55 protein-coding genes (1 of these 55 running past the window's edge) are annotated in these 57671 nt (G+C 49.0%); 23 read left to right on the forward strand and 32 right to left on the reverse strand.

Translation table 11 applies throughout. The features are described 5' to 3' along the window. Window positions 1–205: 205 nt before the first annotated feature. Together ACFPXP_RS21230 and ACFPXP_RS21235 are read right to left on the reverse strand one after the other, a co-directional pair. Window positions 206–1219 (reverse strand): sensor histidine kinase, encoded by a 1014-nt coding sequence (locus tag ACFPXP_RS21230; protein WP_379896466.1) that lies wholly within the window; start codon window positions 1217–1219, stop codon window positions 206–208. Then, window positions 1209–1907: a response regulator transcription factor gene (locus ACFPXP_RS21235; RefSeq protein WP_379896467.1), complete on the reverse strand. Its 699-nt coding sequence runs from the start codon at window positions 1905–1907 to the stop codon at window positions 1209–1211. The genes ACFPXP_RS21230 and ACFPXP_RS21235 overlap by 11 nt, the downstream gene beginning before the upstream one ends. Before the next feature lie 370 nt (window positions 1908–2277). Here ACFPXP_RS21235 and ACFPXP_RS21240 point away from each other — a divergent pair, with 370 nt between their 5' ends. After that, window positions 2278–3837: a BCCT family transporter gene (locus ACFPXP_RS21240; protein WP_379896642.1), complete on the forward strand. Its 1560-nt coding sequence runs from the start codon at window positions 2278–2280 to the stop codon at window positions 3835–3837. 159 nt (window positions 3838–3996) lie between these two features. On the opposite strand, the gene ACFPXP_RS21245 is transcribed toward ACFPXP_RS21240, so the two are convergent. The 5 genes from ACFPXP_RS21245 to ACFPXP_RS21265 all read right to left on the reverse strand — a co-directional run bounded on the left by ACFPXP_RS21245 (window position 3997) and on the right by ACFPXP_RS21265 (window position 8945). Next, window positions 3997–5574, reverse strand: a complete 1578-nt coding sequence (locus ACFPXP_RS21245) for an acetamidase/formamidase family protein (protein ID WP_379896468.1) — start codon at window positions 5572–5574, stop codon at window positions 3997–3999. 193 nt (window positions 5575–5767) lie between these two features. Then, the gene (locus ACFPXP_RS21250; RefSeq protein WP_379896469.1) at window positions 5768–6637 is read right to left on the reverse strand and encodes an AraC family transcriptional regulator; all 870 of its coding nucleotides are present in this window, start codon (window positions 6635–6637) and stop codon (window positions 5768–5770) included. A gap of 209 nt (window positions 6638–6846) precedes the next feature. Continuing rightward, window positions 6847–7614, reverse strand: a complete 768-nt coding sequence (locus ACFPXP_RS21255; RefSeq protein WP_379896470.1) for an ABC transporter permease — start codon at window positions 7612–7614, stop codon at window positions 6847–6849. Further along, the gene (locus tag ACFPXP_RS21260; protein WP_379896471.1) at window positions 7611–8339 is read right to left on the reverse strand and encodes an ABC transporter ATP-binding protein; all 729 of its coding nucleotides are present in this window, start codon (window positions 8337–8339) and stop codon (window positions 7611–7613) included. The genes ACFPXP_RS21255 and ACFPXP_RS21260 overlap by 4 nt, the downstream gene beginning before the upstream one ends. Window positions 8340–8420: 81 nt before the next feature. Next, complete coding sequence (locus ACFPXP_RS21265) at window positions 8421–8945, reverse strand: PadR family transcriptional regulator (RefSeq protein WP_379896472.1); 525 nt, start codon at window positions 8943–8945, stop codon at window positions 8421–8423. Window positions 8946–9257: 312 nt separating this feature from the next. On the opposite strand from ACFPXP_RS21265, the gene brnQ reads away from it, so the two are divergent. Then, window positions 9258–10589: a branched-chain amino acid transport system II carrier protein gene (gene brnQ, locus ACFPXP_RS21270; protein WP_379896473.1), complete on the forward strand. Its 1332-nt coding sequence runs from the start codon at window positions 9258–9260 to the stop codon at window positions 10587–10589. A gap of 207 nt (window positions 10590–10796) precedes the next feature. On the opposite strand, the gene ACFPXP_RS21275 is transcribed toward brnQ, so the two are convergent. The 4 genes from ACFPXP_RS21275 to ACFPXP_RS21290 form a co-directional block, all read right to left on the reverse strand. Further along, entirely contained in the window at window positions 10797–11801 is a 1005-nt protein-coding gene (locus ACFPXP_RS21275) for a FecCD family ABC transporter permease (RefSeq protein WP_379896474.1), read from the reverse strand. Further along, window positions 11798–12808, reverse strand: coding sequence for a FecCD family ABC transporter permease (locus ACFPXP_RS21280; RefSeq protein ID WP_379896475.1), 1011 nt, complete (start codon window positions 12806–12808; stop codon window positions 11798–11800). The genes ACFPXP_RS21275 and ACFPXP_RS21280 overlap by 4 nt, the downstream gene beginning before the upstream one ends. A 68-nt stretch (window positions 12809–12876) precedes the next feature. Next, on the reverse strand, window positions 12877–13821 hold the full coding sequence (locus tag ACFPXP_RS21285; protein ID WP_379896476.1) for an iron-hydroxamate ABC transporter substrate-binding protein: 945 nt from the start codon (window positions 13819–13821) through the stop codon (window positions 12877–12879). Then, window positions 13772–14620, reverse strand: a complete 849-nt coding sequence (locus tag ACFPXP_RS21290) for an ABC transporter ATP-binding protein (RefSeq protein WP_379896477.1) — start codon at window positions 14618–14620, stop codon at window positions 13772–13774. Before ACFPXP_RS21290 ends, ACFPXP_RS21285 begins: the two co-directional genes overlap by 50 nt. Window positions 14621–14801: 181 nt before the next feature. Here ACFPXP_RS21290 and ACFPXP_RS21295 point away from each other — a divergent pair, with 181 nt between their 5' ends. Further along, a complete protein-coding gene (locus ACFPXP_RS21295) occupies window positions 14802–15884 on the forward strand; it encodes an NAD(P)/FAD-dependent oxidoreductase (RefSeq protein WP_379896478.1) in 1083 nt (360 codons plus the stop codon). A gap of 71 nt (window positions 15885–15955) precedes the next feature. Here ACFPXP_RS21295 and ACFPXP_RS21300 read toward each other — a convergent pair whose 3' ends face one another. After that, the gene (locus tag ACFPXP_RS21300) at window positions 15956–16492 is read right to left on the reverse strand and encodes a GNAT family N-acetyltransferase (RefSeq protein WP_379896479.1); all 537 of its coding nucleotides are present in this window, start codon (window positions 16490–16492) and stop codon (window positions 15956–15958) included. A gap of 401 nt (window positions 16493–16893) precedes the next feature. Here ACFPXP_RS21300 and ACFPXP_RS21305 point away from each other — a divergent pair, with 401 nt between their 5' ends. From ACFPXP_RS21305 to ACFPXP_RS21320, 4 genes are all read left to right on the forward strand, one after another. Then, a complete protein-coding gene (locus tag ACFPXP_RS21305) occupies window positions 16894–17511 on the forward strand; it encodes a uracil-DNA glycosylase (RefSeq protein WP_379896481.1) in 618 nt (205 codons plus the stop codon). 124 nt (window positions 17512–17635) lie between these two features. Next, a complete protein-coding gene (locus ACFPXP_RS21310) occupies window positions 17636–18091 on the forward strand; it encodes a CBS domain-containing protein (RefSeq protein WP_379896483.1) in 456 nt (151 codons plus the stop codon). Between the two features lie 116 nt (window positions 18092–18207). Next, window positions 18208–18954 carry an ABC transporter ATP-binding protein gene (locus ACFPXP_RS21315; protein WP_379896484.1) on the forward strand — a complete coding sequence of 249 codons (747 nt, stop codon included), beginning with the start codon at window positions 18208–18210 and terminating at the stop codon, window positions 18952–18954. Further along, entirely contained in the window at window positions 18951–20918 is a 1968-nt protein-coding gene (locus ACFPXP_RS21320; protein ID WP_379896485.1) for an ABC transporter permease, read from the forward strand. Before ACFPXP_RS21315 ends, ACFPXP_RS21320 begins: the two co-directional genes overlap by 4 nt. A 25-nt stretch (window positions 20919–20943) precedes the next feature. Here the strand turns inward: ACFPXP_RS21320 and ACFPXP_RS21325 are convergent, their stop codons facing one another. The 3 genes from ACFPXP_RS21325 to ACFPXP_RS21335 form a co-directional block, all read right to left on the reverse strand. Further along, window positions 20944–21951, reverse strand: coding sequence for a sensor histidine kinase (locus ACFPXP_RS21325; protein WP_379896487.1), 1008 nt, complete (start codon window positions 21949–21951; stop codon window positions 20944–20946). Further along, window positions 21948–22607, reverse strand: a complete 660-nt coding sequence (locus tag ACFPXP_RS21330; protein WP_379896643.1) for a response regulator transcription factor — start codon at window positions 22605–22607, stop codon at window positions 21948–21950. Before ACFPXP_RS21330 ends, ACFPXP_RS21325 begins: the two co-directional genes overlap by 4 nt. Window positions 22608–22795: 188 nt before the next feature. Continuing rightward, the gene (locus ACFPXP_RS21335) at window positions 22796–23152 is read right to left on the reverse strand and encodes a winged helix-turn-helix transcriptional regulator (RefSeq protein ID WP_379896488.1); all 357 of its coding nucleotides are present in this window, start codon (window positions 23150–23152) and stop codon (window positions 22796–22798) included. 222 nt (window positions 23153–23374) lie between these two features. Here ACFPXP_RS21335 and hxlA point away from each other — a divergent pair, with 222 nt between their 5' ends. Together hxlA and hxlB are read left to right on the forward strand one after the other, a co-directional pair. Continuing rightward, window positions 23375–24007, forward strand: a complete 633-nt coding sequence (gene hxlA, locus ACFPXP_RS21340; protein WP_379896489.1) for a 3-hexulose-6-phosphate synthase — start codon at window positions 23375–23377, stop codon at window positions 24005–24007. 5 nt (window positions 24008–24012) lie between these two features. After that, the gene (gene hxlB, locus ACFPXP_RS21345; protein ID WP_379896490.1) at window positions 24013–24570 is read left to right on the forward strand and encodes a 6-phospho-3-hexuloisomerase; all 558 of its coding nucleotides are present in this window, start codon (window positions 24013–24015) and stop codon (window positions 24568–24570) included. Window positions 24571–24653: 83 nt separating this feature from the next. Here hxlB and ACFPXP_RS21350 read toward each other — a convergent pair whose 3' ends face one another. From ACFPXP_RS21350 to ACFPXP_RS21400, 11 genes are all read right to left on the reverse strand, one after another. After that, window positions 24654–25613: a sugar-binding transcriptional regulator gene (locus ACFPXP_RS21350; RefSeq protein WP_379896491.1), complete on the reverse strand. Its 960-nt coding sequence runs from the start codon at window positions 25611–25613 to the stop codon at window positions 24654–24656. 39 nt (window positions 25614–25652) lie between these two features. After that, window positions 25653–26267, reverse strand: coding sequence for a histidine phosphatase family protein (locus ACFPXP_RS21355; RefSeq protein ID WP_379896492.1), 615 nt, complete (start codon window positions 26265–26267; stop codon window positions 25653–25655). Then, window positions 26264–27745 carry an FGGY-family carbohydrate kinase gene (locus tag ACFPXP_RS21360; protein ID WP_379896493.1) on the reverse strand — a complete coding sequence of 494 codons (1482 nt, stop codon included), beginning with the start codon at window positions 27743–27745 and terminating at the stop codon, window positions 26264–26266. Before ACFPXP_RS21360 ends, ACFPXP_RS21355 begins: the two co-directional genes overlap by 4 nt. Window positions 27746–27759: 14 nt before the next feature. Continuing rightward, window positions 27760–28761, reverse strand: a complete 1002-nt coding sequence (locus ACFPXP_RS21365) for an NAD(P)-dependent oxidoreductase (protein ID WP_379896495.1) — start codon at window positions 28759–28761, stop codon at window positions 27760–27762. A gap of 53 nt (window positions 28762–28814) precedes the next feature. After that, on the reverse strand, window positions 28815–29639 hold the full coding sequence (locus ACFPXP_RS21370; RefSeq protein ID WP_379896496.1) for a glycerophosphodiester phosphodiesterase: 825 nt from the start codon (window positions 29637–29639) through the stop codon (window positions 28815–28817). Next, the gene (locus ACFPXP_RS21375; RefSeq protein WP_379896498.1) at window positions 29629–32607 is read right to left on the reverse strand and encodes a family 78 glycoside hydrolase catalytic domain; all 2979 of its coding nucleotides are present in this window, start codon (window positions 32605–32607) and stop codon (window positions 29629–29631) included. Before ACFPXP_RS21375 ends, ACFPXP_RS21370 begins: the two co-directional genes overlap by 11 nt. Before the next feature lie 24 nt (window positions 32608–32631). Beyond that, complete coding sequence (locus ACFPXP_RS21380) at window positions 32632–33519, reverse strand: carbohydrate ABC transporter permease (RefSeq protein WP_379896500.1); 888 nt, start codon at window positions 33517–33519, stop codon at window positions 32632–32634. An 11-nt stretch (window positions 33520–33530) separates the two neighbouring features. Then, complete coding sequence (locus tag ACFPXP_RS21385; RefSeq protein WP_379896501.1) at window positions 33531–34472, reverse strand: ABC transporter permease; 942 nt, start codon at window positions 34470–34472, stop codon at window positions 33531–33533. 79 nt (window positions 34473–34551) lie between these two features. After that, window positions 34552–36225 (reverse strand): extracellular solute-binding protein, encoded by a 1674-nt coding sequence (locus ACFPXP_RS21390; RefSeq protein ID WP_379896503.1) that lies wholly within the window; start codon window positions 36223–36225, stop codon window positions 34552–34554. 332 nt (window positions 36226–36557) lie between these two features. Further along, window positions 36558–37766, reverse strand: coding sequence for a copper amine oxidase N-terminal domain-containing protein (locus tag ACFPXP_RS21395; protein ID WP_379896504.1), 1209 nt, complete (start codon window positions 37764–37766; stop codon window positions 36558–36560). Continuing rightward, entirely contained in the window at window positions 37732–38064 is a 333-nt protein-coding gene (locus ACFPXP_RS21400) for a hypothetical protein (protein WP_379896506.1), read from the reverse strand. Before ACFPXP_RS21400 ends, ACFPXP_RS21395 begins: the two co-directional genes overlap by 35 nt. A gap of 206 nt (window positions 38065–38270) precedes the next feature. On the opposite strand from ACFPXP_RS21400, the gene ACFPXP_RS21405 reads away from it, so the two are divergent. The 4 genes from ACFPXP_RS21405 (at window position 38271) to ACFPXP_RS21420 (ending at window position 42124) form a co-directional block, all read left to right on the forward strand. After that, on the forward strand, window positions 38271–39578 hold the full coding sequence (locus ACFPXP_RS21405; protein WP_379896507.1) for an efflux RND transporter periplasmic adaptor subunit: 1308 nt from the start codon (window positions 38271–38273) through the stop codon (window positions 39576–39578). Beyond that, window positions 39575–40303, forward strand: a complete 729-nt coding sequence (locus ACFPXP_RS21410) for an ABC transporter ATP-binding protein (protein WP_379896508.1) — start codon at window positions 39575–39577, stop codon at window positions 40301–40303. Before ACFPXP_RS21405 ends, ACFPXP_RS21410 begins: the two co-directional genes overlap by 4 nt. Next, entirely contained in the window at window positions 40281–41453 is a 1173-nt protein-coding gene (locus tag ACFPXP_RS21415; protein WP_379896509.1) for an ABC transporter permease, read from the forward strand. Before ACFPXP_RS21410 ends, ACFPXP_RS21415 begins: the two co-directional genes overlap by 23 nt. Window positions 41454–41551: 98 nt before the next feature. Then, window positions 41552–42124 carry an RNA polymerase sigma factor gene (locus ACFPXP_RS21420; protein WP_379896510.1) on the forward strand — a complete coding sequence of 191 codons (573 nt, stop codon included), beginning with the start codon at window positions 41552–41554 and terminating at the stop codon, window positions 42122–42124. Here ACFPXP_RS21420 and ACFPXP_RS21425 read toward each other — a convergent pair. Continuing rightward, window positions 42057–42713 (reverse strand): DUF2269 family protein, encoded by a 657-nt coding sequence (locus ACFPXP_RS21425; RefSeq protein ID WP_379896511.1) that lies wholly within the window; start codon window positions 42711–42713, stop codon window positions 42057–42059. The two genes, ACFPXP_RS21420 and ACFPXP_RS21425, sit on opposite strands and share 68 nt — an antisense overlap. 16 nt (window positions 42714–42729) lie before the next feature. Next, window positions 42730–43332 (reverse strand): TetR/AcrR family transcriptional regulator, encoded by a 603-nt coding sequence (locus tag ACFPXP_RS21430; protein WP_379896512.1) that lies wholly within the window; start codon window positions 43330–43332, stop codon window positions 42730–42732. 305 nt (window positions 43333–43637) lie between these two features. Here ACFPXP_RS21430 and hmpA point away from each other — a divergent pair, with 305 nt between their 5' ends. Continuing rightward, window positions 43638–44891 (forward strand): NO-inducible flavohemoprotein, encoded by a 1254-nt coding sequence (gene hmpA / locus ACFPXP_RS21435; protein ID WP_379896513.1) that lies wholly within the window; start codon window positions 43638–43640, stop codon window positions 44889–44891. Here the strand turns inward: hmpA and ACFPXP_RS21440 are convergent. Then, window positions 44888–45412 carry a Crp/Fnr family transcriptional regulator gene (locus tag ACFPXP_RS21440; protein ID WP_379896514.1) on the reverse strand — a complete coding sequence of 175 codons (525 nt, stop codon included), beginning with the start codon at window positions 45410–45412 and terminating at the stop codon, window positions 44888–44890. The two genes, hmpA and ACFPXP_RS21440, sit on opposite strands and share 4 nt — an antisense overlap. Before the next feature lie 400 nt (window positions 45413–45812). Here ACFPXP_RS21440 and ACFPXP_RS21445 point away from each other — a divergent pair, with 400 nt between their 5' ends. Continuing rightward, window positions 45813–47786 (forward strand): methyl-accepting chemotaxis protein, encoded by a 1974-nt coding sequence (locus tag ACFPXP_RS21445; RefSeq protein WP_379896515.1) that lies wholly within the window; start codon window positions 45813–45815, stop codon window positions 47784–47786. A gap of 204 nt (window positions 47787–47990) precedes the next feature. Here ACFPXP_RS21445 and ACFPXP_RS21450 read toward each other — a convergent pair whose 3' ends face one another. Continuing rightward, window positions 47991–48470: a DUF421 domain-containing protein gene (locus ACFPXP_RS21450; RefSeq protein WP_379896517.1), complete on the reverse strand. Its 480-nt coding sequence runs from the start codon at window positions 48468–48470 to the stop codon at window positions 47991–47993. A 195-nt stretch (window positions 48471–48665) separates the two neighbouring features. Here ACFPXP_RS21450 and ACFPXP_RS21455 point away from each other — a divergent pair, with 195 nt between their 5' ends. Next, the gene (locus ACFPXP_RS21455) at window positions 48666–49160 is read left to right on the forward strand and encodes a hypothetical protein (RefSeq protein WP_379896518.1); all 495 of its coding nucleotides are present in this window, start codon (window positions 48666–48668) and stop codon (window positions 49158–49160) included. A gap of 28 nt (window positions 49161–49188) precedes the next feature. On the opposite strand, the gene ACFPXP_RS21460 is transcribed toward ACFPXP_RS21455, so the two are convergent. Further along, window positions 49189–49998 (reverse strand): LysM peptidoglycan-binding domain-containing protein, encoded by an 810-nt coding sequence (locus tag ACFPXP_RS21460; protein WP_379896519.1) that lies wholly within the window; start codon window positions 49996–49998, stop codon window positions 49189–49191. A gap of 345 nt (window positions 49999–50343) precedes the next feature. Here ACFPXP_RS21460 and ACFPXP_RS21465 point away from each other — a divergent pair, with 345 nt between their 5' ends. The 7 genes from ACFPXP_RS21465 (at window position 50344) to ACFPXP_RS21495 (ending at window position 57339) form a co-directional block, all read left to right on the forward strand. Then, window positions 50344–51162: a GDSL-type esterase/lipase family protein gene (locus ACFPXP_RS21465; protein WP_379896521.1), complete on the forward strand. Its 819-nt coding sequence runs from the start codon at window positions 50344–50346 to the stop codon at window positions 51160–51162. Next, window positions 51155–52066 (forward strand): ABC transporter ATP-binding protein, encoded by a 912-nt coding sequence (locus ACFPXP_RS21470; RefSeq protein ID WP_379896522.1) that lies wholly within the window; start codon window positions 51155–51157, stop codon window positions 52064–52066. The genes ACFPXP_RS21465 and ACFPXP_RS21470 overlap by 8 nt, the downstream gene beginning before the upstream one ends. Further along, a complete protein-coding gene (locus ACFPXP_RS21475) occupies window positions 52059–53039 on the forward strand; it encodes an ABC transporter permease subunit (protein WP_379896523.1) in 981 nt (326 codons plus the stop codon). Before ACFPXP_RS21470 ends, ACFPXP_RS21475 begins: the two co-directional genes overlap by 8 nt. A 435-nt stretch (window positions 53040–53474) precedes the next feature. Further along, a complete protein-coding gene (locus tag ACFPXP_RS21480) occupies window positions 53475–54431 on the forward strand; it encodes an ABC transporter permease (RefSeq protein ID WP_379896524.1) in 957 nt (318 codons plus the stop codon). Then, the gene (locus ACFPXP_RS21485; RefSeq protein ID WP_379896525.1) at window positions 54418–55374 is read left to right on the forward strand and encodes an iron chelate uptake ABC transporter family permease subunit; all 957 of its coding nucleotides are present in this window, start codon (window positions 54418–54420) and stop codon (window positions 55372–55374) included. The genes ACFPXP_RS21480 and ACFPXP_RS21485 overlap by 14 nt, the downstream gene beginning before the upstream one ends. Next, complete coding sequence (locus ACFPXP_RS21490; protein WP_379896526.1) at window positions 55371–56138, forward strand: iron ABC transporter ATP-binding protein; 768 nt, start codon at window positions 55371–55373, stop codon at window positions 56136–56138. Before ACFPXP_RS21485 ends, ACFPXP_RS21490 begins: the two co-directional genes overlap by 4 nt. A gap of 157 nt (window positions 56139–56295) precedes the next feature. Beyond that, a complete protein-coding gene (locus tag ACFPXP_RS21495) occupies window positions 56296–57339 on the forward strand; it encodes a siderophore ABC transporter substrate-binding protein (protein ID WP_379896527.1) in 1044 nt (347 codons plus the stop codon). An 82-nt stretch (window positions 57340–57421) separates the two neighbouring features. Here ACFPXP_RS21495 and ACFPXP_RS21500 read toward each other — a convergent pair whose 3' ends face one another. Continuing rightward, window positions 57422–57671 carry the final stretch of a glycine betaine uptake BCCT transporter gene (locus ACFPXP_RS21500; protein WP_379896528.1) on the reverse strand. The gene runs 1307 nt beyond the window's last position, so the window shows 250 of its 1557 coding nt (coding positions 1308–1557); the start codon falls outside the window, past its right edge; it ends in the stop codon at window positions 57422–57424.

Consider the following 57671-nt stretch of genomic DNA (forward strand, 5'->3'; position numbering starts at 1 on the left):
AGTGAAAGCGACAAATTACACTGAGCCTGAACAATTTTATTGTCAGGCTAGCGTCTTTAGGCGCAGTTTGGCAACAGGGGGTTATACCCCCAGAGCAAACCACCCGTTGGACGGGTGGTTATGATTTGCAAAAAAGTCAGCGTTCATGCTGGATATGCAGGAGTCGTAATAATACATGTTCCATATCCATTCTGCGCCATATAAACTAACTTCCCAAACCACCTGTAATATTCACGAATTCATTCCGTTTAGGAAACGTGAGATAGAACGTCGAACCTTCACCTGTTTTCGATTCCACCTCAATGTGGATCAACAGCGGCCGAGCTGCTTTTTTGGCCAAATACAGTCCCATCCCCGTAGCGGCATGATCTTGATGATTCATAGTGGATGTAAAGCCTTTGTCAAAAATTCGCGGCAGGTCCTTGGCATCCATACCGCGTCCGAAATCTGTAACCGCTAGCTGTACTCGATCTTCATGAAGTTCGGATCGAATGACAATGTCCGATGCTTCGCTGTACTTCACCGCATTGGTCAGCAGCTGGCGAAGGATGAAGCCGAGCCATTTGGCGTCACTGAGCACCTCGGTGATTTTCAGCTCCACGTCAAAACCAATGCCCTTCTGCATGCACCAGGACTGCAATGTTTTTATCTCCTGATAGATCAGCTCTTCGAGTTCGATCTTTTCAATATAGAGGTCATTCTCCATGAAGGGAATGCGTTTTTGATGAAGCTGCTGATCCAGCAGGAGGTGAATCCGCAGCCACTCGTAGATGAGCTGGTTCTTCACCGCTGCATCCTCCAGCCGGTCGATGATAAGCCGCATGGCGGTGAGCGGTGTCTTGACTTCATGTATCCATGACAGCAGCTCGTCCTTTTCCTGCTCCAGCTGGACTTGATTTTGCGTGAGCTCCGTTTTGAGTCGTTTGGTCTGGCCAAGCATGCTTTCCGATACGATCTGTTCGAACGGACTGCGAGGATCGGCGACCTGAGTGATATCAAGGTTGTGCTCCCAGTTTCCCAAGCTTTTATAAAACCGGGTTTCTCGTTGATAGCGAACGATTAAAAACAGAACAAAAATGATGAAAGATAAAAACGTGATATACAAGATGGGCCGAAGCGGGATGCTCGTGTCCAGGTAGGCAATCAGGACGGTTAAGCCGTGCACAACGGCGACGATCACAATCCAGCTGAGCCGTTCGATCATAAATTTAAGAATCATATAAGCCTTCCTCTTCGATCGCCATATAGCCTTGACCGACCTTCGTTTCGATAGACTGTCCTAAGCCGATTTCGTCCAGCTTTTTACGCAGCCGGTTGACGTTGACTGTAAGCGTATTGTCACTGATGAACCGCTTGTCATCCCAGAGCCGCTGGATGATTTCATCTCTCGAGACGATTTTATTTTTTCGTTCGATGAGCAGCTTGAGAATATACATCTCGTTTTTCGTCAGCTCTACCGTGCCGCTTTTATGGACCACCTTGCTCGTTTCATAATCGATCGTGGCCCCGCACCATGTTTTGAGCGTCGTGACCTCAGTATTATAGTTGTATACGCGCCGCAGAATGGCCTGAATCTTGGCAATGAGCACGTCGAAGTGAAACGGCTTTTGTACAAAGTCATCCGCGCCAAGCTGCATGGACATCACCATATCGGTTGGATGATCCCGTGATGAAAGGAAGATAATCGGCACATTGGAATGGGTGCGAATCATCCGGCACCAGTGAAAACCATCGAATTTCGGCAGCTGAATATCGATAATGACGAGCTCGGGCTTAATCGCCGTAAACTGCTGCATCACCGCACCAAAGTCGGTAATGCCATAAACATCATACGACCAACCGGAGAGCCGCTCCTTGATTTCTTGAAATAACGTCGTATCGTCTTCGATCAGTAATATTTTGAACAATCGTTTACACCACACTTTGTGCTTGTTTCATTCTCTCATTTCATCATATACCAAAAACGATGGACTGGCGATCAAGCGATAACCCTATCATTCAATAAGGTATTGCATATAGAGGATGCAGCTGATCTATTGCGAGGGTTCGACGGCAGGTGCTGCCTCTGTATTATAGAACGAAGGCGTCGTATAAAAAGACACCAACCTGCGGGGAAGAACGGATGGGTTACACAGTACACATCCTCTACGCAGTGATGGAAAGGAGTCGTCCTTTTTTTGCATGTTCCAGCACAAAACAGAAACCGCCATACATGATTTTGAGGTGATCATGGAATACTTCTAGGAAACATGAAATCTTTCTCATAAGGGGCTTATGATGGAAAAGAAGTTTTGGAACAATCCAGTATTTTCAATTTCAGCGGCCATTATTTTGCTGTTGGTCGTGCTCGGTGCGATCGTTCCGCAGAAGTTTGGAGACATTGCAGGACTGTTGTTCGATTTCACTACGGACAATTTTGGTTGGTTTTATCTGCTGGCTGTTTTCTTTTTGATCTTGTTCTTGATCCTTCTTGCTGTCAGCAAGTTCGGTGGTATTCGGCTGGGCGGTGAAGACGAGCGTCCGGAATTCCCGTTCATCACTTGGATCGGGATGCTGTTCTCCGCGGGATTCGGTGCAGGACTCGTGTTCTGGGGTGTTGCCGAACCGATGAGTCATTTTTATACCACCCCTTTCGCTGGTGTAGAACCGGAAACAGAGGAAGCGGCGCGCATCGCCATGGGATATGCTTTCTTCCATTGGGGGGTCAGCCAATGGTCTGTTTTTGCGATCGTCGGTCTAGTCATCGGCTTCCTACAGTTTCGCAAGCAGAAGAACGGGCTGGTCTCAACAGCGTTGGAACCCGTTACCGGCAGTAAGCCTGCAGTAAAATCGACGGTGGACATTCTAGCTGTGGTCGCCACGGTCATGGGAATTGCAACGTCACTGGGACTAGGGATTCTTCAGATGAACGGCGGGCTGAATATTGTATTTGGCATGACGAATTCATTTGCCATTCAGCTGCTGCTCATCGCGATTATTTTTATAACCTATATGCTGTCATCGACGACGGGCTTGGACAAGGGAATACGTTATTTGAGCAATTTGAACATGGGACTCGCTATCGGATTGCTGCTGTTCGTATTTGTTACGGGCCCGACTGTGTTTATTCTGGAGACGTTTACGCTGGCCGTTGGGGACTATATTACGAATTTCGTTCAATACAGCCTGCGGCTCACCCCTTACAAGGGCGGGACTTGGATTCGCGATTGGACGATCTTTTACTGGGCCTGGGCTATCGCTTGGTCTCCGTTCGTCGGTGCATTCGTAGCGAGGGTCTCAAGGGGACGGACGATCAGAGAGTTTATTTTGGGCGTCATGGTGATTCCTCCGGCGATTGCCTGCCTATGGATCGCGACTTTCGGAGGAACGGCGCTTTGGAATGATCTTAACCGAGGCACCGGTATTGCGGAAGCTGTGCATGCGGATCTGACAGCAGCTCTGTTCGAGACGTATCATCATCTGCCGCTAACTACGCTGCTGTCAGTGCTGTCGCTGCTGCTTATCTTCACGTTTTTAGTGACTTCGGCCGATTCGGCAACATATATTTTGGCGAGTATGACGACGAAAGGAGATATCGATCCTCCGCTGCTGGTGAAGATCGTATGGGGGGTGTTGATGTCGGCGATTGCCGCCGTACTGCTCTACTCAGGAGGATTGGAGGCACTGCAGACGGCTTCGCTTATCTCGGCACTTCCTTTCACGGTTCTTCTGCTGCTCCTGATCGTTGCCATATTGCAGCTCCTGAAGAAGGAGCCGCTGCCGATCCGAAAAAGGGATTTACGTCGCTTTCGACGTCTCGAGCAGGCGGCTCAGAAGGAGAAGGAGAAAAAGAAGTAGCAGCGAATCGTCCAGTGTGATTAATCGTAGCTGCGTATTGATTTCAGCAATAGCAAGTGTCATCAAACAGGAATGAACAGAAATCGCCTCCTGCAATGAAGCAGAAGGCGAACATGGAACGATAGGGGATTTGATATACGTGCAGGTTTCTTAACATATTTACTTGGATAAATCCGTGATGTTCGCTTGAAGCGTATTTTCGATGGTCGTCCAGTTGACCTTGGCACCGAGCAGGTCTGGTATCATCTTGATCGGAATCATCGTCGTCGTTCCGTTCTTCAGCACCGCGCTGCCGCTGCCGTAAATCAGTTTACCGTCGATTTCATACATCGGTTCTAGGATGGCTATTGTGACCGAGGATTCTCCCTTCAGCACCACGGCTGCCTGCTTGATGGAATCCCATTTCACTTCGTAGCCGAGCGTCTCAGCGATGTCGCGAAGCGGAACGTAAAATTCATCGTTTGCAATCTCTGATGCGAGCGGCGATCCGTTTACAGATACGGACAGCTTCAGGTTGTCGATGAAATGTCTTTTTTCGATGAGGGCGTGAATCCCTTTGGTCTTATCGACGACTTGGGATACTTCATAATCGGTTGCTGCGCTCATGTAAGCATAAGCTGTCGCGCGGTCCATGCCAAGCTTTTCGTTTAAGAAGCTGATGGCTTCCCGCACGGCCTCCTTCATCGCTTCGTCTAAATCCGGATCGAGGCCGATCGGGATCCAATAATCTTCGGTTTCCGCGAATGGCTGTGTAAATTCGCCTTTACGTGGAATGGAAGGATCACCTGGCTTGAGTACTGTCAACCGGAACGTTGCGCGAAGCGACGCTTCCATGGCTGTCAATGCGACTTCGCCATCTCCTTGGGCAAAGTGAGGGTCACCGGTGTAGAACAGAGCACCAGCCACCTCAATAGGCAAATACAGCGTCGAGCCAATTCCTAATTCGTTAATATCAATATTGCCTCCTGTTTCGATCGGGGGTACAGAGCTGACTTTTTCACTCGTATTTGGCGCTACGCCCATGAGTCCCATGAAAGGCTCGATAGGAAAGCGGACATGACCGCCTTGCTCAATCGGCAGCACGCCGTACAGTTTACCATTGATTTCTTCAACCGGCGTGAATTTAGAAACATTGCCGTACAGCTCAGGGTTTTCCGCGCTGGCGCCTTCCTTGCGGCCATCGTTCTCCGGGAATTCCTCAGGGAGCGCCCCTTTATAATGCCGGTTCGAAATGACACCGTAAGGAACACGTGGTGTCAAGGAAAGTACCTCTACCTTCAGTATATCTCCAGGAGCTGCTCCTTCGATGACAATTGGACCTGTGACGACATGCGGTCCATCCGCATCGAAATCGTGAACAATGTCAGATGCTGCAATCGCCTTCGCATCCTCCAGTACTTGTTCGGAACTAACGCCGTGCAAGCCGAAGTATGCTTCTGGATCACGTCCTTGATCCTCAAGCAGCCCCTCGTGGGATACGGTATCGAAGGTGACTGTGCTGCCGGAAGGAACGCTCATGATTGGCTTGCTGTCACGATTAGGCAGCGAACCCCATGTTACGTTATCTACAGTGGACTGCACATAGTATTCTCCTTCGATGCGATCCGAAGACGCAGGCTGAAGAATAGGAACCACGGGCTCTGCAGCAGATGCTGGGACGGCAGCTGCGATGAGAGAAATGGTAAAAATAGCTGCTGCGAAGTTTTTCACATTGAAGAATCGATTTTTGTTTGACATCGTTCCTCCTCCAATCCATGAATTTATGTAATATTAGTTAACATTATATTGTTCGATCGAGAGTTTAGTCAATACTTATGTTATATAACATTACATAATGGGGCGTGGTGAGAATTAGTTCTCCAGATGAAATGAAACTCCCTCCACACCATGTAATGGCAGGAGGGAGTTTAAAATGAATAGGGTGAAGAAGCTATTTTTTAACAATGGGTATCCATACTTCAGTGCGGTAGTCCGCGGAAGAAGAGTCTCCTGGAGGATAGACTTCCATGTTGGGGATGGGAGCATGTTCATACCCCGTCGAAGGGAACCACTCGCTGAAGATTCTCATGCTCAGTTTTTGAATCGCGTCCGGCATTGCACCGATGCATGGAAACACGGCCCAAGTCGCAGCGGGAATTTCCTTGACCACGAGTCCTTGTTCAGTGCTTATCGAATTGGCATCGGCCGTAACGGCAATGAGGTAAGTGAACTGATCCTCTTCCTCTTCAAATTCGGCACAGACTCCATAAACGTTGCCGTCTGCGGCGATGGAGATCAGCAAATCTATTGTTCCGTCCTGATGAGATTTGCTCCAAAACTTAGGTATTTCTTTATTGTGCTCCCCCTCCGCAGTCATAGATACTTTAAGAGCCTTGCCGACCATCGTAAATGGCTGCTTTTCCACTACTTTGTAATCCATTTCCTGATCTCCCTTCAATGATAAATGGAAGGTAATGCGGGGAAAGGCTTTCAGATTGACTCCGCCTTGCCGTACTGCCGACGGGGAAATGCCATGCGCTTTCCGAAACGCCTTGGAGAAGGATTCAGGTGAGTCATAGCCGTACTTGATTGCGACATCAACGACCTTTACCCGAGCCAGTGCTAGTTCCTGAGCAGCCAGCGTCAGCCTCCGTTTGCGGATATATTCATGAACGGTCATGCCGGTCACCATATAAAACATACGCTGAAAATGGTACGGTGAGGAATATGCAGATTTGGCGATGTCCCCCATCTGAATGTGGTCCTCTAGATGGCCCTCGATATAATCCAAGGCATCCTTCATTCGCTGCAGCCATTCCATTCGCTTTCCCTCCTTCACATTCATCGTATCAAAGGTGTAATTATTGTTCCTGTCTTATCGTGCGGTCATCTAACAGGTAAATCTGTGCGAATTTACTGTTATCTGCTTTCATGGCAGTTTGCAGTTTGCGTATCTGTTATTATATCAGCCTCGTGTCTAAATGGATATGGAGTCATGAAGGGCTGGCGATAGTGAAAGCACAGATTGGCTTAATGCAGCTTACCGATAAACCTTCGTGTACCTCTAGCTGGGCTTTCAACGGGATCCCACCGGAAAGTAACGGAGGCAAGAATGAGACATAAACCCGCAAAACCGGCCAATGCGGTGGCAGGGCTCCAAAGATCTAGCGGTGATCCATGCGAACTGACCGCAGCAGACATAGCTTTCACCAAATAGTAGAACGGCTGCATGTGGGCAAAGGCTTGAAGCCCATCTGGGGCATTCTTCATACTGTAAAACGCCTCGCTCGTAAACAGCATCGGAAAGCAGATCAGGTTGGAGATCATGTTGACATTGCTTTCGTCCTTTGACAGGTTGGCGGCAATGAATCCGATGGCCGTAAAGCATATCGTCCCGACAAGGAGGATGAAAAGCAGGAGGGCGATGCTGGTCAAGCTTACGGTGACGTTAAAGACGAAAGCGCCCGTGAGGAGAACGCAGCAGCTGACGAGCAGGGTTAGCACGGCTCTAGCACAAGTCATAGAGCAGATGAAGGCGGCTGTGGAGAATGGCGTTACACGGAGCAGCTTGTAGATTCCGCGATTGCGATGCGCCATCACGTGAAACGCGGTCACCATCGATGCACCGAATAAAACGTTGAGCGCCAATACACCGACAACGAGCCTCTCGGAGTAATCCGGATTGTCGAAGTATAGACCGAGACCTATAAGCATGGCCACGGGAAATAGGATCGTCAAGATCACAGTGTGGGATTCTCTCAGCATTCCTACAAGCATCGTTCGCATAATGATTGTCATCGGGATCCCCTCCTCGAATGTTCGTTGTCTGCTTCTGTCAGGTGAATATACAGCTCTTCTAAGGAATCTACACCATATGCTGCGATCAGCTGTTCAGGTGTACCTGCAGCCTGGATGATTCCGTCGACAATCATGATGATGCGGGTGGCCAGCTTATGGACCTCCTCCATATCGTGTGTAGTAAAAACAATGGTAGTTCCCTTTGACGAGAGCGAGCGGATGAGGCTGCGTATCTCGCGTCTTGCCCTTGGATCGAGAGCAGCTGTTGGTTCGTCCAGGAAAATAAGCTCCGGATGATGCATCAGCGTCATGGCGATGGCAAGCCTCTTTTGTTGCCCGCCAGATAGTCGATCGGCCTTCGTTTGCGCGGTCTCTCGCAGCCCGCATTGATCAAGATAGGAGAGCAGCACCGAGTCCTTCAGCCGCAGACCATAGAAGGCAGCGAACATTCGCAGGTTCTCCAAAGCTGTAAAGCCATAAAAAAATGGGGTGGACTGCAGCTGTACGCCAATGTGACGATATGGATCACTGCTCCAATAAGTGACCGTTCCCTCGTCCGGCTTCTTCAAGCCAAGAAGCAGATCGAGCGTTGTGGATTTACCGGCGCCGTTCGGTCCGATCACGGCTAACACCTCACCTCTCTCGACTGTCAAATCCAACCGGTTTACAGCAGTCCGGCGGCCGTAGCGCTTCACTAATCCTTTTGCCTGAATAACGGGCTGCATGAGCAACAACTCCTTATACAATATTGTATATCCAAGATTGGTTAATTGAGCAAAGAAAATTCGCCGATGAAGAATGGCGATTTAAGCTTCAATCAATTCCATGACCCGCCTAATGTATTTGATGTCCTGCTCTAAAATGGCAATGGCGTTGTCAAAGGAGGCTTCTGCCAGCGGAGTTAAACCGAATTTCCCTTTGATCTGTTTCCCGCTCAGCCATTGCTGCAGTGTTTGCTCCGTTTGCTGTAGGTTTTGCTGCAGTAAGGCCAGTGCTTCTTCCTTTGGTACAGCATCAATCCAGTTCAAACCAACCGCAAAATCGGACTTAACGGAATGGGGGGGCACCAGCAGCGATTCCCTGACGAGATCGCGGAACATGTCCTTGCCCTTGTCTGTAATCGCATAAATCTTGCGAAGTCTTGCCCCGGTGCGCTCCTCGCTGTTGGTACGGATGAGTCCGTCCTGCTCCATTTTGTTTAATGCATAGTAGATGGAACCGGACAGGAGGTTCGCCCAGACATCCATACGGCTCGTTTGAATGATTTGCTGGATTTCGTAACCGTGCATTGGACGGTCGCGCAGCAGTGCCAAAATGATGAGATTCGGCATAGGAATTCTCCTTTTACGATATAAGCAGCTTTGAAATAACCAACGTTGGATATTATTGAATTAAATGTATAGCAGACGTTATCATCGTGTCAAGTGTTATGACAAATACGATGGAATTTTCCTGTCTGGAGATCCTGGGATACGGGTTATTCCGACAAATTGCTACAATCTTCTGCTTATTCTGACTTGGCGCTGAGCGAGTGGAATAGTATAATGTAAGGCAGCAAAAATTATAGATAACCGCAGCTAGAATGATGTACCACGTTGGTTAATCGTTTTGAGATGGCTTGATGCGGCGATGAGAGGACAACCATGAAACGAAAATTACCACTTAAAGAAGTGTCTGCTTTGGGCTTTTTTATGTTTGCCTTATTTTTAGGAGCGGGAAATTTGATTTTTCCGCCTTTATTGGGCCAACAGGCAGGTGACACGATCGTAGCTGCTGTTGTTGGCTTTTTGCTTACCGGTGTAGGTTTGCCGCTGCTTGCCGTCATTGCGATTGCACAGGCGGGAGGACATTTTGACACCCTTTTTAAAAGAGTGCATCCGATATTCGCTTTGGTCTTCCCGTTTGTCGTCTACTTGTCGATTGGGCCGTTTTTCGGTATTCCCCGCACGGGAACCGTCGCGTATGAAATCGGCGTCGTTCCGTTTCTATCGGGGGAAGACAGGATCGGGTTGCTTCTATCGACGCTTGTCTTTTTTTCTGTCACGTTTTGGATGGCGCTGCATCCAGCAAAACTGGTTGATCGTGTAGGCAAAGTATTAACCCCGATCTTGTTTCTGTTCATTCTGATGATGGCGATTCGAAGCTTTGCTGCACCGATTGGGGACATTGGTGAGGCAACGGAAAAATATGAATCGGGTGCTTTTATCGATGGATTTCTTGAGGGTTTTTTGACGATGGATGCGATCGGAGCGCTTGCGTTCGGGATCGTCATCATTTACCGGATTCAAGAAAAGGGGATTACGGAACCGACAGATATTCGAAAATATACGATTAAGGCTGGCATCATCGCGGGCATTGGGCTTTCGTTCGTCTATATCGCTTTAGCGTATATGGGAGCTACCAGCGTTAGCGGTGTCGGCTTGCAGGAAAACGGCGGCGATATTTTAACGGCCGTGACCTCGCAATTGTTCGGAGGGCTGGGAAGCGCCATTTTGGCTGTTGTCGTCACGCTTGCATGCTTAACGACATCGATCGGTCTGGTCTCCGCATGCGGGGAGTTTCTCGCGCTGCGTCTGAAGAAGGTTCCATACCCGTGGATTATTGCGGTATTGTGTCTGTTCAGTTTCTTGATGGCGAATCTGGGGCTAGATCAGTTGATATCGGTCTCGCTGCCGGTCTTGATTGCGATCTACCCGATCACGATTGTGCTGATTGCGCTTGCTTTGCTGCATGCGGTCATCCCCGTAGCGAGCTCAGTTTATATTGGCGCGATGATTGGCGCAGGGCTGGTGAGTGTGGTCGATGGGCTGATGATGGCCGGCATTGAAATCGATGCTGTTTCGAAGCTTTATGCACACCTTCCTATGTTTGACTTGGGCGTGGGTTGGCTTCTGCCGAGTGTGGCAGGGGGGCTGTTGGGATTGATTTTTCGGCTTGCTAAGCGGGGCAGGCGGAGGAAGACGGATATTCTTTGATGGTGATGAAACGATGAAGAGCGCTCCATGGAGATGAGCGCTCTTTTTTTACCCGCAAAATGTCTGCATTCGTCAAGATTCTAGCGGCTAAGCTATTTTATTCACGATAAAAACTTTCCCTGGAACGGGATGGGGATGCTGACGAGCCGTTTATTGTGCAAGCCTGGGAGTCCGCTTTTTCTCTAAACGCTCCGAAAGGAGTTTTTCTTATTTTCGCAGCAGCAGGAAAATAAAATACGGCGCGCCAATGAAGGCGACCACGATCCCAGCCGGCAGGCTGGGATCTGTAATGTTGCGGCCGATCGTGTCGGCCAGCAGCAGCAGCCAGCCGCCAATCAGCGCAGCCGTGGGCAGCGCGAGCTGATTGCGCGGTCCGACCAGCGCTTTGGCGAGATGCGGCGCCATGAGACCGACGAACGAGATGCCGCCGGTAACGGACACGGCGGAAGCCGCAAGCGCTACAGCACACACGAGAGAGATAACCCGCTCTTTGTTCAGCGATATGCCAACGCCGATCGCCGACGGTTCGCTCAGGCTGAGTATATTGAGCCGATTGGCACGATATAGCGTAAGCGGGATAAAGATGGCGAGCCAAGGCAGCAGAGCCCAGATGAACGGCCAGTCGTCGCCCCATATGTTTCCGGCCAACCACCTCGCAATGAAGTCCACTTTCTCGCGCTCGGCGGACGAAATCAAGATGATCATTGCGCCGGACAATGCGAGAGAAAAGCCGACTCCCACGAGGACGAGCCGAACGGGCTGCAGCCCGATCCCTCTCTGGTGAGAGGATATGTAAATCAGACATGCGGTTAAGAATGCCCCGCCGAAAGCAATGAGTGGCAGCATGTAGACGAACGATCCGGCCTCAATCGGGAAGAATAAGTAGAACACGGCGACCATCACGCCTGCGCCGGAATTGATACCGATAATCCCGGGATCGGCCAAATCATTGCGGGTCATGCTTTGCAGAATCGCCCCAGATAAAGCTAAGGCCATACCCGCAAGGAGCGTAATGATTGCGCGCGGCAGACGGACCGAGAATAGGACGAATTCTTCTTTGAACGTGCCTTGTCCCAGTAAGGTAGGGATGAGCCGGTCATAGGAAAGGGAGGCGTAGCCAAGTCCCATGCCGATGACTATGGTCAACAATATAAGCAGAAGCAGCAGACCGCATACGATGCGCTGCTTTCGAATCATCGCTTGGAAGATCATTCGTATGATTTACCCCCTTTCCGCACGATAAACAGGAAGAAGGGCAGTCCCAGTATCGATACGATGGCTGCGACAGGCGTCTCATATGGCGCTTGGATCGTACGGCCGATCGTGTCGGCCAGCAGCATAAAAGAAGCGCCGAAAAAGGCGGACAGCGGAATGATCTGCCGATAATCGGTCCCTGCGAAAGCTCGGACGATATGCGGAATCATCAGCCCGATGAAGGCCATATTACCAGCGAGCGCAACTGCGGCGCCGGCAAGCACAATCGTGGCGATGAACAGCAGCGATTTCACGACCATCGTCTTCTGCCCTAGGCCGACCGCCACCTCTTCATTGAGGCTTAGGATCGTGAGCTGCCTGGAGAGCAGCAGAGCAATGAGTAAACCGCAAGCGATGAAGGGGGTGATGACCTGAAGCTGGTTCCACGAAGTGCCGATCAGTCCCCCTGCGGTCCACATGGATACATCCTTTGAAATTTTATAAACAAGACCGATTCCTTCGGAAATCGCCTGAAGTAACGCGGAAACCGCTGCACCGGCCAGTACGATGCGCAGAGGGGAGAAGCCGCCTTTCTTCACAGCGCTGATTCCAATAACGACCGCCGCCCCGACCGCCGCCCCGATGAAGCAGGCGATCATGAGACCGAAGTATTGCAGGGAAGGAATCCAGACCATCGCAACCGCGAGTGCGGCATTTGCACCGGAAGTCAGGCCAAGCAGGCTGGGATCGGCCAGCGGATTGCGAGTCATTCCCTGCATGACCGCTCCGGCAACAGCTAGCGCTGCGCCTACGACCATGGCGGCGGCTTCCCGAGGCAGCCGGAGATCTCGGATAATGGAGATATCGTCGCCCTTGGTGTCTGTCACAAGCGCCAGCCATATATCTTTGATGCTGATATCCGCCGCGCCAAATATCATGGCCACGATAAACATCAATATACAAACTGCGATCCCAACAATCAATTTGAGGATGAAGGGGACCGGATGAAGAGTCGATTTCATCATTAACCTCACATTTTTCTCTCAGATTAAAGGAGAAGAGGAGTGCTTGCCCGGCACTCCTCTCTTACATCCTACTCCTTGCCAAGAAAGCTTTCTTTGAAAAATTCCAGCTGATAGTCCAGCGTCAGCGGATCATTGAAGTAAAATTCCCTTGCATCGACTTCAAATACTTGGTTGTTTTTCACAGCAGGCATGTTGTTATATGTGTCCGTTTCTAGGAAAGAAAAATCCGTTTCCGGGTATTTGCTGAAGATGAGGTAGTCGCCGACGAAGTCAGGAAGCACTTCGGCAGATAGAGCATAATAGCCGTCTGCAAGAGCCATTTCTTTCACTTTGTCGGGCATGTTCAATTTCATTTCCTGGTACAGAATTTCTGTTCCTCGGCCCCAGTTATCACCAAAGACATACAGCTGTTTATCGAAGTTTTCAACGACGGTGACGGTAGCATCTTCGCCGATTTTGGCTCGGATCGCTTCCCCAGCTTCCTGTGTACGCTGCTTAAAGTCATCGACCCATGCTTGAGCTTCCTTCTCCTTGTTCAGCAGCTTGCCGATTTCTAGATGCTGCGTCAAATAATCCACCTTACCGTATGTATAGGTCACGGTAGGCGCGATCTCTTTGAGCTTATCGACATTTTTAATGTTGGATAGGCCGATAATTAAGTCGGGTTCGAGTTCAATGATTTTCTCCAGATCCTCATCCGTTACTTCCTCAACACCCTTCAACTGCTCTTGGAAGCGAGGATTATTTTTGGACCAAGAGTCTACACCGACAAGATTCACATCTAGTGCCATGACGTTGCCTGCGAAGGAAGACAGCACCAAAACGCGCTGCGGATTGGCAGGCACCTCAATCGGCCCATTTTCTGACTGGTACGTAATCGTATCCGATGCATTCGAAGTATTTTCTCCTGCGGAGGAGCTGTTTGATGCATTTGATTCAGCTTTATTGTTGCCGCCGCATGCGCTAATAACTAGCAGCGACGCCAGTATAAACAGGGTCAACCATTTCTTCATGAGAGGATTCTCCTTTTTTCAGTAAGTGGTACGTAATACACATGGGTTTGTTTGTCCGAGGATCGCGTCCGATCTCAGCATCGATGTGGAATACAGCTTTCAATACGTCATGCGTCATCACTTCATGACAGGTGCCAGCTTTGACGATGCTTCCGTCTTTCATGGCAATCATATAATCGGCAAACCGAGCCGCATGGTTCAAATCGTGGAGCACCATAACAATCGTGCGCTGCTGATCGGCGTTGAGTTTTTGCAGAAGCTCCAATACCTCAAGCTGGTGTGCCATATCTAAGTAAGTGGTCGGCTCATCAAGAAAAATCATGTCGGTCTCCTGCGCCAGGGCCATGGCGATCCAGACGCGCTGACGCTGTCCGCCGGATAAAGCATCGACCGGACGGTGTTTAAAGTCGATTGTACCGGTCACCTCGAGCGCCCAATCGATAACCTCTAAATCCTTCTTCGTTAAGCGGCCAAAACCGGATTGGTATGGAAATCTGCCGTACGATACCAGCTCTCCGACCGTTAAACCGCTTGCACTTTCGGGTGTTTGCGGCAGAATGGCCATTTTTTTCGCAAGCTTCTTTGTGTTTTCCTTTGCGATCTGTCCGCCGTCCAGAATGACGGAACCGGATTGATGGGGAATAATACGAGTGATCGCTTTCAGCAGCGTGGACTTGCCGCAGCCGTTCGAACCGATAATGGCTGTGATTTGCTTGTCGGGTATGTGTACACTTAAATCTTTAACAATAGGGCGTTCGCCGTAGCCCACTTTTAAGTGTTCCGTATAGAGTCGGACCATTCTACAACCTCCGTTTCAAAAGTATGGAAAGGTCATTCATATTTCAATGATAATGATTATCAGTTTCATCACGTTTCAAATATAATTCGAATTCACGTCAGTGTCAATAGTTTATTCCATACTTAAGCGGTTGTAAAAATGTAAATTATGACGTATAGTTAATTGAGAATGATAATCATTTATGTGTTCGGATAGGAGTGAAAGAGAAGTGGATGCTCAGCAGTTGTATGATGTTACGATTATTGGCGGTGGACCGGCGGGGCTGTATTCCGCATTCTATAGCGGGTTACGCGAAATGAAAACAAAGCTGATTGAATTTCAGCCGTATTTAGGCGGCAAGATCCATGTGTATCCGGAGAAAATGATATGGGATGTTGGCGGACTGAAGCCGACGCCCGGAGCCAAACTAATCGAGCACCTTGTTGAGCAGGGCTTGACCTTTAATCCTACTGTCGTTTTAAATGAGAAAATCGAATCGATCTCGCGTGGTGAGGACGGTCACTTCATATTGCAGGCTGCATCCGGCGAACAGCATTACTCGAAAACGGTCATTGTTGCAGTAGGCAGCGGCATTCTGAAGCCGCAAAAGCTGGAAATCGAAGGTGCGGAGAAATTCGAAGTCAGCAATCTGCACTATACGGTGAAGTCGCTGCAGCGCTTCAAGGATAAGACGGTAATCATTTCCGGCGGGGGCAATTCTGCGGTCGATTGGGCCAATGAACTGCTGCCGTTCGCTAAGCAGATTTATTTGACGTATCGGAAGGATGCGCTTTCCGGGCATGAGGCGCAGGTGAAGCAGCTGATGAACAGCTCGGCGGTTTGCTTCCTAAATACGACGATCACGAAGCTGATGGCGGGTCCGGGTCAAGACGTCATCGAGCGAGTGCAGCTGACGAATCATGAGACAGGGGAGGTTACGACGCTCCCTGTAGACGAAGTCGTGATCAACCATGGCTATGAACGTGATTCTGCACTGCTGGAGAGCAGCTCGCTGCCGATTGAAATGAAGGATGGCTTCTATGTCGCAGGTAATGCGAACAGTGAATCGTCGATACCCGGTCTGTATGCCGCAGGGGATATTCTCTGGCATGATGGCAAGGTTCATCTGATTGCCGGCGCATTTCAGGATGCGGCGAACGCGGTGAACAAGGCGAAGAAATTTATAGAGCCGGATGCCAATCAGTGGGGCATGGTTTCGTCGCACAATGAGCTGTTTAAGGAACGAAATAAGGAGCTGGCGAAGCAGCTCATGCACAGTAAGTAATTGATTCAATACGAAAGGCCCCAAACCGATATGGTTCGGGGTTTATTGATACATTCATATTCGTTTTGCTGCTAATGCTTCCATTCCAGCGCCTTCTTCGGGTCTGCAAGCGTCCTGCCGTAATATTTGTGGGAATGGAAATTGTGGATTTCGCTGCAGGCCTTCTTCATCTTCTCCATGACAATGGACTGATCCTCTTCATAAGGCTGCCAATACAATATATTCATTTCGAACGTTTCGCCGTCGCCGTCTTCGCGTGTATACATAATACGGTCGGCTTTTTTGAAGCCGTTTTTGAGGTAAAAGTTCATCCGTTTGACGGTATCTTGATCTTCCGCATCCGCTGGTTCCGCTTCGAGAAGAATCATTTTTCCCTTTTGCTTAAAACGATCGAGCAGCTTAGAGCCGATGCCCTTACCGCGGTTCTGTGAGGTAACCAGCAAATAATCGATAAAAAGAAAGCTCGGAAACTCCGCATATAGAATGAGATAGTCTTCGGTTTCTTCCTTATGGTAATAAGGCGAAGCCTCCAGCAGAGCTTGCAGCTGCCCAGGGTCCTTCATTTCATGCTCGGGGAAATAATTATTCAGCTTCTCATACCATTGCATAGACGTCCTCCCTGAAGAAAATGTGATCCTTCGCAACTGTTAGGTTGCCCAGGTCAGGTTCCATTATTCGGTAAGCACCCCGCCTGCGCGGTAAAGCGTTTAAAGCGGAAATTGAAGGATCTACAACTCAGGGGAGCGCAGAATAATGCGCTCATGGTCTAATGACAGTTTGATATGTAAGTTCCCCCAATGATTTCGCAAACGTTTGCAAACATATATTAATACAGTTGGATAGTATTGTAAACCACTGGGTATGTAAAACTCTTTTACTCCAGGATCAGCAATCCTAGGTTTGCGCTCGCTCCGCTCCCACATGAGAGCTGGAAGCGGAATAGAGGAGATGGAAGTGAGGAGAATCTAAGACGGATATGTATATCCGAATGAAGACGAGGGGGACATGGATGATGGAAGATTGGAAGCCGATGATTTTGAAGGAAGATTCTCCGCCGCGTGAAGCGCTGAATTGTGATCAGTGCGGCCTTGCGGAGCAGCATGGACGATTCATTTGGGGAGAGGGCAATCCGGATGCACCGATATTCGTCATTATGGATAATCCGGGTGCAAGAGAGGACCGCGAAGGAGCCGCCTTCGTTTGCGGGACAAGGCAGACATTGCAGCTTGGCTTAAGGGAAGCGGGGGTGGCCTTGGATGAAATATACGTCAGCTACCTTGTGAAGCGTCGTCCGGTTCGCAAATATGATAAGCCCCATGCCAGGGAGGCTTGTCTTGGGCATTTAAAGGCGCAGCTTGAAGAGCAGAAGCCCAAGCTGCTGTTGGGTCTAGGCAATGTGGTGATCCAGGCGCTGATTGCCCAGGAAGAGGAAGTGAAGAATCGCCGCGGGAAATGGCTCGAATTCGAAGGCATTCCGATCGCCTTTTCTTATCATCCCTTAGCCGTACGCCGCAGACCGGTGTTGATGAAACATTTTGTAAACGATTTGAAATTTGCGGCATCGGGCTTATCGACTGATACTTCTCGTCCGCTGCATACCGGCTCCTCATCACATGCCGAGGTGTGAGAAATATGACAGCTCTCCAAGCTCCCTATGATAAAATAGAGTTAATGGAATCAGACCCATTTGGGGGAGTTGCTTCATAAAATACATACATGGGAATGAAAGCCGTTTCGAGGGGGAGATGTCGATGAGGGCGCAGGACATTATGATTAGTCCGGTGTATAAAGTGAAGGAGAATGATACCGTTCGAGCAGTGATCGAGAGATTCATGGAGCATCGCATTAGCGGGGTACCCGTCGTGAATGACCGAAACGAAATTGTCGCCTATATCAGTGACGGGGACATCATGCGCTATATTGGCAAGCAAAAGGATCTTTTCTTTGACTCGGTTTATTATATTGGATTTTTTAAAGCGAATGATGAGGATTACGAGGAACGGGTCAAAAGAGTATTGGACTTAAACGTCATGACCATTGCCAAGAAAAAAGTGATTAAGGTCGAGGTGGATGAGAAGATTGAGAACGTGGCTGCCATCTTAGGCAATCGGCAAATTAAAAAGCTGCCGGTGGAGCGGAGCGGCGTATTGGTTGGGATCATCAGCCGTGGTGATGTGATCCGCCATTCCTTTCAGAGCTTGCTTTAAGCACGCATGTCCTCTCAAAAGTGACAAAATCGTCACCTCCCTTTATGTTACATCGATGGTTCGATATGCCGAAACCGTTATAAAGTATGTAGCAGGAACATGAAGGAGGGTAAACGATGACTGCTGTCATTCAAACGAAAAATTTAACGAAAAACTATGGCAAAACACAAGTACTAAGAAATATCGACTTAACGATTACAGCTGGAGAATTCACGGCGATTATGGGTCCTTCCGGTTCGGGAAAATCCACATTAATGAACGTTCTGTCGACCATCGATCGCTTGTCCGGCGGTGAAGTATGGCTCAAGGGGCAATCGTTACTGGATTTGAATAAGAACCAGCTGCGACAGTTTCGACAGGAGCATATGGGGTTCATCTTCCAAGACTATAATCTGCTGGACACCCTTACCGTGAAGGAGAATATCCTGCTGCCGCTTTCCCTGCGCAAGTGTCCCACACAAGAAATGGAGAGCCGGCTCCGTCCTATTGCGGAAACGCTCGGCATCGAAGCTCTTCTGTCCAAATATCCGAGCGAGATCTCGGGCGGCCAAAAGCAGCGTACCGCATCCGCAAGAGCTCTCATCACAAATCCATCCATCGTCTTTGCGGACGAACCGACAGGGGCGCTCGATTCCAGATCGGCAACCCAGCTGCTGGAGCAGTTCGTAGGTTTGAATGATGTATTTGAGGCGACGATTTTAATGGTTACGCACGATATTTACGCGGCGAGCTACTGCAGAAGAGTCATCTTCCTGCGTGATGGTGTCATTGTGAATGAGCTCTATGCTGGCGGGATGAGCCAAAAAGCCTTCTATGACCGCATTTTGGAGACGCAGAGCTTGATGGGAGGCAGGCAGCGATGAATTTGTTTGAATGGACGAAACGAAACGTCATCCGCAATTTTCGGCTGTATACGATCTATCTTATTGCGATGATTCTAGGCGTCATCATCCACTTTACGTTTTCTTCGCTCATGTTTAACCAGGATATTCTGGATGCGCTGTCTAATCGGGAAAACTTTCAAGCCGGCGTCTTGATTGCATCGATCGCCGTTTTCCTGTTCATTATCTTTTTTATCCTGTATGCGAATTCATTCTTTATGCGGAAGCGAAAAAAGGAATTCGGCATGTATTTGCTGCTGGGGCTGAGTGAGAAGCAGGTTACCCTGATGGTGTTATATGAAACCCTGATGCTCGGCGCGGTGTCATTGGTTACAGGTATATTGCTGGGAGGTCTTCTGTCCAAGCTGTTCGGGATGCTGCTGATGAAGCTGATGCAGTACGATCAGACGATTTCATTGTCATTTCCGCTGGGAGCGATCGGTACGACCGTCCTGCTCTTCTTGGTGCTTGCGGTCATCATTACCTGCCAAAGCGGAGTAATGGTCAGACGCGTGCAGCTGGTAGAGCTGTTCCATGCCAAGGAGAAAATGGAGAAGCCGTTTAAGCCGTCCACATGGTCCGCTTGGTTTGCCGTCATCTTGCTGGGAATGGCCGTTTTCCTCATCAGCAGGGGAAGAGGCACGGTATTCTGGGACGATTATGCTGTGGTCAGCATGATCGCTGTCACGATTGGAATCATCGGAGGAACCTACTTGTTCTTTCGTCAGTTCGTCGGTTGGCTGCTGCAATTTATCGGCCGACGCCCGGCATATTATGAAGGCAATACGGTGCTTTGGACGTCTTCACTGCGGTTTCAAGTGCGGAGCAACACACTCAATTTAACCTTTATATCGCTGTTCGGCGCACTCATCATATTGTTCTTCAGCTTTGTTGCCATTAACTATAAGGTGCAGTTCGATGCCGTAGGCAAAAATGTACCGAACCATATCGCATTTGAGTCGCTCGGTTCAGAAATCAATGAACAAATCGATGAGATGATCAAAAGCTCCAATCATCCCATCCAATATCATGAGACGATAGAGGCTGCATGGACCCAGCCTGCCACGGATATGAGCGCTGCCTTTGATCATCCGGAATATTTCACTGAAGATGTGCTGCTCGTGCCGCAGCAAACATACAACGCCCTGATTTCACTTCGCGGTGACGATCAGGAGAAGGTCGAGCTGGAGGGGAATGAGGCGGTATCCTTGTCTCAAGGAACGGATCTGTCGAAGAAGTATGCTCTATCGGAGCAGTTTGATTTTAAGGTGAACGCTGGAGAAACCACACTGCGTTTGACGGAGATGAAGGATTTCGCGCTCCTCGGATGGTCGACGGACCCCGAAAAGTCGATGCAGAAGAAGCCGGCGGTGCTGGTTGTAGCAGATCCGCTGTATGAGTCGGTGCGGAGTAGGGCACAGATCACGAACTTCGAAATATATCAAATCGAAGGCGCCAAGCATGCCGAAGCGCTGTCGAGGGAAGTTCATGCCGTATTGATGCGGAAGTCAGGAGCATACTATTCTTCGTTTGCCGACGTCTATTCCAAACAGATCGAGAGCTCTTCCCTGATGCTGTTCGCGGGTGGATTTCTCGCCTTGATCGCACTGTTCGCGCTGGCCAGCGTGATCTACTTCAAACAGCTGCGGGAGGCGACGGAAGAGCAGCGGCAGTTTACCATCCTCAGAAAGCTGGGCATTCATCAGCGTCAGCTGAAGAGTGTGATTTGCAAGAAGCTGCTGTTCGTCTTCGCACCGCCGCTGCTGCTCGGCATACTGCACAGCGGATTGATTATTAAATATTATATTCTCGATACGCTGCAGGATTTTCCGGAGATGGTACAGCTGTTGTGGGGGACGATTGCAATTTATTTCGTAGTCTACCTGCTGTTCTATTTGTCCTCAGCCAATCTGTATTATAAAATTGCTCATCAAAACAGTGAATGAGTTCAAAAGGCACAGATCGCCTAAGCTAAGTTGGGCGGTCTGTGTCTTTTAACGTACTCAAGAATGGATCGTCATGATTCGGGAAGTGGATCGTCATCTCGGTGAAGCTTCCCGTGCCTGATACGGAGGAACAGGTAATATAATGTCCGAGCTTCTTGGAAAGCTCTTGTGCCAAATACAACCCCATCCCTGTCGATTTCGTGAAAATCCGGCCATTCGTGCCGGTAAACCCGAGATTGAAAATGCGGGGAAGGTCCTGCGGCTCGATGCCGATGCCGCCATCCCGAATGATGAGCTGCTTTTCTTTGGCTGCCATACGTGTCTGAATCGTAATTTCTCCGCCGGATTCCGTATATTTCAAGCTGTTGGTGAGCAGCTGATTGATGATGAACTGCAGCCATTTCGAATCACTCTGCACTGAGATCGGCTCCGTGTGCAGTACGACACGAATGTTCTTGGAAAAGAACGTCTTGGAATGCTGCTTGACTACGTTTTTCATCAGACGTTCAAGATCGCAGGAGACGATGCTGTAATCTTGATTAAAGCTGTCCAGCTTCGCATAGTAGAGCGCTTGATCGACGTAATGTTCAATACGTGTAATTTCTTCATCTATGCTTTGAGCGTTGGCTTCCGTTTTCTGAATCAGCCGCAAAACCGCAATAGGTGTCTTGATTTCGTGGAACCAAGTAACGATAAAGTTATAATATTCATTTTGTTTCTCGTGAATGAGGTTCATGGTGCGGATATGCTGTTTTTCCATCTGCTCCATGGCGAGTCTGTAGGCTTCCGCCTCAAGGGACAGGTTTGTTGTGTCCTCCTCGTGCATGCGCCGGATGGCCTGACTGCTTCGCATATATCGGTAAATGAAAAATGCTCCAAGAAGCAGGGAGGACAGCGCGAATGCGTACAAAAAGGAATCCCACTGCCACGACATTCGGGGATCAAAGTAAAACACCATACTCATGACCAGCAATTGAGCCGCAGTCAAAAGCAGATAGGGCTTCTCATACTTCAAAAATCGCCAAAAGGTCATTCGATCATATACCCCATTCCTTTTCGCGTTGCGATGAACTCTTCAAGTCCCAGCATCGCAATTTTACGGCGCAGCCGATTGACGTTCACCGTCAAGGTGTTGTCATCGATGAATTGATCGTCGTTCCACAGCGCCTGCATTAGTTCTTCTCGGGAGACGATTTTGCCGATATGGCGCATCATCACCTGCAGAATAATGAACTCATTGCGCGACAGCTCCGTGGCTTGATTCCCATACTGCACCGTGGAATTAGACAAGTTCAGCACAAGCTGGCGATGAGAAAGCTGCAGCTGTTCCTCCTGATACGTATAGTTGCGCCGAAGCAGCGCATTCACCTTTGCGACGAGCACATCCAGATCGAATGGCTTCTGTACGAAGTCGTCCCCGCCCATATTCATGGCCATGATGATGTCCATATTTTGATTGCGGGAAGAAAGAAATAGAATAGGCACCTTCGAAATGGCGCGAATGTGCTGGCACCAGTAGAATCCATCGAATATTGGCAAATTGATATCTAGCAGCACGAGGTGCGGGAGATGCTTCTCGAAGAGGGCCGTGATCTGATCGAACTGATCGATTTCGACCACGTCATACTGCCATTTGCGCAGCGTATCCGCTACGATGCTCCTAATTTTCGCATCATCCTCTACGATCATTACTTTAAACAAAGGGATACCTCCTGTATGAAAAACTGAACCGTTATGCTTTCATTCATCTAATGCTTAGTCTAAACGAGGGAGATTTCCTCCACAAGTGGAATGCCAAGCTACGACAAAAAGACAGCGAGCTTTGAGCCCGCTGTCTTTTAACTCATTCATCGTAATGCTTCAACATGAGTTGTTGATCACTTGACGATCAGCTCTTGTTTTTTCAATACGTTCTCTTTATAATTCATACCCCATTGGTACATTGATTCGAGAATCGGCATTAAGCTTTGGCCGTGCTCAGTTAATGAATATTCTACCTTCGGAGGAACGACAGGATACACCTCGCGGTGAATAATCAAATCTTCCTCCAGCTCTCTAAGCTGATTGACGAGCATACGCTGTGTAATGCCAGGAATGAGTGAACGCAATTCGTTAAAGCGCTTGGTGCCTTCTTTGCCAAGATGCCACATGATCAGCATTTTCCACTTTCCGCCGATAACATGAAGGGTCAGCTCTTTTTCACAGTTAAATGTTTTCTCATCAAATCTACCCATTTCTGCATCACCTCGTGTTTTAATGTTACCACACAGTATACTTTTTGGCACTATAATTAAGAAAAAGGTGTACAGTATACTTTCCCGCCATAGGTGTTTTTAATGTGTGTATAGTGATTTTAAAGTGACTATATGTGCTTAAAGTGCGTACTTACACGATTGTTTTATCGCTGTTATGCTGTGTATAGATCGATCGAATACCATGACAGGAGTGAAGTTGAAATGGAATTGCAGCTAGCATTGGATCTTGTGAATATCCCTGAAGCGAAACAAGTGGTTGCTGAGGTACAAGAATATATTGACATTGTGGAAATCGGAACACCGGTCGTAATTAATGAAGGGCTGAGAGCGGTCAAAGAAATCAAAGAGGAGTTCCCTGCACTTAAGGTGCTGGCCGATTTGAAAATTATGGATGCAGGCGGCTATGAGGTCATGAAAGCTTCGGAAGCCGGAGCCGATATTGTAACGGTATTGGGTGCAACAGATGATGCCACGATTATAGGAGCTGTCGAGGAAGCGAAGAAGCACGGCTCCAAAATTTTGGTGGATATGATTAATGTGAAAGATCTTGAAAAACGCGCACAGGAAATCGATGCGCTAGGCGTAGATTACATTTGTGTTCACACGGGATATGACCTGCAGGCGGAGGGAGAAAGTCCTTTTGAGCAGCTGCAAGTTATTAAGCAGGTTGTAAAAAACGCTAAAACCGCGGTAGCGGGCGGCATCAAGCTAGCAACACTGCCAGAGGTTGTTCAAGCGAAGCCGGATCTAGTAATTGTCGGCGGCGGAATTACCGGCCAGCAGGATAAAAAAACGGTTGCAGCTGAAATGCAGCGGCTTGTAAAGCAAGGGTAATATATATGGAAACGGTAAAGTATGCTGCGACGATATTAGAAGAGCTGCAGCGTTCCATTTCCTTCGTGAACAATGAAGAGGCGGATGAATTTGTAGAGCAGCTGCTTCAAGCACGTAAGGTATTTGTAGCCGGAGCAGGACGCTCAGGTTTTATGGGGAAATCGTTTGCGATGCGGATGATGCACATGGGTCATGATGCATATGTTGTTGGAGAGACGGTTACACCGGGCTTGGAGCAGGGGGATCTTCTTGTTATCGGCTCTGGATCAGGTGAAACGAAGAGCTTGGTAGGAATGGCTGAAAAGGCAAAGCAGATTGGAGGAAAGGTCGCACTCGTCACGATCTTTCCGGAATCGAGGATTGGAAGCTTCGCTGATGTGATAGTAAAGCTGCCAGGATCACCTAAGGACCAAGAGCAAAACGAATATCATACGATCCAGCCGATGGCTTCTTTATTCGAACAGACGCTGCTGCTGTTCTATGATGCAGTGATCCTTAAATATATGGAGCGAAAAGGAATAGAAAATGTAACCATGTTCGGCAGACATGCCAACCTAGAATAATCGACAGATCAGAATGGGGCGGTCTCATTTGAGTAGAAAATATCTACCTTTTGAGACAGCCCCATTCTTCGTTGATTCATTTTTTAATCCGAGGCTAGAAGCTCTTTGGCGGTTTCTTCCGTCGTAATGAGGATATTTACTAGGCGGCCATGTACCGCAGCTCTGATGGCACGAGCCTTCTCCAATCCATGTGCGATTCCGATTCTAAGCTCAATGCGCAGGAAATCGGCTGGGGTTATGCCAATGACGCGTTCGCTCAGCTGTTCACAAGCAAAGTGGCCATTTTGATCATAAAAATGAAACGTAATATCGCCTGCCAGCCGAGAAGATGCCAGCTCGTCGTGAAGGTCTGGGGCGAGATTGGCAGAGATGATCGTGGCGTCTGTGCCTGTATGCCCGATCCCGACAACGGCCGCATTCACCTGCTTGGCTTCCTCGATAATCTCTAAGATGCTCGGGTCGTCCAGAAAACGATTTTTGCTTTCGAGCGTAGAGACTACAGCCGGTGCAGGCAAAAATAACGATTTGCCATGAAGCGCCCGTGACCACTGCTGGATTACGGAGGTTGCAGGAACGAGCTCTTCTTTAGCACCTAATCCGCCTGATAATTGAATGAGCTTTACATCCGGGCGAGGGTCGCACAGATGCATCTGGGTTCCGATCGAATAAAGCGTTCTGCCCCAGCCCAAGCCAACTGCTCCGTGGGTGGGAAGCACGGAATTTAAGTATGTGCTTGCCAACGTTTCAAAAGAATAGCCCGAACGGTCGTCAGAGCGTAAAACGACACAGTCCTTAAGATGAGACGTCTTTAGAATCTCCGATTCAAGCGATGCACATCTCCAGCTTTCGAGATCGGAAGAAATTCGAAATTGCACGATGCCTTCTTCTCTCGCCTCACTGAGAAATCTAGCGACGGATGAGCGCCCTACATCAAGCTGTTCGGAGATTTCCTGCTGATTATATCCAAGAATATAATACATTCTAGCGACCCGTTCGAGGAAGCTCCTCTTTGAAACATGGCCTTTTTTAGAAGAAACGACCATAATCATCCTCCGGTCAGGTTTTTCAATTCATGAAAGGCTTCACAGCGCATGCGGCTTGCCGTTAAACTGCAGCAGTTTCAGGACGCCTTCCGGTGCTGTTTCCAAAACACATACGCCTGTATTGTGCAGCACTAATTTTCGATACGCCCGTAACGGCATTTGCAGGACGCCGGTTAGAAAAATACGAATGGCCGCACTATGGCTGACGATGACGATATGCTCCCCGCTATGGCGGGCGCATAACGCATGAATGCATTGCTCATAACGATTATACAACTGCAAAGCGTTTTCACCAACCTCACCGGCGGGAAAATCTTCAGGCTGGCGGAACCAGCCGCTCCAGCTGTGCGGATACTGCTGCTCGATTTCCGGCTGTGTTAAGCCTTCCCATCGTCCGTAGTTGATTTCTTGCAAATCTTGCTCCTGCTTCACCGGCAGCTGGTGACGGTGGGCAATGAAGGCTGCGGTTTCGACCGCTCTTTGCAGCGTGGAAGCATAGATGTGATCGACATGAATGTCCTTCAGCCAATCAGCGGCCGCCTCCGCCTGCCGCCTGCCCGTTTCGGACAGCGGGATATCGGAATGTCCACAGAACCGGTTGTTCGCAGCATTCCATTCGGTTTCACCGTGACGCAACATAATTAATCGAGTCATCGATTCGCATCCTTTCGAAAAGAAGATAGATAGCCCTTGTCCGACAGCTGCTGAATGAATGCTTCGTAGCGCTCTGCGTACTGCTGCTGCAAGGACGCGCCGCTTGGCTCAATACGGCGGTCTAGCACAACCATCTGGGACCCGGCCTCCTGCAAATTGCTGTAATGGGTTCGGGAAGCCGCCAGGACAGCTGCACCGGCAGAGCCAGAAGCGTGTTTCATTTTCAAAATCGGCACTCTCATCACATCGCTTCGAATTTGGAGCCACGTTAAGCTGTTGCTTGCTCCGCCCGCCGTATAGACTTGTCCGACTTTCTGCCTGGAAAGCTCTTCTACCAAGTGATAAGCCATGCGCTCGATATAAGCGGTTCCTTCCATTCGGGCGGCAAATTGCTCCGCCCTCGTTAAATGGGAGGGCTCGAAGCCTTCGGCATGGGGGGCTGTGAAGGGAAACCGTTCGCCATGCTGCTTGAGCGGGTATGCAAGCCAAGGGGTAGGAGTGAGCAGAACCGCCTCTTTATTGAGCTGGTCCAATTCGTGATCGCTATAGTCGAGGGTGACCCAATCCGCCCCCGTATTGCTTGCCCCGCCGGGCATCCAATAGCCGTCAGGATGTCTATGGTTATAAATGCGATGATGCGGATCGTCGATCGGGTCACGAGTCACCCCTTTTAACACCAAGGTCGTACCGATGGTCGTATTCCAATCGCCAGGCCGAAATGCGCCGGAGGCGATTTGGGAAGCGCAGCTATCCGTCACGCCAACCGTTACATGAGCGGTGGGCGGGAGGCCTGTTAATTCGGCAACGTCCTTCGTCACAGGGCCGAGTATGGTGCCGGTAGGGACCACCCCAGGAAGCGAGCTTCTCGGGATGCCGAGCGCGTCCTGAATATAATTCGGCCACCTCCGGTTCATCAGATCGTACCCGGACTTTAGGCTGTTCGTTTCGTCCGAAACGCCCCAGATGCCGCATAGGCGGCCTACAATGAAATCGGCAGCATGAATCCAATAGGCCGCTTGCTCCGCCAGCATAGGGCAGGCATGCTGAAACCAAACCATTTTCGAGAGCCCGGAGGAGCTGTTGAAAGCGGTGAAAGGTACACCCGACTGTTCCGCCGCATGACAGCATGTCTTGGCGAATTCATGTGAACGCTGATCACTGTACATGATGGCTTTGGATAGGGGACGATGATCCCGATCCAGGGGGATGACCGTTCCGGAGGTCGAGGATACCGTGATGGAATGGATTCGGGTCAGTGCATTTCGCTTCTTCAGATCCATCACGACGTGCTGCAAGCAAATCACGACTGATCGCCACCAATCCTCCGGATCCTGTTCCTGCCGCAGCACTTGATGGGGATGATGCGATGTGAACGGGGAAGCGTAACTTGCGCACAGCTCGCCATGTTCTAATAGCCCCGTTACTCTTACCCCTTGTGTGCCGATATCAATTCCTAAGAAAGCTAGCTCCGTCTGCATTTTATTCTCCTCCGTTACGATGCGGTATGATGGGCTTGTACCTCCGGATTCACCAAATACTTAGGAGGCTGGTGCTTCTGTTCCCAGCTGTGCAGTGCTTCGAGCATGATTTCTGCATGGTGCTTGTCCACTTCGAACGTGTTGCCTGCAATATGCGGTGTAGCAGATACGTTCGGCAGGTTCATCATTTCGTAATCCTCATCATCAGGAGGCTCGGCGTAAAACACATCCACAATCGCACCGCTAATGGAGCCTTCCTTCAAAACTTGGAATAACGACTTTCGATCCACGACGGCAGCTCTTGCACTGTTGACAAAGATAGCGTCCGGCTTCATTTGCCGCAGAAGCCTGCTGTCAATGCTTCCAATGGTTTCCTTCGTCACGGGCAGGTGAATCGAAACAATATCGCTTGTGGCAAATACATGCTCAATACGGGTCGAACGGTAATCCGGATCCGGCGAAGCGGCAAGATAGGGGTCAAAGTATTGGATTTGGCAGCCGAAAGCCTTCAATAACTGCGCGATTCTTCGGCCTACACCGCCTAATCCGACGAGTCCGACCGTTTTACCCGATAGTTCTGTGCCTCTAAATTGAAGGTAGGAATCGTGGCTAAGCCCCGTCCAACTGCGCTCCTGCAGCCATCTTTTGCTTTCAGGTATTTTTCGAAGCATAGAGATGATTTCCGCCAGCACGTATTCGGCGACGGCTTGCGCATTGCGGGCCGGTGTATGGAACACCGGGACATGATGGCGGGTTGCAGCGGCGAGATCGACATTCGAAGGAGTGCCGCGGCATACACCAATAAACTTCAAATCTATTTGTTCAAAAACGGTAGAGGTAACCGTGTCATGTTCAATGATCAAAGCATCGGCATCCGATTCGCTCAGCAATTGGATCAGCTCAGACGGGGAGAACGGATGATTGTTGGTTTTCCAAGGGCGGTAAATGACGCTTCCAAAACGCTGCAGCTTGAGGATATCTTCCTCTTCAAAAGGTGCAGTAACTAATATGTTCATAGGATTCAGCCTTTCGTACGATGGATTAATAAAAATGAAATCACCTGCAAGGGTTACGTGCTCTTTTGCCAGGAGCGAACGTATGTCACGAATAGGGAAGGCTCATCGGTTGCAAACCACTGGATGCCCAACTGAAGCAAGAGATGTATAGACCGCTCATCAAAGGAAAAGGGCAGCACCTCTAGCTCGATACCGCAGGAGGAGGTGACCTGTAGAGCGTATTCCAGAAATTCAGGCTCAAGTGTATATCTCCAGTCCCCTTGGGGGTCGTTTAAGAGATTCAGATGAAGCTGTACTTGATCGAGTCCGTCAAAGGATGACCGGCGGGCAAGCTCAAACTTCTCCTTGATCTGCTCCGCCTTGCCCCCGATCCACAGCATGCTTCGGACATCGGAAGCGATTTGCTTCATTCGTCTGCAGTTGTCCTGCAGGTGATGGGTGAAGATGACTTGGCGGTTGACTCCATACTGGTCAATGAGCTTGCCGAGTTGAACTAAATCCACTTGCTTGAGGTCCAGGTACATCATTCGCTCCGGTCTTCCGCTCATTTCTGCAAAAACGTCTTGAAGGGAAGGGACGGTTTCCCCGCGAAAACGATCGTCAAACTTCAAGCCAGCATCCCAAGGGCGAATTTCATCGAAGGTTAGATCTGAGGCGGATGTGTCCTTTATGCTTGAAGGGGCAGTTGTCGTCCTTGCCAATGTATCATCATGGAGACAGATGATTACGCCATCCTTGGTTGTACGCAGGTCGGCTTCTGGAATACCGCCAAGTGCCCAAGTATATCGATTGGCGGCCATCGTATTATCGGGTGCTTCATGCGCACCGCCGCCGCGATGCGCCTGCCACCAAATCGTCCGAGTCTGTTCATACATCATAGGATCCCGTCCTTTTGAGTATCATTTCGCCCTCATATCCATCTGGGAGCTTGGCCTCGACCTCCACCTGCGGCGGTGCCGAGATTTGAAGCTTCAGTTTGTGGTCATCCGTAAGGCGCCAAGACACATCGATACGTCCCGAATCCGGCAGAGGAACGCTGCCGCGAGCCCACGTCAGCCCGCATGGATTTGGCTGAACCGATACTTTACGCCAACCGGACGCTTCCCCGCGAACCCCTAACACATAAGAACCGAGAAAATAGGGAGGAGCTGCCGACCATGCATGGCAGTGGCTTCGTGTGAGCTGCTGCGGATGATCCTCGTCGATATCGACCTTCGGATACATTTCCCAGCACGTCGTTGCTCCATATTGGATCATCCGTCCATATTGATAACGGATATCGTCTACCATCTGGTCGAATTCACCGATCTGTGCTAAGGCCTCGTAATAAAAGAAGGACATGAACGGACTTCCGATCGGCACGAACGTCTCGGGCGGTGAAACCATATAGGAGGCAAGCTTTCGGTGGCGGTCTCCTTCGGCGATGCCGCATAACAAGGCAACGACCTGTGTCTGCATGCTGAAGATGTCCGAGTGCCTGCCGTCTCCGTGAATGCAATCGAGATAAGCCTCCATCTCGTCTGACCAGAGCACCGCGTTCACAGCGGATTTGAGCTGCTTTGCCTGTTGTCTGCAGACATCTGCGTCCTCCGTGGCCTGAGCGATTTCGGCTAAATCGGCAGCGGCATGGAGCGCCCCCACAAGAAACATATTTTGATGTGTGACAACGCCATGCCTAGGCTGGTCAATCGGAGCCCAATCCAAGAAGTTCCAAGCATGCATGAACAGCAGTCCGCGTTCATCCAGCAGCTCCATGTAATGAGACAGGGTATGCTGTACCTCCGGCCATATCGTCCGGACAAAGTCCTCGTCATTCGTTCGCTTGTAATATTCTAAGCAGGCAATGACCCAGAAGAAGGTCCAGTTCGGGATGACACTGTTGAAACCGCTGGGCACTTGGTCGACAAGCAGCGGAGTTTGATAGCGAGAGCCCGGCACAAGCTGCAGACAGCGCTTGATGAATTCCTCGCTGCCGAATAAATAATAGGCAATTAGCGCTTCATTGCGGCTGTCCCCTACCCAAAACGCTTGTTCAAAGCTGGGGCAGTCGACGAACGTATCCTCCATGCACAATTTCGTGGTATGCTGGCTGATTTTCCAAATTTCATTCAGCATCGCATCGGAGCATTGAAACTGGCCGACTTCGGCGATCGGATAATGGTTCAGTTTCATATGAAGGTCGTACAAGCGAACAGGGCGGCTGGCCTGCCGGACGGTCACAATGATATACCTGAATCCTCTGCGGATGGGAGAAAGGTATTGCTGCCTTCCTTCACGGCAAATATACCGGATGGAATTTTCTAAGTAATGCATATGCTGAATCCAGCCGTCCCGCATATATTCAAATCCATACAAGTCCACGATTGTCCCTTCTCCTGCATCCAGCTCGAAAGATATGTAGCCGGACATCACTTTTCCGAAGTCAATAATGAGTTCGGTATCCGCACCGCTATACACCGGCAGGACGGCAGCAAGAGGCGTAGCCATGACGGCTTGCTGGAGCTGCGCCTGAACTGGATGCTCGGTCGAGACCTTTTTCCAAGCGGACAAGGAGATGACGGCATCCTCACTCACAAGCTGCAGCGGAACGGGACGAATCCACTCTTTCCATTCCATCAGTTCATGAGCTGTTCGGGACTCTCCCGCGCTGCAAAATATCTTAAATTCCTGTTTATCCTGTGCTGCCTCCGCATCGATTGCTTTCTCGTCACGAGCGCCGCAGGCCGCGATGGCACGGTGCTTCGCTTGTGCATCCGTTCCAAATTGATGGTCGATATATTCATATTGATAGAATGGCCCGATGGATACAAAGGGAGAATAAGCTGCTTCGTCTGTCAAAGGGGAAACAAGCTCGAACGGAAGCTCGCTGTCCATGCCGAGAAACAATCCGCGGCCGTGATCCTGACCAATCAGCTCCACCATGAAGAGGTTATCTCCCTGGTGCAGCTTCACCTCGAGCGGCCCGGACATAAGCTGCTCCCTTGTAAATCGTTCGCCGTTGAGGATGAGACCATGAACATGGGGCGAACGATATGTGAATCCAACCTTCGCTGTCCCGGATTCATCCGCTCGGACGACCGTCGCGATATAGCCGGCGTAGCCATAGGCATTCGCATGCTCCTCGCTTCCGGGCGCCATCTGCGTGCGAGTGTCAATGATGGTCGTCCAATCAACGGGACGGACTTCATGCAGCGATTCCACTCTGGAAGGATATGCGTCTGTTTCACTCATCAGTGGAATATCTCGCGGGATCAGCTTCTTCCACGGCTCCATCCCTGGCTCCCCGATGACGGTCGCATGCTCCCATGCAGCATCATTGTATTCGGGCAGGACCCATGCTTCATCCCAGTTCCGGGCATCGATTCGTTCGGCAAAGCCCTGCTGGAACGACATGCGCGGGACGCGCGAATGCTGCCCGAAGTGGCGGGATACTTTCCAGCTTGCATCCGTCGTGAGAATCGCATCACAATGGTGGTCTGAATCAACAACGTTCAGCTGAGCGATCAGGCCGCCGCGTCCCAGGAGGTAAGAATAAGTAGAAATGCCAAAATGCATGACGAGTACAGCGATGGTATTTTTTTGATCCTTTTTCAATAGATGCCCGACTTCATACGTATCGTAGACTTGCTCCAACGGCCAGCATCGAACGGGTCCGCGGCCAAGCTGCGTGCCATTCACATACAGCACATATCTGGAATCTGCGGTAATGGATAATGTCGCATGCTCCGCTTCCGCTGCCGATACGGTAAACTCCTTGCGAAAGCACCACCATTCATTCCTTGGGCTCTCTTCATAGGCATTCCAAATCCATTGGGCCTGCCAGCTTATCGCTTGATCTTTCATCATCAACACCTCCACAGATCGTTGGTTTTAGCCTTTTACGCTTCCTAGCACAATGCCTTTCATAAAGTATTTTTGAAGAAACGGATATACCAGCATGATCGGGAGCGAGCCTAGGAAGATTTGGGCAGCCCTTGTCGTGCGTTCCGACACATTTTCCAGCTGATGTATAGCATCCATTGCCCCAAGCGCGGTAAAGTCAAGCTCGATAATAATCGTGCGCAAATACGTTTGAAGCGGATAGTTTTCCGGGGAATTCATATAGATCATCCCGTCGAACCAGGAATTCCAATGCCCGACTAGATTGAACAGCAATAAAGTAGCGAGGGCGGGAATAGACAGCGGCAGCATCACTCGCCACAGAATCGTCCAATGCCCTGCTCCGTCGATGTGGGCGGCTTCTTTCAGTTCTTTCGGGATGCCTCGGAAGAAATTGAGCAGCATCATGACGTGGAAGACCGGTATCGCACCAGGCAGCACGAGAGCCCAAATGGTATCCATTAAATGAGTTTCTTTGACGATCATGTAGGTCGGAATCAGTCCGCCGCTGAACAGCATCGTAAATACGATGATCCATGCGTAGACCGTACGCATAGGAAAGGTCTTGACTTCCTGGGACAGGGGGTAAGCGAGCAGAATCACCATGACCAAGTTGAGGGCTGTACCAAGGACGACCTTTTGCAGAGTCACACCGATCGATCTGAAAAATTCCGGTTTATTTAAGACATATTCATAAGCATCCGTTGTAAACTGCAGCGGCCAAAGCGTCACTGCTCCCGCGTCCGCTTCTAAGCTGGAGCTGAAGGAAACGGCCAATACGTGAATGAGCGGAATGATGCATAGGATGCCGAGCAGCGTTAAAAACAAATAATTGAACCATTGAAATATCGTTGCGGAGATTGTTCGATCTTGTACCATAGCGCCTCCAGCTAAAAAATTCTATAGTTTGCGATGCGATAAGCTAAGAAGTAGGAAATAGCAATGAGTATGAGCGATACGACCGATTTAAACAGGCCAATTGCCGTAGCCAAGGAATATTTCGCCTGCAAAATTCCCGTACGATATACCAATGTATCGATAATGTCACCTGTTTCGTAGACGGCAGGACTGTATAGATTAAAGACCTGGTCGAATCCAGCGTTAAGAATGCTCCCTAAGCTCAATGTCGCTACTAACACAATGATCGGAGCCATGCCTGGCAGCGTAATATGCCAGATTTGCCGTAAGCGGCTTGCCCCGTCAACAACGGCAGCCTCGTACAAGTTCGGATTGATGCTCGTTAACGCTGCTAAATACACAATGGTGCTGAATCCAAAGTCCTTCCATAAGTCTGTCGCTACGAGGACGTAGGGGAATAAGGATTTATCTCCGAGAAAGAATATAGGGTCTACTCCGAACCAGCCTAATACGAGGTTCACAAATCCGGTGGAGGGGGACAGGATGTCGATCAAAATCCCTCCCAGGATGACCCACGACAGGAAATGCGGGAGATAGATCAACGTTTGGAACGTTCGTTTAAAGAACGATTTCCGGACTTCATTAAGCAGAATGGCCACGATGATCGGAAAGATTTGCCCCGCGATTACCTTCATGATGGAAATATAAAATGCATTCCAGACGACCTGCGTAATATTGGGCAGCTTCATAATATAAGCAAAATTGTCCCATCCGACCCATTCCGACCCTCGAAACCCGAGCGCGGGCTTGTAATCTTGGAAAGCCATGACGATGCCGAACATCGGCAGGTACTGGTAAATGAATAAGATCAGCAATCCAGGGATCAGCATCAGGTGCAGCGGCCATCTGGAGTGGAGCGACTTTTGCGAAACAGGCAGCAGCGTGCCGGACCGTGTTTTTCGTATTGGAAGCATACGATTTTCTCCCTATTTCATAGTTTTGAAGAGGTTTCAGAGAGAACGAGATCGTTCTCCCTGAAAACCATAGCGTGAGTTATTCCGTTTTTGAGCTTTGGTACCATTCGTTGACTTCCGCAGTAATGTCATCACCGCCGAGGCTTTTCCAATCTTGGACGAAGGCATCGAACGTATCGATCGAGTCTCCCATGATGATTTTCGTGAAGGTGGTTGCAGCCAAGTCGCTTAAAATACTGCTGTTATCCACCATTAAATCGGTAGGCAGACCGACGTATTGATCGGAATAGAGCAAATCCTTCTCGATATAATCATTCACGAGCGACAGGGAGCCTTCCGGTCCGAAAATATTGGCGTATTTCCACATTCCCTCTTCTCCAGCCTGATACTGCTTAATTTGCTCATAATGCTCCAGCTGTTCCGGATTGAGCTTGTCCATGCTTCCTGTTTCGAAGGCTTCTTTGATATTCAAATAATTGTTTAAGTTTTTCCTAGCCCCGTAGGTACGGACGACTTGATATTTGTGAGACGGATGGTCATTGTCATAGTTGAAGCGGGTATCCGCTGTTTCACCGAAGAACTTCTCAGCGAATAAATTCATCATTTTCACAATCGCTGCGGGATTTTCATTGTCTTTGCTGGAAACGAAGTATACCGGCGGATTGTGGGATATTTGCGGCCGGGCAGGCTCATTGTCAATGGAAAGGAGCGGATAATACTGCCACTCCGCATTCGGATCCTTGTCCTTGCTTTGCTGCAGCGGATTCAGAGGCTGTGACATCGTTCCATAGAACATACCGAGCTTGCCTGCGATCACATCATCGCCAATGCCAGACTTTGCTGAGAATTCGGGATCAATAATGCCTTCTTTATACATTTGCTGCAATTGAGAGAGTGCTTCTTTCATTTCAGGCTGAATGAGTCCGTTGACGAGTCCATCTGATGCAGGGTCCTCAATCCAAATGTTGGTATAAGCATGATAGCCGTTAAAGAAGCCCATCAGTCCGCCGGCTGCACCGAAGATGTTCTGTGTGACCCCAAGTCCGAGCGTATCATCTTGGCCGTTTTGGTCTGGATCGTCTTCCTTAAAGGCTCTGGCAATTTCGATGATGTCGCTTAAGCTTTTCGGCTCGGAGAGTCCCAGATTGTTCAGCCAGTCTTTGCGGATCCAGATCATCGGAGCAGAATCAATCGCGGCCGTAACATAAGGAAGTCCCATCAGCTTTCCGTCAATCGTGGCCGATTGCAATCCGTTTCCTCCGTCTTCATTTAATTTTTCCTTCATGAGTGGTGTCGCGTGTGTCTCATATACATCGGTTAAATCGGCCAGCATTCCTGCATCGGCTAATTCTTTCAATTGGGCAGGTCTCACTTGGAAAATATCCGGTAAATCTCCAGATGCAATCGTCAGGTTCAGCTTCTCCCAATATTGAGAGGAATCCGTCACCCACAGGTTCTCGATTTGGATGCCGTATTCATCCATCAGCGCCCTCGTCCAGATGTTGTTGTCTAAGGAATCGCCTTCCGGGAAAGTCGTATTCGTTAATTGATCCCTTCCCATCGTGACCGTAATCGGAGGGTTGTATTTGCCAACGGGTTCAGCATTCGATTCATTCGAGCTGCTCTGCGGATTCGAATGGGAGGCGCTTGTGCCGTTCGCATTGCCATTGCCGCCGCCGGAGCAAGCCACATTGAATGCCAGGGTCAGCAGTACAGCTGCGGATAATACTTTTTTCACCAATAGATGCTTCATTGTCGTTATCACCCTTATCATAGTAATTAGAGGAAGAGGGACCGCTTCATCGTGAGGCTAAGCGATATTTAACGCATTAAACCACCCCTATTTTGGACATTTGTTCATATTTGAACAATTTGTTTATTTACTTATAGGGTATCAGTCTGTCCATAGGGAATAAACCAGATCAGGTTAACGGGATGTAAAATGAGTGTAAAAAATATCGTTTTCTGTTTAGGAAGCGCAGCGGATTAGAAAAGATGGTGAGGAATATTAAAAAGCCGGATGATCGCTGTACGAGCACAGCAATCATCCGGCTGATTCGAGTATAAGGTTAATGATTTTTGTTATTATTCGTTCGCAGACAGCTCTACCTCGATGAGCTGCTCCGCACTGTTCCAGATGATCTGGTTGCCCAGCGCTTCACTGGCGAAGCGGAGCGGGACCATCGTCTTCGTGCCGATAAACTGCGCTGGAACGCTCAATTCGATGGTGCGGCTTTTGTCTCCTTCCGTGACGGCAACGGACGGCTGGCCGACCACAAGCAGAATCGTTCTCGCGCCTTTCACGGCTTTAATCGACTTCGTCGCCTGATCGTAATGAACCGTCGCGCCTAATGCCTCAAATAAATCCCTCATGGGCAAGAGCGTTGTTCCGCTTTGAACGACCGGAGGCTGCTGCAGAGCAAGCGGCTCCCCATCGATTTCGACGCGAATCGGCGGTTTTTCATCTGAGTGCCATTGCATGACGAAAGCGCCATACTTGCTGCTGTTTCCAGTGACCGCATATTGATATTGATCGTTCAACGCGATGTCCTCGATACCGGAGCCCGCGGAGTATAGGGTATGCTCCCATAGCCTATTGCCGTTCGAGTCCACCTTCAGCATATAAGAGATTTGCTGGCCTGTGCTGCTGGCATCGCCGACCGTCAAGTATCCGCCGTCGACCGTTTGGATGACTTGCTTCGGCTCGATTTGGAAGTAGCTCCTGGAAAATTCAGGTTCGTAGATTCGAGTCCACGTGGTTTTTCCATTCGGGCTCAACTTCGTTAGTCCCAGTTTCTGTAGGCCGGTTCTCGCGGCAATGATCGTACCCCCGTCATTCGTCGGCTCAATCGAGAAGGCGTCCCCATCAATGTCCGACTTCCATTGTTCCTTAAGATCAGCATTCAGCTTGATGATGCGGGAACGGCTGTGATATTCCCCTTTCGCATCGGTCATATCATAATCGACCGAAACCACGTATCCGCCGTCATTCATGCGGCCGATTCGAGAAACGTAAATATAGGTTTCGTAAGTTTTCACTTCCGGAGATAAGGCGATGGTTTCGATGATTTCTCCATCCAAACCGACTTTCGTTAGTCCCACGTCTCCATTTGCATCCGAACCGATAATACCGGAGAACATATACCCGTCCTTCGTCTCGACAACGGACCGAATATGGTCACGCCCGCCTGCATAGATTTGCTGCCATAGCAGGTTGCCGCCGGGATCGACTTTTACAGCAATCGCTTCAACGGCTTCTTCATCTGATAAGTAGTGCGTTTGGCCTACGGCCAAATACCCCCCCGTCGCTTGTCTCGATGACCGCATAAGAAACTAACCCGGGGTAGTATGTATTTTCCCATTCTACGTTTCCGCTTTCAGAAAGCTTTTGCAGCATAAACATCTCATCCTTGTAGCCTGAAACGACCCATCCCCCGTCAGATGCCGCTTCGATAGCGTGGCCAGTACTGCCGAAGGAAGGCTTGTCTTCATACACCCAATCCTTGTTCACATTTGCGGCATTCGCAAAAGAAGCGAAAGTACTCCAGCCTAAGCTCACCGCAACTAGGGCGGCTAACCATTTGTTCCGCATTTGATTGCTCCTCTCTGTTGTATAGGCATAAAAGATCGCTACTATTTTACCATATAACGGATCGAAGGATATCGATGATTTCGGGCGGGCTTGTTCTTTCTTTTAGCAAACATTCAGTTAGATTTCAGTTAAGTTTAAGGTTTCTCCTTCATCATTTGATCAGAACTGTGAATGGTTGAACAATGCAGAGAGAGGAGAAAAGCAGTATGGATCGTAAAAAAATTGGCCTAATTATCAGTCTTGTAGTTCTTATTGGGGCAGGGGCTGCCTATTGGTGGTTCTTTATACGTGCAGAAGGTGAGCAGACGGTTGCCGCCGCTGTCCAGACTACGACCGTACGAAGCGGCACAATTGAATCCCGAATTAGTGGAACGGGAAATATTGAGCCGCTGTCTAGAGAGACCATTAAAGCAACGGAAACGGGAGAAGTGGCTGAGGTTTATTTTCATGAAGGTGACAAGGTGAAAGCCGGGGATATTCTCCTTCGCTTTGAGAAAGACGATGTAACCGATCAAATCGAGAGTATGGAGCTTGAGCTGTCGAACAGCAGATTGGAGCTGCAAGATTTGCAGAACCAATACAAGAGGGCGGAAGATGATGAAGCGAGAGAATCGATTCGTCTTAGTATCCAGAGGCAGGAGCTGGGGATTCAGCAGAAGGAAGAGGAATTAGCGGAATTAACTGAACAGGAAGGGAAAGCACCCATCACCGCGCCCATCGATGGCATTTTAACATCTTGGGATATAGAGACTGGTCAGACGATTACGGACCAGACGAATGAGCTTGGTGAAGTGGTGAATTACGACCAATTCCAAATCGTCGTGGCTGTTGATGAATTAGATATTTCTAAAGTAGAGATTGGCCAGGAGGCCGAGATTATCGTAGAAGCGTTATCGAATCATACATACACTGGACAAGTAATGGCGATCGCGGATGAAGGGACGCCCAGCAACGGTGTTTCAACATTTGATGTCACGGTTGTCTTGAATGAGGCAGACGGCTTGAAGGCGGGAATGTCCGCGGAAGCCTCGATTCAAACCGCCTATAAGGAAAACGCATTGCTGCTGCCGATTGAAGCCATACAGCAGGCGGGGGATCAATATTTTGTTCTCGTTCCTGCTGCCGAAGAAGCTGAAGAGGAGACGGATGGCGAAGTGACACCTGAGATACCTCAAGAGGGCGAGATGCCGGAAGGGATGCCACAGGATCTGCCAACTGACATGCCAGCGGATCGAGGCTCCACTCGTGGAAATGCACTAGCAGGCGGTGGCTCCAGCGTTCAGATGCGCTCCTTCGTAGAAGTGGGGATTAGCAATGAAGACAGCATTGAAATCGTCTCGGGACTGAGTGAAGGAGATGTCGTCATTTTACCGGAGGTGATGGTGAGCAGTACAAATTCCAGTCAAGAGATGAGAGGCACAGAGGGTGGATTCCCTGGCGGAGGAGGATTCCCTAGTGGAGGCAGCTTTCCTAGCGGCGGAGGAACCGGGGGCTTTGGAGGCGGTAGACCATGACGGGCGTGATCGATTATGGCAAGCCTATGCTGCGTATTGAGCATGTATCGAAACGGTACCGGATGGGCGGAGAGATTGTAAAGGCGCTGGATGAAGTGTCGATGACCGTCATGCAGGGCGAAATGGTAGCGATCATCGGTCCTTCCGGGTCCGGAAAATCTACATTGATGAATACGATCGGATGCCTCGATTCACCAACCTCCGGCAGCTACTGGTTGGACGGGGACGAGGTGAGCCGGCTCAGCGAAAATAAGCTGGCAGCGATCCGCAACCGAAAGATCGGGTTTATTTTTCAAAGCTTCAACCTGTTGTCCAAGCTGAGCGCATTGGAGAATGTAGAGCTGCCGCTTATTTATCGCGGCGTACCGGCAAAACAGCGCAAGGAGCTGGCGATTGCTGCACTTCGCAAGGTGAAGCTGGAGGAGCGGATGGGCCACAAGCCGACAGAGCTCTCCGGCGGACAGCAGCAGCGGGTTGCCATCGCCCGAGCTCTCGCGGGTGAGCCGCCATTATTACTTGCCGACGAGCCGACCGGTGCGCTTGATACGAAGACGAGCAACGAAGTGATGCAGCTGCTGCAGGAGCTGAATGAACAGGGCCATACGATCGTATTAATCACCCACGATATGGACATTGCCAAGCAAGCCAAGCGCGTCATCCGTATTCAGGATGGGAAGCTGTATGAGGAAGGAAGGGACCCTTATGAAGTTCAGTCAAGGCTTTAAGATGGCGGCAGCGAGCATTTTGGCGAATAAGCTGCGTTCGCTCTTAACGATGCTCGGCATTATGATTGGGGTAGGGTCCGTCATTGCGTTGGTAGGTCTTGGCCAAGGAACGACCAAGACGGTAACGGAACAGGTTCAAGGCCTTGGCTCTGATTTAATTACTGTCAATGTTATAGGCAGAGGTTCGAGCAATACATTGGATTATGAGACGGCGTTAAGTATAAGTGACATTGAAGGCGTCGAATATGCGGCGCCGGTCAATTCACAGAATGCGACGGTCAAGCGGGGGACGGCAAGTGTGACTGTCAGTGTGCTCGGCACGAATACAGACTATTTGGTGGTACAAAACTACGAGCTTGCTTCGGGAAGATTTATCGCGCCGCTAGATTTACAATTCAATAACAAAGTGGCCATTTTAGGGTCTGCGACAGCACAGGAATTGTTCGGCTTTGCCGATCCAGTGGGAGAATATGTCCAGTTGAACGGTACCCGGTATAAGGTCGTAGGCGTGCTCACGGAAAAAGGTGACTCTTCTAGCGGATCGAATGATGAGGTGGTGATGATCCCCCTTACTTCCTCAGAACGGCTGTTTCAATCCGTCGGTGTCCGTACGGTATATGCGTCTGCGGAATCGGAAGAGATGATGGACTTGGCCAAAGCCGGAATAGAGTCCGCACTGTCGGAGGCATTCCGCGGGAATACCGACAGCTATACCGTCATGAATCAAGAAGACTTGCTGGAGACCGTAACATCCGTCTCAGACACGCTGGCGCTGGCGATGGGCGGTATCGCGGGCATCTCACTGCTCGTAGGCGGCATCGGCATTATGAATATTATGCTCGTTTCCGTTACCGAAAGAACAAGAGAGATCGGTATACGCAAGGCGATCGGCGCCAAAAAGGTCGATATTCTCGTTCAATTTTTAATCGAAGCGATCCTGCTTAGCGGGCTTGGCGGCGTCATTGGGATCGGTCTCGGCATCGGTGCAGGAAATATAGCCTCGAGCTCGCTGGGCATGGATGTCGTATACTCGCTGAACGTGATGCTGGTAGCTTTTGGATTCTCTGTCGTGGTAGGGATTATATTTGGTTTGTTTCCAGCCAATAAAGCAGCGAGCTTGAAACCGATTGATGCTCTACGTTCGGAATGATACATTACAACCCCATCCTTTCCGTAAGGAGCTGCACAATGATGTGAAGGTTCGATGCGGAGCGTAACAGCAAAATAAGGAGAGAGGTACTGGAAAAAATGACTGCGATGACGAAATATGAAAATTTAGTGATTCCTCACCTCCATGAGCTGCGGAATTATTGCTGCTATTTAACGCGATCGAAGTGGGATGGGGATGATCTGTATCAGGAAACGCTGCTCAAAACGTTCAAGTACTACAAGAGTGAAGGGACCATTCGGGAAACGAGAGCATTTTTGTTTCGGGTTGCACGCAATTTATGGATTGATCAATATCGAAAGGAGCATAAGCTCCAGACCGCAGTAGAGCAGCAGGAGGTTGTACAGGAGTCCTACACCTCGCCGGATTATGTGCAAATCCGCAGTATTGTGGAGGCACTGCTTGCGCATATGCCGGAAAGATATTTAGAGATGTGGCTGCTGTCGTCGTACTTTGGTTATTCCATGCAGGAAATTGCACAGATGCATCACTGCACGGTTTCTGCGGTAAAATCAGTGCTACACCGTACGAGAGAGACGATTCGCAGCTTAAAAGGAGATGCGCTGGAGCACACCGGGAAGGTCATCAGTTTTCCAGTCGATCGGTGGGTACGAGCTGTGGCGTATCACCAGCCTCGGTACATTTGCAGATAAGCTTATAAGGAGTTCCATCCGGCGAGCAGCACAGCCGTGATAAAGATGATCTGCAGCACTGCTCGAATCCCCATCGGGGTAACTGGTTTTCCGCCAGCGTGAGCTTCTTTCGGGCTGCATAGACATTCGCTGGAAACATGGCAATCATCAGGTATAAGATCACGACAGGCAGCAGCGTTGCAGCCGTACCGAAAATAGCCCAGTGCAGAGAGGCTTTACGATATTCGGCGGGCGGCAGTCCGCTGTTTGCGGCTTGCGCGCTAAGCCGAATCATTTTCCGCTGAAGCGGAATCAGCATCCCAAGCCAAAGTACACCGGTCAAACCGAACAACAGGAGAGACAAGCTGAGCCAATTGAAGCTTGCTTCCAAATATCCCGCCTGCTCTGCCATTACAGTACCGGAGACGACAAGCAGCACTAAGCCGGGAAGCGTGAATACATAGTCGGCAAGCATGACATTTTTCACCGCATAATGGATCACTTTAACATCCCCAAGGCTGTCGGCACGTATTTTCCAGAATGCCGCGGTTACAATATTGCCCACGAATAAAAGCGCACCAAGCAGGTGCAGGAACAACCACACGTTCATTATCCCACCCCTTCGGCTATTCGTTGATCTGCCCTTTGAGCATCGACTTCGTAAGCTTGGCAAAGTCTTGATTTGTAAATGCAAATGAACGATCAGAGACTGTGCTCCGAACCCGAATGCCGAGCGAAATTAAGACGAACAAATCTGCCGTTTTGTCGGCATCGACGGATGAAGGAATCACTCCTTTGTTCTGACCGGCAAGGATCCAAGCTTTAGCCAGTCTAACAGATTCGTCATAAAACGATTGGGTCAGCTCCGCAGCCTCCGGCATATCGCTTTTGCCCAGCAAGTAGATGAAGATTTGATTGGTGACATCGTCTGGATCCTGCAGACTCGAATAACTGCTGACAATTTCGCCGAGCGGTCCTTCTAAATCCGCGTTCTCTTTCTGAGCAGCAGCCGTAAATCTGGCATGGATGTCGTCCAGTCTCTCCTGCAGCACCATAGTGAACAATTCATCCTTTTTGCGAATGTAGTGAAAGATCGCCCCTTTCGATAGTCCTGAACGCGCCATAATGTCGGCAATGGTCAGCTGGCTGCACCCCTTCTCTTGAATCAACGCTTTAGTGGTGTCAAGCAGCAGCTTTTTCGTGTGCTCGCGTTTTTCTTCTCTTTTCATAGAACCTCCTATGGAATCGTTGCGGTATGCGCGGTGATGAAGTGATACTTTTATATTAAAAACCAACCGTCGGTTTTTCAATTTGTTTTTTTGTAAATGATGTTCGTTCACGATGAATCGCCTCATGTTTGAGCTTTTTTCTTCTCTTTCGGTCGACCAAAGGAGGATAACCTTGCCATAAGATCAAATAAAATATGTCAGGTCGTTCAAATATTATTTGGTTTTGGTGTGATTCTAATCACAAGTTAGGGGGGGACTTAAAATCATACTAGAGTTAATTGACGAATGGGAGGAGAGTTTAATATATGTTAAGTGAAAAAACGATTGAAATCATCAAATCTACCGTTCCCGTATTGGAAACACACGGCGTAGATATTACGAAGCGATTTTATCAATTGCTGTTTGCCAATCATCCTGAGCTACTGAATATTTTTAATCATGAAAACCAGAAAAAGGGGAGACAGCAAACGGCGCTTGCCAATGCGGTTTATGCTGCGGCACAGCACATCGATCATCTCGAGCAAATTTTGCCGGTGGTCAAGCAAATCGCACACAAGCATCGCAGTTTAGGCATTAAGCCGGAGCATTATCCTATCGTAGGCACGAATCTGATCGCTGCGATCAAAGATGTTCTGGGCGAGGCAGCAACAGACGAAATTGTACAGGCTTGGACCGAAGCGTACGGTGTCATTGCAGATGCGTTCATCGGTGTCGAAGCGGAGCTGTATGAGCAGGCTGAGCAGCAATCCGGCGGCTGGTCCGGATTTAGAGCATTCCGTCTGGATAAGAAGGTGAAGGAGAGCGAGATCATCACTTCATTCTATATGGTTCCACAGGATGGCAGGGAGATTGCTTCCTTTATTCCAGGTCAATATGTCAGTGTGAAGCTGGAGATTCCCGGGGAAACCTATACGCATATCAGACAGTACAGTTTGTCTGATGCGCCGGGCAAGCCTTATTACCGTATAACCGTCAAACGGGAGGATGATGCGCCGAACACTCCGGCTGGAAAAGTGTCCGTATATTTGCACGAGCATCTTCAGGAAGGTGATAAGGTGTTGCTCTCTGCCCCAGGTGGAGATTTCACTTTAGATGTAAAGGATGAGCGTCCTGTTGTGCTGATTAGCGGCGGGGTGGGTCAAACCCCCATGATCAGTATGCTGAACGAATTGGCGGAGCGCTGGCCGCATCGTCAGGTCACGTTTATTCATGCCGCTAGGAACGGCCGTTATCATGCGATGAAGGAGCATGTGGAGAAGCAGGCGGAAAGCCATTCGCAAATATCCGCTTACTGGTGCTACAACGAGCCTACGGACCAAGACCGTGAGCTGAAAGCTTTTCATAAGGAGGGTCATATTGACCTGCCATGGCTGCAAGAGATCGTTCCATCGAAGGATGCCAGCTTCTATTTCTGCGGGCCGGTTCCTTTTATGCGTGCGGTGAACGATGCATTGAAGGAATGGGGAATTCCGGCGTCCGATATCCATTATGAATTTTTCGGTCCATCAGGCAATCTGGACAATATGCCCGAAGCGCGGGAGACGATGGCCAGAGCTTAGCGCTTCTTCGGCAGAGAGGATGAGCGAGTGTGGCTTCGAAGCAGACGGTTGATCGTTTCCCGGCGTAGTCCAATCAGCTGCCCGATTTCATCCTGCGTAAGAATATCCGTAAGGGCTAGAGGAGCAATATACGCTTCGAACCAGATTTGAAGCTTGCTGAGTTTTTCCGCGGGAGTGACCTCTGTCAGCTGGTCGATCCGCTGCTGCATCATACGCAGCTTGTCCTGAAGAAGCAGAGCAATCTTTCGAAACTGTTCAGGCTGCTGTTCTAATTGCTGATACGACGCTGCTCCAGGCAGCACCTCTACCTCGGATGTCACAAGGGCGGCGGCCGTTCCGAAGTTGGGATTGGGACTGATGAGCGAGTGATGGGGAATGATTTCGTCAGGAACGATGATATTGACTAGAAATTGTGACCCATCCTCGTGTACTCGAACGATCTTCAGCAGACCGCTTTTTAATCGGTAAAGCGGCCCGGTTTCCCCTTGGCGGAATAAAGTCTCCCCTTTATGTAAAATCATCTGAGCTCCTCCATACAAGTATAGAATGAAAAGCGAAAATCCCGTTTGCCGGGTTTTTCGCTTTTTTGTTGGTTCCAACAGATTGAATAGTGCTGCTTTATATTATAGCAGTCCGTGCTGTGTAGATTCTAATGATTTCAGCAGCTGCGGACGATAATTAAAAAAGGATCACAAACCAGTGGCATGGCTATACGGTGTGCGATGATCATGAGGAAAGCAGCATAAGAACAGCACTGGCTAGAGAGTGGCTGCTGTAAGGTATTCGATTTTGTCGGCAACGAATCATAAGTGCCAGCACGACCAGTAGATGGGCACTATAACAAGTACGACACTCTAGATGAGGGCTTTCCTCTCGTCAGCTTTACTTATGCGACATACATGGAGAGGAGAGAAGAATGGAATGAAGTGGAACCTAAAAACAAAGCTGTTGACCGCATTTCTCGCTTTGGCCATCGTGCCGATTATTTTATTGTTTGTCGTCTCCATGAGCAGCATGAACTCGGGAAATCAAGCCTTGATGGATGACAACATGGAATCGACAACGCAAGCGATAAACAGTACGATCGAGCAGGTGTCGAAAAGACTGCTGGCCGTTGCGGAAGTGAACGCATCCAAGCCGGAATTGCAGGAAGCGGTGATGAGCCGAGATCGGAATCGAATAAAGCAGGTCGTGGCACAGCTGTTTCAAGAGGCGCAAGCATCGAATGCGGTGGACGTCTTTGAAATCGGCGACAAGGATGGCGTAGTCCTGTTTCGCGGCCACAATCCCGAGAAATACGGTGATGATAAAAGTGCAATACCCGCCATTCAAAAAGCTCTCGAAGGGCAATCCATTGGCGGATTAGAGTTTGGTTCGAGCGGGATTTCTATACGTGCGTTCGTTCCACTTCACCATCAAGGTGAAGTGATCGGTACACTGCAGATTAGTGCGGACGATACGTTTTTAGATGAAATGAACCATACGCTGGGCGTTGAGTTGTCGCTTTATAATGCTTCCGGCATGCTGGTGAAGTCCAATCGTCAAGAAGAACAAGCACAGCTTGGCCAGACCGTATTGGATGAGGAGCGAATGGAGCGAATAAAAACCGCAGGACTGCTGTCGGAAACGAAGGACTGTGAGATCGAGGTATTTTCCCCTTTATATGATCCATCCAAAACAGAGCTGATCGGCTTGGTGAAGTACAGCAAAGATATTTCCGCGATTGTCCGGATGAGAGAGAATTTTATGACAGCTGCATCTGTGCTGGGCATCATCGTTGTCATCATCGCGGCCGTTGCGGCGCTGCTGCTGACGCGATCCGTCACAAGACCGATAGACCGTCTTGCCAAGTTCATGGTTCGTATTTCGGAAGCCGATCTTCGTTCCGCGTACGACGGTAAGATGGGAAAAGATGAAATCGGCAGCCTGGCTGCAAGCGCCGTAGAAATGTCACGTCAGTTGAGGTCGATGATCGAACATATTCAGGGGACGGCTCAGCAGGTGTCACAGTCATCGCAGGAATTATCGGTGCAATCCCGCCAGATGGCTTCGGCATCCGGTGAGGTGGCGGAGCTGATGGGGAGCTTATCGTCAGGTGCCGAATCTCAGATGATGAGCGCGGAACAGACCTCGAATGCAATCGATGAAATGTCTGCCGGCATGATGCGGATTGCTGATTCTTCGGCCGAAGTATCCGATTTGGCGCAAGAGGCCGACCGCCGGGTGAATGCGGGACATGAACAGATCCAATTGGCAGCCGACCAAATGGAAACGATTCGTGACAACATTACGGCGACTGCACAAACGATACATGAGCTAAGTGAGCAGGCAGCGCAGATCGATGTGATTATCGCTGCGATTGGAGAAATATCGGAACAGGTCAATCTGCTGTCCTTGAATGCATCTATTGAAGCCGCAAGAGCAGGAGAATATGGGCAGGGTTTCGCTGTGGTCGCGCATGAAATCAAGAAGCTGGCGGGACAAACTCAAGCCTCAGCGGATCAAATTGCGCAGATGATGAAAGGCATGCAGCTTTCGACGCAAAAAGCGGTCTCGGACATGAAACAAGGTGTGAAAGAGTCTGAGCATGGAATGAAGGCGATCCAACATGCGGGAACGGCTTTCCAGGAAATTTTGACGTCCGTGAACCAAGTTGCCTCTCAGATTGGAGAAATATCCGCTGTAACAGAGGAGATTTCAGCCGGAACGGAACAGGTATCTGCGGCGATGACCGAGATGGTTCAGGTGGTGAAGAGCGCGGGAGAGCAAACGGGGCATGTATCCTCTTTGACGCAAGAACAGCTCGCATCGGCAGAGGAAATGACCGCTTCTGCGGATCAGCTGAGGGAGATGTCAGAACAGTTGAAGCAGCTGGTTGAAAAATTCAAGCTGTAGAATAGAGGAAGACCGTTACACCCACGAAAAAGGTGTTAGCGGTCTTTTTTTCTGCCGTTCTGTCTTGGATTGAACTTCAAAATTGTCGAAGTGTAATCTTCGGCACGATGCTGTGCTACTGCAAATGAGGACTCACAGAGGTGGGATGATGGTTTTGTCTCACTTCCTGGAATAAGATGCTCTGATCCAGCGTTTCGCCGGACTTCAATCCGAGGAGCGCTCCAGTTCCCCTATGGTCAGAGGCTTCGCATGCCGCATCAGCTCGTAGCCGATTTGTCCGTTCGGCTCGATCGTGGCCGTTTTGACATCGCTAATGTTAGAGACCCCGATTTGCCGAAGCCGAATTTCCAGCATATCTACGGTCATGCGGGTTTTTCTCAAATTTTTTTGATGCACTTGTCCGTTCTCAATGGCGGTGATGGCTCGTCCATTCAAAAGCCTCTCGAAGAAATCAAATTTGAGCTGAAGCCATTCAATGATGAGCAATGCCACGATAAATACGGATGCCGAACCGATCGCTTTCCATAGATTGTGATTGGCGATCGGCTGTACGATCGTCGTACCGATCGAGATCATGATAACGGTTGTAGCTACAGTTAATTGCGAAATTGACTTTCTCCCGGAGATGCGCAGTAAAACCATACCCGCCAATATGAGAATAACTGATTTCCAAATCCAATCCATTTCATTCACCCTGGTTTTGGTTGTGTCGTGACATCTATATCATGAAGAGATTGAAGGAAAACTATTCATTTTAAAGATGGATCGGGTACATTTTCAACCGCCAAAAGAATATAATAGGAATCGTAGCGGATAGCGATTGGCGCCTTTGTTTCATTCAATGTAAGCGTTAACAAAAATGGATATGAGGTGATGACGATGGGAACTCGGTTGTTGTCAGAGCATGTTATTAAGAAGCACTATCCAGCGTTGCGATATGTAAGAGTGCATACAGACGGCAAGTATTCAGCCGCCGTATATGCTTGGAATGACGATCTCACGCTGCCTGAACAAGATGCGATTGGCTTAAAGCGGTTTATTTCAGGATATTTACTCTCGCACGTATGCTATAAAATCAAGGAATACCATATGGTTCAGGCCGACGGGGTTCCCGTTATTCATGAAGTTCCGGAAATCGTCAGGAATGCAGCAATGCGGCGCAGCTTAAACCAGCATGGAATCATCGAGATCATGAACCGGATGTTTCCGAGCGGCCGGCTGACGTATGATCGTTATGACGCACGAACGGCAACGATTCATTTCCATATGGAATCGTCCGCACCGCTGCAAGAATGGGAGAAGGAGTCCATCGATCGCTGTCTGTATGAAATGATTCCCATCGGCACGTTCTGTACTGTTGCTTATAACGCATGAACGATTGTTCCTGCGATAGACGAAAAAGCTATTGAGCAATTCTAACCTTCACTTGGACTAAATCTTGGATACTGCCGTCCCTCGGGCTGCGTGAGTAAACCCACAATTCACCAGTCGGTGTCCGAGGGGTGCGGTCCAGCTGCAGTACAGCGGAGAAATAGCTGAACTGTGGTGCACCGCCCAACGTTTGAAAAGCTCTTTCGTTCGCTACGATTTGTCCGGTATCGTCAAGGATACGGTATAAGCCGGATCCTTCAAATAGACGGGCATAGCCTTCCAGACTTTCGCCGGGCTGGATGGTTTCCCCGGGAAGTGGCTGGGTGACAGCGATATTCGCGGACGTCGGAAGCGGGATAATGAGACGGTAGCCCGGGAAAATGAGATCAGGAGATAACCCGGGACGGCCGCGATTGGCCTCAAGCAATGAGGATAACGAAACACCGAACCGCAAAGCAATCTTATTCAGTGTGTCTCCATTCTCGACCTCATAAATAAATGCAGGAACAAGCAGCAATTGATTCACAAGTATAAGCTGAGGCTGGATAATTTGATTTATACCGGCAAGCAGCTCGACATTGGTACTGTATCGCTGTGCGATCCGGTACAGCGTATTACCCGGACTAACGATTTGACGTACTTGATTTTTTTGCTGCAGACCGGATTCCGTAACGATGAGCACTTGACCGGGGTAAATCAGGCCAGGATCCGTGACGGGAGGATATAACGCATTCGTCTGCTCTATGAACTGCACCGCACTGCCTAGACTAGTGGCAATGGAGTAAAGGCTGTCTCCAGGCCGTACGGTGTAAATAAAATGATTAGCTTCGATAATCGACATGAACGACACTCCCTGTTCTATTCTCGTTCCTTTTCATACTACTGCATGATATTCACCTAGAAGGTCGGACGTTACAAGGCAAGAGAAGGCTGTCTTTCGCATGATGAAACGACACCTCAATGATTAGATAACGACTCTAACATTTGAGGTGCAGTTCTGTGATGGGGGCAGCCTTCTTCTATTGGAGCATGTGCCGAGGGTAGAAATCGGCGTTGTCATGACGACTTTGCGGGATGCTTAATTTTTAATCTTATTTTCATCATTTTATGCTATGTTTAAAGGTAGTAGAATACATAAACGTCTGCGCGGGATGTGCAGGCATTTCGTAGAAAAGGGGGAGCCTGTTTGAAAGGGACAAGGATTGGATGGCTGATGGCGGTGTCCGGGGCAGCCGTTCTTATCTGCATGATAGGACTGATATGGACGTTTGTTCATGTGTTCGGCGGCAGCACGGGAGAAGAAGTCCCTGCGGCTGGGCCTGCCGTTCCGGTTGTTCAGAACATGGCTTCAGCGGCAGATGACGGGAGCATTCGGATTCTCGCCTTGGGAGACTCGCTCACAAGAGGAGCGGGCGATTCTGAAGGTAAAGGATATGTAGGGTACGTCGTAGATGAATTGCAAGAACAGCTCGAAGAAGAAGTAGTACTGAATAACCTTGGAATGGACGGGCTAACCTCAACAGAATTGGCCGCAATGCTGGATCAAGAAGCCATACGCCAAGAAGCAGAGGCGGCCGATGTGATGTTTCTCAGCATCGGGGCGAATGATTTGTTTCAGCGCGGGGAGACACTGCTGAACATGGAAGAGGAAGCGATCCGTCCGCTGGAGGAGCAGTATACACGTCAGCTGGACTCGATTTTAACAGAACTACGGGAGCTTAACGCATCGGCACCCATTTATTTAATCGGTTTGTATAATCCTTTTATCGAATACAGCGAGTCGGATACGACGAGTAAGATTGTTCGGGATTGGAATTACGAGACGGCGGAGACGGCAGCGAAGTATGACCATACGATCGTTGTGCCGACGTTCGACTTGTTCCAGATCGATGTGCAGCAGTTTTTGCATACCGATATGTTCCATCCCAATACCGAAGGTTACCAAATGATCGCCGATCGGGCAGCGGGTTTGATTATGGCATGGGGGGTGGCTGGAAATGAGTGAAGTCACCTTATCGGTGCGCGGATTGAAGAAGGTCATCGGCAAACGAGAAATTATACAAGGTATCGATTTTGATTTGCATCGCGGAGAGGTGTTCGGTTTCTTGGGACCGAATGGAGCAGGCAAGACGACGACGATCCGAATGCTGGTCGGACTCATCAAGCCGACGTCAGGTACGATCAAGGTATGCGGCTATGATATTCGCAAGCAGTTTCCGGAGGCGATGAAGCAGCTGGGGTGCATCGTGGAAAATCCGGAGCTGTACGCTTATTTAAGCGGTTGGGACAATTTGCAGTACTTTGCCCGCATGGCGAAAGACATCGATGATGCACGCATCACAGAGGTCGCGGAATGGGTCGGCCTGAAAGATCGAATCCATGACAAAGTGAAATCCTATTCGCTGGGAATGCGGCAGAGGCTTGGGATCGCACAAGCGCTGTTAGGGCGGCCGAAGGTTCTCATATTGGATGAACCGACGAACGGGCTTGATCCGTCCGGTATTAGGGAAATGCGTGAGTTTATTCGCTATTTGGCGGAAAAAGAAGGACTCAGCGTATTTGTGTCCAGCCATTTACTTAGTGAAATTGAGCTCTTGTGCGACCGGGTTGCGATCATCTCCAAAGGTAAAGTGATTCGGGTCGATACGGTTCAGCAGCTTCTTTCGCAGCAGGAACGACTGCGCTGGCGCTTGATGCCTCAGGAGATGGGCACCATGCTTCTCCGCAAAATGGCTGAGCAGGTTGAAGTGGATGGGAACTTTGTCATAACCCCTTATAGAGAGCCGGAAGCGGGATATTGGAATCAGCAGCTGGTCGAGGCAGGGATTACGGTCCTGGAGATGAACCGGAAGCTTCCGTCGTTAGAGGATTTATTTTTGGAGCTGACGGGAGGGCAAACCATTGATTAATCTAGTCTATAATGAGATGGTCAAGCTGACCGGTAAACGGCGTCTGCTCGTTGTCACGTTCATTATTGCCGTACTCATCATACTGTTCACCTACGCCCAATACCAGGAAGCAAAAGAAGATTTGAAACGGTTCGGCGATCTAGATTGGCGCGCTGCACTGCAGCAGCAAATTGAGAACTGGGAGGGCCGCATGGACAGCGGCCGTATCAGCGATGAACGCCGGGAACAGTGGGAAATTCGAATTGCTCAGCTAAGATACTATTTAGAGCATGACATTAACCCGGCTGAGCCTGGCGCACCGACTTTCGTCCGCCAATTCGTGGAGAACGGAACGACATTGCTGCTGCCTCTCATGATGATGGTGGTTGCGGCGGATATCGTCTCTTCCGAATACAGCGGGGGCACGGTGAAGGTGCTCCTGACGCGTTCTGTACGACGATGGCGCATCCTCCTGAGCAAATATATCGCTTTAGTGCTTTCCGTATCGTTCATCATCGCGATGTTTGCTCTGCTGTCTACGGTCATATCGGGGACCGTATTCGGCTTTCAGGGCTGGGATTCGCCGGTGCTGACCGGCTTTTCGGTGCAGGAGGGGCTGCTGGATACGTCCAGCGTAGAGATGATTCCCCAATGGCAGTACATATTGATGGAATTTGGACTCGCGTGGTTTATCTCCCTTGTGGTCGCTACCTTGTCTTTCATGCTGTCCGTGCTCGTTCGCAGTACGGCGGCAGGGATGGGGATTATGCTTGCGTGCCTTATTGCCGGCATGATTCTCAGCGAAATGGTCGAGTCTTGGCAGACCTCGAAGTATTTGTTTATGGTCAATTTGAATTTGATCGGCTATTTGGAAGGTGCGGATCCTCCGATTGCGGGGATGACGCTCGGCTTTTCCTTCCTCGTGCTGCTTGTGTGGGGTGCGGCGGGTCTAATTGTCTCTTTCTGGTCTTTTACAAGAAGAGATGTCTATTAAAATACGGGTATTTAGATAACAGGGATCAGGCGTTGGCTTGGTCCCTTTTTGCAAAAAAAGAGATTTTGAGAAGAAGACTTGAGCAGGTAGTTCACAAAATAGTCAAAATTTATAAAAAAACAAGATGAGGTAATAGTTTCGTGTTCACTAGCAGCCTATTCTTGTGGTACATTAGATCGTGAAGCTCAGATGAATAATCCATGAATAAAACAAAAAGATCCATTCTCACATTTAGGATAAAGTATAAAATAAAGTAGACGAGCAGTTATAAGCTCAAACAGAATGTTCATATTGAAGCCCTAGGGCCCATTTTTTTTAACACCTTATTGAGAATGATTATCTTTGTTAATCATCATGCTGGATGGTTCGTGATGTCCGTCCCATGCTAGACTTTTGGTGATCATACTGAGAATAAACACGTGATGAGGGTTACATATGAGATTTTGGATATTAATTATTGCAACGATCATTCTGTCGTTTGTATCACTATTTATAGGCGCCATTGATATCAAGGTGACAGACCTGCTGGATTGGGATTCGGATAAGACACAAATTTTCCTCATCAGCCGGGTGCCTCGATTAATCGCGATTATACTGGCGGGAGCGGGCATGAGTATTGCGGGTTTAATTATGCAGTCTTTAAGCCGCAATAAGTTCGTATCACCCACGACGGCGGGTACGTTAGATGCAGCCAAATTAGGAATTTTAATCTCCATGCTGTTCTTTACGAATATATCGTACACGGGGCAAATTATTTTCAGCTTTGCCTTTGCCTTAGCGGGAACATTCATTTTTATGCAGATTCTAGATCGCATTAAGTTTAAAGACGCGATTTTCGTACCGCTAATCGGAATTATGTACGGAAATATTTTGTCATCCATTACGACTTTCTTTGCCTACGAGGCAGATCTGCTTCAGAATATTTCCTCTTGGCTGATGGGAAGCTTTACACTCATTATTGCAGGCCGCTACGAGCTGTTATATATCAGTGTTCCGGCAGTCATTTTAGCATATCTGTATGCGAATAAATTTACCGTCGCGGGGATGGGCGAAGATTTTGCGAAAAACTTAGGCTTAAGCTATAAGCTCGTGTTAAACATCGGCTTAATTCTGGTCGCCATTATTTCTACAACGGTCGTACTTACGGTCGGAGTGATTCCGTTCCTAGGGTTAATCGTACCGAACATTGTATCCCTTTATTTTGGCGACAACTTGCGCAAAACGATGCCATATACCGCCGTATTAGGAGTTTTCTTCTTGTTAGTATGCGACATTATTGGACGTATTGTGATTCACCCTTATGAGATTCCAGTCAATGTAACAGTGGCAGTGATCGGCAGTGTGATCTTCTTAATCATGTTGTTTAGGGGGAGAGCATATGCGCAAAAATAGCACGAAGCTGATTGGATTAGCCGTACTTGCGATCATTTGCGTATTGTTATACGGGTTTTATGATATCAAGGGCGGATTCGATTACGCCTTCCCAAGACGGATGATTCGGGTGGCGGCCATGATTGTGACGGGGATTGCGATTGCATACTCGACCATCGTGTTTCAGACCATCACCCATAACCGCATCCTAACGCCTTCCGTCATGGGGCTTGACTCCATGTACGAGGTCGTACAAACGCTAATATACTTTTTTGCAGGATCGATGTCTGTTTGGGTCATGAATAAATACTTGAATTTCGGTACAGCGATCGCCGCCATGGTCATCTTCGCACTCTTACTGTATCGTTTTCTCTTTCGAGCAGATAAGCATCCGATTTATTTACTCTTATTAATCGGGATGATCTTAGGGACGCTGTTAGGAAGCTTCGTTACCTTTTTGCAAGTGTTGATCGACCCGGTAGAATATTTAAGTTTGCAAACCCGCTTATTCGGAAACTTTATGAACGTAAAGAAAGACTTGTTATATATATCAGCCGGTATATTACTCATCGCCTTTATTTACGGTTATCTCATCATGGATAAGCTGGACGTGATGTCGCTCGGCCGTGAGAATGCGATGAACCTTGGGATTCATTATGATCGGATGGTCATGAATATTTTAATTTTATCATCGGTTTTGATTGCGACATCCACCGCTCTCGTTGGACCGATTACTTTCTTTGGCTTGATCGTGGCGAATCTTTCCTATCAGTTTTTAGAGACATACAAGCACTCTATTTTAATATTGGGCGCCAGCTTAATTAGTGTGGTCGCCTTAGTCGGCGGTCAGTTCCTCGTTGAACACATTTTCGAACTGAACACAACGCTTAGCGTAATTATTAACTTTGTCGGCGGTATTTACTTCATTTACTTATTATTAAAAGAAAGTAGGGCAGCAGGATGATAGAAATCAAAGGATTAACGAAACGATTTGGCAAAAAGCCTGTTGTGGAAGATGTATCTGTAACCATCGAGCCGGGGACGATCACATCGTTTATCGGGCCGAATGGTGCCGGTAAATCTACACTTCTTTCGATGGTAAGTAGACTGCTGGATGCAGATACTGGGGAAGTCTTATTGGATCAAAACAATGTGAAAAAGTGGAAATCCTCTGAGTTTGCGAAGCGGGTTTCGATTTTGAAGCAGGCGAACTTTATTAATGTCAGGTTGACCGTACGTGAGCTTGTTGCTTTCGGCCGCTATCCTTATTCGAGAGGACGCCTTACGGCGGAGGATGAGAAGTTCGTTGATCAAGCCATTGAATATATGAACTTAACCGACATGCAGGATAAATTTCTGGATGAATTATCAGGCGGTCAGAAGCAGCGGGCTTTTATCGCGATGGTTATTGCGCAGGATACGGACTATATTTTGCTTGATGAGCCTCTCAATAACTTAGATATGAAGCACTCCGTCCAAATCATGAAGATTTTGCGCAAGCTTGTAGATGAGCTTGGCAGAACGGTGGTCATCGTATTGCACGACATTAACTTTGCCTCTGTTTATTCGGATCGAATTGTTGCGCTGAAAGACGGTAAGCTTGTAAAAAACGGGCCGACGCATGAAATTATTAATTCGGATGCGCTGCGCGAAATTTACGATATGGAAATTCCCATTCAGGAACAAAACGGATGCCGTATTTGTGTGTACTTCAATTCACATACGTAACTCCTTAACACAATTGTAACAAAATTCAAATTTCTTGAAAATTTGATCCATTAGGTTATTGACGACAGCTAGGTTTGAACATATAATGAGAATTGTTATCAACGACAATGATAATCGTTATCAATTGAAAAAATATAATGATTAAGGAGAGGGAAACATGAAAAAATGGGGTTTAGCAGTCATCGTTTTAGTCTTTTCTGTCATGCTTGCTGCTTGCGGTTCGAACGATGAAAATGAAAAAGAAGAGTCGAACGGGAATGCGGCGGCTGGAAATCAAGCTGTAGAAACGGGAGCAGCGGGCAGCGAGCAAGATGTTGCATATCCAATGACCGTATCTCCAACCGTTGCTACAAGTGAAAGCCAAGATGGATCGGCTACATATCAGTATGAAGATGTGACATTCGAAACGATGCCGGAGAAAATTGCAGTATTTGACTATGGATTCTTAGATACGTTAGATACACTGGGCGTTGAAGGCATTGTAGGGGTTGCAAAAGATTCTACATTGCCAGCTCACCTTGAAAAATATGAAGGTGATGAGTACACAAGCATTGGAAATTTAAAAACGCCATTATTTGAAGATATTGCAGCACTTGATCCGGACGTTATCTTCATCTCAGGCCGTCAATCTGCATTCTATGAAGAGTTAAAAGAAATTGCACCTGTCGTATTTGTGGGTACATCCCAAGACGATTACTGGAACACCTTCTTAGCTTCTGTAGATGTAGCAGCGAAAATGTTCGGTAAAGAAGCGGAAGCGGAAGAATACCTTGCGAAATTTGATTCAGCGTTAGAAGAAGCTAGAGCATTAGCCGGTAACTTTGAAAGTACATTAGTCACGATGTACAACGAAGGCAACCTGTCTGGTTTTGCAGCAAACTCTCGCTTCGGTTATATCTATGACATTTATGGATTTAAGCCTGTAACGGAAGACATTGAATCTTCTTCTCATGGTTCTAACTTTGGTTTTGAAGCGATCCTAGAATTCGATCCGCAAGTATTGTTCGTCATCGACCGCACAGCGGCCGTTGGAGACCAATCCAACATTGCAGATGACATGGAAAATGAAATTATTAAAAAGACGACAGCTTATCAAAACAGCCGTATTGTATACTTAGATGGTCCGCTCTGGTACTTAAGCGGCGGGGGCTTGCAATCTGAGCTTGCAAAAATCGAAGAGATTTTAGCTGAATTAAAATAAGAGTTCTCACGAATGAATGGGGTTGTCCAGAAAGTCAGTGTAACTGACTCTCTGGCAGCCCTTTTTTTCTTATCGGGGTTCTTTATTCAATTCCAGCCGCGCCGGCAAGTTCGCCCTCTGCTTTTTTATCATGGCTCCTCTTTTTTTGGGGTTCTGCCTTCGGTTTAGGCGGAACTTCTTTGGTGAAAGACTTCAACATTGAGATAACCATCATAATGAGCACGAAAGCGAGAGGAAATGCGCTGACAATGATCGCCGTCTGCATGGCCTCTAATCCGCCGGAAGCCATTAGCACAATCGCCGAAGCAGACAGCATCAAGCCCCAGATAATT

The sequence above is a fragment of the Marinicrinis lubricantis genome, from assembly GCF_042658665.1.
GTDB lineage: Bacteria > Bacillota > Bacilli > Paenibacillales > KCTC-33676 > Marinicrinis > Marinicrinis lubricantis.

Coding starts and splice junctions, on each gene's coding strand:
- ACFPXP_RS21260 (WP_379896471.1), bottom strand. CDS start 8,339: ATGCAGCCCGTTATTCAGGCAAAAGGATTAGTGAAGCGCTACGGCCGC.
- ACFPXP_RS21335 (WP_379896488.1), bottom strand. CDS start 23,152: ATGGGTAGATTTGATGAGAAAACATTTAACTGTGAAAAAGAGCTGACC.
- ACFPXP_RS21285 (WP_379896476.1), bottom strand. CDS start 13,821: ATGAAGAAATGGTTGACCCTGTTTATACTGGCGTCGCTGCTAGTTATT.
- ACFPXP_RS21370 (WP_379896496.1), bottom strand. CDS start 29,639: ATGATGTATGAACAGACTCGGACGATTTGGTGGCAGGCGCATCGCGGC.
- ACFPXP_RS21290 (WP_379896477.1), bottom strand. CDS start 14,620: ATGGTCCGACTCTATACGGAACACTTAAAAGTGGGCTACGGCGAACGC.
- hmpA (WP_379896513.1), top strand. CDS start 43,638: ATGTTAAGTGAAAAAACGATTGAAATCATCAAATCTACCGTTCCCGTA.
- ACFPXP_RS21385 (WP_379896501.1), bottom strand. CDS start 34,472: ATGCTTCCAATACGAAAAACACGGTCCGGCACGCTGCTGCCTGTTTCG.
- ACFPXP_RS21460 (WP_379896519.1), bottom strand. CDS start 49,998: ATGTCGATTATCGAAGCTAATCATTTTATTTACACCGTACGGCCTGGA.
- ACFPXP_RS21490 (WP_379896526.1), top strand. CDS start 55,371: ATGATAGAAATCAAAGGATTAACGAAACGATTTGGCAAAAAGCCTGTT.
- ACFPXP_RS21240 (WP_379896642.1), top strand. CDS start 2,278: ATGGAAAAGAAGTTTTGGAACAATCCAGTATTTTCAATTTCAGCGGCC.
- ACFPXP_RS21410 (WP_379896508.1), top strand. CDS start 39,575: ATGACGGGCGTGATCGATTATGGCAAGCCTATGCTGCGTATTGAGCAT.
- ACFPXP_RS21365 (WP_379896495.1), bottom strand. CDS start 28,761: ATGAACATATTAGTTACTGCACCTTTTGAAGAGGAAGATATCCTCAAG.
- ACFPXP_RS21380 (WP_379896500.1), bottom strand. CDS start 33,519: ATGGTACAAGATCGAACAATCTCCGCAACGATATTTCAATGGTTCAAT.
- hxlA (WP_379896489.1), top strand. CDS start 23,375: ATGGAATTGCAGCTAGCATTGGATCTTGTGAATATCCCTGAAGCGAAA.
- ACFPXP_RS21440 (WP_379896514.1), bottom strand. CDS start 45,412: ATGATTTTACATAAAGGGGAGACTTTATTCCGCCAAGGGGAAACCGGG.
- ACFPXP_RS21430 (WP_379896512.1), bottom strand. CDS start 43,332: ATGAAAAGAGAAGAAAAACGCGAGCACACGAAAAAGCTGCTGCTTGAC.
- ACFPXP_RS21455 (WP_379896518.1), top strand. CDS start 48,666: ATGGGAACTCGGTTGTTGTCAGAGCATGTTATTAAGAAGCACTATCCA.
- ACFPXP_RS21320 (WP_379896485.1), top strand. CDS start 18,951: ATGAATTTGTTTGAATGGACGAAACGAAACGTCATCCGCAATTTTCGG.
- ACFPXP_RS21230 (WP_379896466.1), bottom strand. CDS start 1,219: ATGATTCTTAAATTTATGATCGAACGGCTCAGCTGGATTGTGATCGTC.
- ACFPXP_RS21450 (WP_379896517.1), bottom strand. CDS start 48,470: ATGGATTGGATTTGGAAATCAGTTATTCTCATATTGGCGGGTATGGTT.
- ACFPXP_RS21305 (WP_379896481.1), top strand. CDS start 16,894: ATGATGGAAGATTGGAAGCCGATGATTTTGAAGGAAGATTCTCCGCCG.
- ACFPXP_RS21255 (WP_379896470.1), bottom strand. CDS start 7,614: ATGACAATCATTATGCGAACGATGCTTGTAGGAATGCTGAGAGAATCC.
- ACFPXP_RS21325 (WP_379896487.1), bottom strand. CDS start 21,951: ATGACCTTTTGGCGATTTTTGAAGTATGAGAAGCCCTATCTGCTTTTG.
- ACFPXP_RS21375 (WP_379896498.1), bottom strand. CDS start 32,607: ATGATGAAAGATCAAGCGATAAGCTGGCAGGCCCAATGGATTTGGAAT.
- hxlB (WP_379896490.1), top strand. CDS start 24,013: ATGGAAACGGTAAAGTATGCTGCGACGATATTAGAAGAGCTGCAGCGT.
- brnQ (WP_379896473.1), top strand. CDS start 9,258: ATGAAACGAAAATTACCACTTAAAGAAGTGTCTGCTTTGGGCTTTTTT.
- ACFPXP_RS21470 (WP_379896522.1), top strand. CDS start 51,155: ATGAGTGAAGTCACCTTATCGGTGCGCGGATTGAAGAAGGTCATCGGC.
- ACFPXP_RS21360 (WP_379896493.1), bottom strand. CDS start 27,745: ATGCAGACGGAGCTAGCTTTCTTAGGAATTGATATCGGCACACAAGGG.
- ACFPXP_RS21275 (WP_379896474.1), bottom strand. CDS start 11,801: ATGATCTTCCAAGCGATGATTCGAAAGCAGCGCATCGTATGCGGTCTG.
- ACFPXP_RS21315 (WP_379896484.1), top strand. CDS start 18,208: ATGACTGCTGTCATTCAAACGAAAAATTTAACGAAAAACTATGGCAAA.
- ACFPXP_RS21485 (WP_379896525.1), top strand. CDS start 54,418: ATGCGCAAAAATAGCACGAAGCTGATTGGATTAGCCGTACTTGCGATC.
- ACFPXP_RS21295 (WP_379896478.1), top strand. CDS start 14,802: ATGTGTTCGGATAGGAGTGAAAGAGAAGTGGATGCTCAGCAGTTGTAT.
- ACFPXP_RS21400 (WP_379896506.1), bottom strand. CDS start 38,064: ATGCGGAACAAATGGTTAGCCGCCCTAGTTGCGGTGAGCTTAGGCTGG.
- ACFPXP_RS21265 (WP_379896472.1), bottom strand. CDS start 8,945: ATGCCGAATCTCATCATTTTGGCACTGCTGCGCGACCGTCCAATGCAC.
- ACFPXP_RS21425 (WP_379896511.1), bottom strand. CDS start 42,713: ATGAACGTGTGGTTGTTCCTGCACCTGCTTGGTGCGCTTTTATTCGTG.
- ACFPXP_RS21480 (WP_379896524.1), top strand. CDS start 53,475: ATGAGATTTTGGATATTAATTATTGCAACGATCATTCTGTCGTTTGTA.
- ACFPXP_RS21245 (WP_379896468.1), bottom strand. CDS start 5,574: ATGTCAAACAAAAATCGATTCTTCAATGTGAAAAACTTCGCAGCAGCT.
- ACFPXP_RS21495 (WP_379896527.1), top strand. CDS start 56,296: ATGAAAAAATGGGGTTTAGCAGTCATCGTTTTAGTCTTTTCTGTCATG.
- ACFPXP_RS21355 (WP_379896492.1), bottom strand. CDS start 26,267: ATGACTCGATTAATTATGTTGCGTCACGGTGAAACCGAATGGAATGCT.
- ACFPXP_RS21415 (WP_379896509.1), top strand. CDS start 40,281: ATGAAGTTCAGTCAAGGCTTTAAGATGGCGGCAGCGAGCATTTTGGCG.
- ACFPXP_RS21405 (WP_379896507.1), top strand. CDS start 38,271: ATGGATCGTAAAAAAATTGGCCTAATTATCAGTCTTGTAGTTCTTATT.
- ACFPXP_RS21330 (WP_379896643.1), bottom strand. CDS start 22,607: ATGATCGTAGAGGATGATGCGAAAATTAGGAGCATCGTAGCGGATACG.
- ACFPXP_RS21280 (WP_379896475.1), bottom strand. CDS start 12,808: ATGATGAAATCGACTCTTCATCCGGTCCCCTTCATCCTCAAATTGATT.
- ACFPXP_RS21300 (WP_379896479.1), bottom strand. CDS start 16,492: ATGCAATGGTATGAGAAGCTGAATAATTATTTCCCCGAGCATGAAATG.
- ACFPXP_RS21445 (WP_379896515.1), top strand. CDS start 45,813: ATGAAGTGGAACCTAAAAACAAAGCTGTTGACCGCATTTCTCGCTTTG.
- ACFPXP_RS21350 (WP_379896491.1), bottom strand. CDS start 25,613: ATGGTCGTTTCTTCTAAAAAAGGCCATGTTTCAAAGAGGAGCTTCCTC.
- ACFPXP_RS21390 (WP_379896503.1), bottom strand. CDS start 36,225: ATGAAGCATCTATTGGTGAAAAAAGTATTATCCGCAGCTGTACTGCTG.
- ACFPXP_RS21250 (WP_379896469.1), bottom strand. CDS start 6,637: ATGGAATGGCTGCAGCGAATGAAGGATGCCTTGGATTATATCGAGGGC.
- ACFPXP_RS21310 (WP_379896483.1), top strand. CDS start 17,636: ATGAGGGCGCAGGACATTATGATTAGTCCGGTGTATAAAGTGAAGGAG.
- ACFPXP_RS21420 (WP_379896510.1), top strand. CDS start 41,552: ATGACTGCGATGACGAAATATGAAAATTTAGTGATTCCTCACCTCCAT.